Here is a 49779-nt window from a genome sequence, read left to right on the forward strand (position 1 = left end):
GAGGTGCCCATGATGTTCCTGATGTGGTCGAGCGAGTTGCCGAGGCCGTCGGGGCCCTTTCCGTATGTCACGTCGTGACGGCTACGCGGCCTTCGCCTTCGTGGCGTACATGTCCACGTACTCCTGGCCCGACAGGCGCATCACCTCGGCCATCACCGAGTCCGTCACCGCCCGCAGGACGTAGCGGTCGCGGTCCATCCCCTCGTACCGGGAGAACTCCATCGGCTCGCCGAAGCGGACCGTCACCCGGCCCGGCCGGGGCAGCCCCGCCCCGCCCGGCTGGATCTTGTCGGTGCCGATCATCGCGAACGGCACCACCGGCGCGCCGGTCATCAGCGTCAGCCGCGCGATGCCGGTACGGCCCCGGTACAGCCGGCCGTCGGGGGAGCGGGTGCCCTCCGGGTAGATGGAGAACATCTTGCCCTCCTCCAGCACCCGGCGCCCCGTCATCAGCGCCGCGACACCGCCCCGGCCGCCGTCGCGGTCCACCGGGATCATGCCGACACTGGTGAAGAACCAGGCCATCAGCCGGCCCTTGAGGCCCTTGCCCGTGACGTACTCGTCCTTGCCGATGAAGAAGACCGGCCGGTCGATGCAGATCGGCATGATCATCGAGTCGATGAACGTGAGGTGGTTGCCCGCCAGGATCACCGGACCCGTCCCGGGGATGTTCTCCGCACCCTCTACGCGGGGGCGGAACATCAGGCGCAGGAGCGGTCCGAGCACTGCCTTGATGAGTGCGAGACGGGACAACGGTTCCTCCGGTGTCGGGGGCGGGCGGCTTCGTACGGGGGCTGTGCAGGTGAGGACGATACTCGCGGGCCACCCTCGTGCGCACATCGGGTTCACCGAGTGGATACGCAGTGTTGACGTGTGTTTCCGCCATGTTCGGCCAGGGTCTGCCGTACGGAGGGGCCGACTGCCTACCGTCGGAGCGGCGTTCGACAGGTGCGGGACATCACAAAGAAGGAGCCTTCATGACACAGGGTGAGCACGCGAGCCCCGCTCGGCGCACGATCCTCGGAGCGGCGGGCGCGGCGGTGACCGGCGTGGCGGGAGCCGCCGTCCTCGGCGCCTCCTCGGTCCTCGCCGCCGGCCCGGCACAGGCGGCCGAGGCGCAGGGACAGGACGGCCGGGGCCACGGGCACGGGTACCGCTCCCTCCCCGTCCCCACCGTCATCGCCCACCGAGGTGCCAGCGGCTACCGCCCCGAGCACACTCTCGGCTCCTACCAGCTCGCCCTCGACCTCGGCGCCCACGTCATCGAGCAGGACCTCGTCCCCACCAAGGACGGCCACCTGGTCTGCCGCCACGAGAACGACATCACCGGCACCACCGACGTCGCCGACCACCCTGAGTTCGCCTCCCGCAGGACCACCAAGTCCGTCGACGGCGTCTCGTACACCGGCTGGTTCACCGAGGACTTCACGCTCGCCGAGCTGAAGACCCTCCGCGCCAAGGAGCGCATACCGGGCACCCGCCAGGAGAACACCCTCTACGACGGCCGCTGGCAGATCCCGACCTTCGAGGAGGTGCTGCGCTGGGCCGAGCGCGAGGGTCGCCGCCGGGGCCGCGAGGTCTGGCTGCACGTCGAGACCAAGCACCCCACCTACTTCCGCTCCCTCGGCCTCGGCCTGGAGGAGCCCCTCGCCAAGCTGCTGCGCCGGTACGGCCGCCACCGCGCCGACTCCCCGGTCTTCCTCCAGTCCTTCGAGCCGAGCAGCATCCAGCGACTGGCGAAGCTGGTGAACGCGCCGCGCGTCGTGCTGCTCTCCGCCGCGAGCAGCCGCCCCTGGGACTTCGTCCAGGCCGGCGACCCCCGGACCGTCGCCGACCTGGTCACCCCGCAGGGCCTGCGCTGGATCGCCTCCTACGCGCAGGGCATCGGGCCCACCCTGGACCTGGTCATCCCGCGCGACGCGAGCGGCCGCCTCGGCAGTCCGACGACCCTGGTGCGCGACGCGCACGCGCAGGGCCTGATCCTCCACCCGTACACCCAGCGCAACGAGAACAGCTTCCTGCCCGCCGAGTTCCGGCGCGGCACGGACCCGAACGCCTACGGCGACGTCTTCGGCGCCCTCAAGGCGTACCTCGCGACCGGCATCGACGGCATCTTCTCCGACAACCCGGACACGGCCCTGCTGGCGGTGACCGACTGAGCAGCCGTGCCCACCCGCCCGGAATCAGGGCGGGTGGGCACCCCCACGGGCAACACCCACCCGAGTGGTTTACGAGCCGTCCGGCAACCGCCCGTGACAGCGCGCCGTCGTGCCGGTCATGACCGACCCCCACCTCCTGCGCACCCTCGCCCCCCTCCTCGCAGCCGAGTCCAGGGCCGAAGCCCCCGCCGCCGGCGTGGAGGCGGACGACCTCGAACAGGCCGTCTGGCTCAAGCTCCTCGAACGGCTCCGGGACGACTCGGTCCCCACCCACCCCGCCGACTGGCTCCGCCGAGCCGTCCGAGCCGAAGCCCGCCGTGCCCGCCGCGCCGCCCTGCGGGAGCGCCCGTACCGCGGCGAGGAGGCCACCGAGCCGCACGACCCTTCTCCCGAGAGCACCGCCCTCACCACCGAACGCCGCCGCGCCGTCCGCGCCGCCGTCCGCCGCACCCCCGGCCACTGCCCGCGTCTGCTCACCGCGATGCTCGACCCGGCCGACCCCACCTACCGAGAAATCGCAGGGGAGTTGGGTATCTCACAGGGCAGTCTGGGGCCCATGCGTTCCCGTTGCCTGGGATGCCTGCGCAGAATGCTGGCTGCAGAGGTTCCCGCAGCGACCCGGAGGGGAAGGGTGCGGGAGACCGACCGGTGGACCAGGTGAGCGGGAGGCATGCGCACATGGGCATGAGCGTGACCATCTCAGCGGCTGACGCGCAGGACGCGGAGCACATACTGAAGCTGCAGTACCTCTGTTACCAGAGCGAGGCCGAGCTCTACGGCGACTACGCCATCGAGCCGCTCACCCAGACCCTGGACGCGCTGCGCGCCGAACTCTCCGAGGGACACGGGCTCGTGGCGCGCCTCGGCGACGAGATCGTCGCCTCCGTCAGGGGGCGGGTCGACGAGGCCGGCACCGTACGGATCGCCAAGCTCATCGTCCACCCGCGCATGCAGCGCCACGGCCTCGGCGGCCGGCTCCTCGACGCCATCGAGGGACACTTCGCGAGTGACCCGGCGCCCACCGCCAAGCGCTTCCAGCTCTTCACCGGCCACCGCAGCGAGGGCAACCTCCGGCTGTACCGCAGCAAGGGGTACGAGCAGGTGGCCGCCCGCGAGATCGGCCCCCGGCTCACGCTCGTCACCCTGGAGAAAGCGGCCTGATCAGGCAGCGGCCCGCGAGCGCCGCAGCCACCAGATCCCGGTCACCGGCAGCAGGACCGGGATGAAGATGTAGCCGTAGCCGTAGTCCGACCAGACCGTGGCGTCGGGGAACGCGGACGGGTCGGCCAGCGTCCAGGTCCCCACGGTCAGCACGCCCACCAGCTCGGCGGCGCAGCACACCAGCGCCGCCTTGCGGGCGGTCTCCCCGCCGCGTACCAGCGTGTACGTGATGAACGCGTACACCACGGCTGCCACCGCCGACAGCGCGTACGCGAGCGGCGCCCGGTCGAACTCGGTCGCGATCTGGTAGATCGAGCGCGAGACCGCGCCGACCGACATCACCCCGTACAACCAGACAAGGAGCATGCCGGGGCCCTTGACCAGGCGCGCGCCCGTGCTCTCCGTCGCGGTCATCAGCCCACCGTCCAGATGTCGAAGAGGCGTACTTCGAGGACCGCGAGCACGACCCCGCTCGCCGCCACCGTCGCCGAGCCCCACCGGCTCCGCTCCGACAGCGACATGAAGGCGGCCGCGGGCACCGCGCACAGCGAGCCCAGCAGATACGCGACGAAGATCGTCGTGCCCTCCTCGGCCTTCTCGCCGCGCGAGAGCTGGACGACGCCGACGACGAGCTGCACCAGGGCGAGGAGGGTTACCACGGCCATGCCGATGAAGTGCCAGTCCTTGGTCGGCTGGTCGCGGGTGAAGGCGAAGCCGCACCAGGCGGCGAGGGCGAGCGCGGCCACCGAGACCGCGACCGTCAGGGCGTCAAGCATGCGCCCGAGGGTATTACGGGCCGAAAGGCCCGATGCGCTCACCCCCCACCCGCCCCGTAGGGTCGGGAGGCATGAAGATACGCGCGGAAGCCCTCCTGTTCGACAACGACGGAACCCTCGTCTCCTCCATGGCGTCCGTGTACCGCTGCTGGACCCGATGGGCCGTCGAGTACGGCATCACGGCCGAGACCTTCGCCGCCGTCGAGCTGCACGGCCGGCCCGCCGCCGAGATCATTGCCGACCTGCTGCCCGCCGCCCGGGTGCCCGAGGCCCTGCGCCGCATCGAGCAGCTGGAGGTCGAGGACGTCCCAGGCGGGGTCGAGCTGCTGCCCGGCACCAAGGAGCTGCTCTCCTCCCTCCCGGCCGGCCGCTGGGCCGTCGTCACCTCCGCGACCCGACCGCTCGGCGAGGCACGGCTGCGCGAGGTGGGCATCGACTTCCCCGTCCTCGTGGCCGCCGACGACATCACGCGCGGCAAGCCCGACCCGGAGCCCTTCCTGCTCGCCGCCGCGAAGCTCGGCGTCGACCCCGCAGCCTGCGTCGTCTTCGAGGACGCCCCCGCGGGTCTCGCCGCCGGTCGCGCGGCCGGCATGCGAACCGTGGCCTTGACCACAACCCACGACCGCTCCGAGCTCGACGCCGACATCGTCGTCACCGACCTCTCCGAGGTATCCGCGCAGGCCACGGACGAGGGCGTGGAGATCGTCCTCGGCGTCTGACGCCCCACGGGGGTGTCCGCATGATGTCTCCATGATGTCCGCTATACGGACACCCTCGAAGCGGCCGAACCCCTGCGTGCTTTACTTGCAGACATGACCACGACGAGCAGCCGCACCCTTGCGACCGAGGCGAACACGACGCCCGGTGCTCGTTGTATGTGTCGAATGTGCGCCTTCTGAGGGCCCCCGCCGAGCCTCGCGCCCCGAAGCGAGACCCCGACGGCCGTGCCGATCCGCCCGCCGAAACCGGCGCCGGACCGTGCCCGCCCCGCGCACGCGCTGCCTCCGGTCCACCCACCGACGCGGCCGATCTGCGCCTGACTGTCCGAACGACGAATGCCCCGTGCCCGGCGGACCCCGCGCCGCGCACTCGACAGTGACGGAAACCCCTGTGATCACCACTTCGGGCCTGACCAAGGTCTACGAGTCGCGAGGCCGCCAGGTCACCGCTCTGGACGGCGTCGACCTCCACGTCCGCGAGGGCGAGGTGTTCGGCGTGATCGGCCAGAGCGGCGCCGGCAAGTCCTCGCTCATCCGCTGCGTCAACCTCCTGGAGCGCCCCACCTCCGGCACCGTGACCGTGGACGGCGTCGACCTCACCGCGCTCGCCGCCCACGGCCGCCGCGCCGGCAAGGAACTCCGCCGCGCCCGCAGCAGCATCGGCATGGTCTTCCAGCACTTCAACCTGCTGTCCTCCCGCACGGTCAAGGACAACATCGAGCTCCCCCTGGAGATCCTCGGCGTCACCGGCGCCGAGCGCACCCGCCGCGCCCTGGAACTCCTCGACCTCGTCGGCCTCGCCGACAAGGCCAAGTCCTACCCGGGCCAGCTCTCCGGCGGCCAGAAGCAGCGCGTCGGCATAGCCCGCGCCCTGGCCGGCAACCCCAAGGTCCTGCTCTCCGACGAGGCCACCAGCGCCCTCGACCCGGAGACCACCCGCTCCATCCTCCAGCTGCTGCGCGACCTCAACCAGCAACTCGGCCTCACCGTCCTGCTCATCACGCACGAGATGGACGTCGTCAAGACGATCTGCGACTCGGCCGCGCTGATGCAGAAGGGCAGGATCGTCGAGTCCGGCACCGTGAGCGAACTGCTCGCCACCCCCGGCTCCGAGCTGGCCGCCGAGCTGTTCCCGGTCAGCGGCGCCGCCACCGGCCCCGACCGCACGGTCGTCGACGTCACCTTCCACGGCGAGGCCGCCACCCAGCCGGTGATCTCCCAGCTCTCCCGTACGTACAACATCGACATCTCGATCCTCGGCGCCGCCATGGACACCGTCGGCGGCAGGCAGATCGGCCGGATGCGGATCGAACTGCCCGGCCGGTACGAGGAGAACGTCGTCCCCGTCGGCTTCCTGCGCGAGCAGGGCCTCCAGGTCGACGTCGTCGAAGAGGAGACCGCGCCCGAGGCGGCGCCCGTACTCGTCAAGGAAGGTGCCAAGTGACCTGGTCGGAGATGCAGCCCCTCCTCGAGCAGGGCACCGTCGACACCCTCTACATGGTCCTGTGGGCCACGGTCGTCACCGTCCTCGGCGGACTGCCGCTGGGCATCCTCCTCGTCCTCACGGACAAGGGCGGACTGCTGCAGAACACCGTGGTCAACAAGGTCGTCGGCGTGATCGTGAACATCGGCCGCTCGCTGCCGTTCATCATCCTGCTGATCGCCCTGATCCCCTTCACGACCTTCGTCGTCGGCACCTTCATCGGCCCCACCGCGATGATCGTCCCGCTCGCCATCGGCGCCATCCCGTTCTTCGCGCGCCTCGTCGAGACCTCGATCCGCGAGGTCGACCACGGCCTGGTCGAAGCCGTCCAGTCCATGGGCGGCTCGGTGCCGACGATCATCCGCAAGGTGCTGCTGCCGCAGGCGCTGCCCTCGCTGGTCTCCGGGACCACCACCACCGTCATCGTGCTCATCGGCTACTCCGCGATGGCCGGCGCGGTCGGCGGCGAAGGCCTCGGCTCCAAGGCGATCACCTACGGATACCAGCGCTTCGACACCCAGTTCATGCTGGTCACCGTCGTCGTCCTGATCGCGATCGTCACCGTCGTCCAGCTCATCGGCGACCTCGCCGTCCGGCTCCTCGCCCGCCGGGGCCGTACCGCGTAACCCCACAGACTTCGTTCGTCGAAGAAGAGCCCGGACTTGTTGTCCAGGCGTCCACCGCACCACCAGAAAGAGGCACTTTTCGTGCGTAAGAACATCAAGCTCACCGCCGGTATCGCCGCCACCGCCGCACTCGCCCTGGGCCTCACCGCCTGCGGCACGGCCTCCGACCCGTCCTCCGCCAAGGACGCGGCCGGCTCCGCCGACAAGGCGCTCGTCGTCGCCGCGTCCCCGACGCCGCACGCCGACATCCTCAACTACGTCAAGGACAACCTCGCCGCGAAGGAGGGCCTGAAGCTGGAGGTGAAGGAGTTCACGGACTACGTCCTGCCGAACACCGCCACCGAGTCCGGCCAGGTCGACGCCAACTTCTTCCAGCACAAGCCGTACCTCGACGACTTCAACAAGAAGAACAACACCCACGTCGTCCCGGTGGTCAACGTCCACCTGGAGCCCCTCGGCCTCTACTCCAAGAAGGTCAAGGCGCTCTCGGACATCAAGGCCGGCCAGACCATCGCCGTCCCCAACGACACCACCAACGGCGGCCGCGCCCTCCAGCTGCTCGCCGAGAACGGCCTCATCACGCTGAAGGACGGCGTCGGCACCAACGCCAAGCTCTCCGACATCACGGACAAGAAGGGCCTGGAGTTCAAGGAGCTGGAGGCCGCCACCGTGCCCCGCGCCCTGAACGACGTGGACGCCGCCGTCATCAACGGCAACTACGCCATCGAGGCCAAGCTCACCCCGGCCAAGGACGCCATCGCCCTGGAGAAGGCCGACGGCAACCCGTACGCCAACTTCCTCGCCGTCAAGGAGGGCAACGAGAAGGACGCCCGCGTGCAGAAGCTCGCCAAGCTCCTCAACTCGCCCGAGGTGAAGAAGTACATCGAGGACACCTACAACGGCTCGGTCATCCCGGCCTTCGGCGCCGTCGCCAAGTAAGGCCCGCCGTACGGTTCCTGTGACGAAGGCCCCTCGCATCCCGTCCGGTGCGCGGGGCCTTCGCCGTACCCGCACCGATCTGACGCCACATCGGACCCGGCCATGCACACCGACAGCAGCATGCTGCATGCTGTGCGTTCACGGTCGATCGGACGGTCCACGGCATGGAGCTGCGCATGACTACCACCTTTCCGGACATCTCCATCAACACGGACCGGTTGGTGCTGCGCGCGCTCGAAGAGGTGGACGCCCCCGCCCTCACCGAGATGATGAACGACGAGATGGTCGCGGCCTGGACCGCCGTCCCCCAGCCCTACACCGAGGACGCCGCCCGCCGCTGGATCACCGAGTACGCCCCCACCGAGCGCACCGCAGGCCGAGGCCTCGACCTCGCCGTCACCGAGTTCCTCACCCAGCGCCTCGTGGGCGTCATCCAGCTCACCAACACCAACTGGCACGTCCGCTCCACCGAGATCTCCTACATCGTCGCCCCCTGGGCCCGCGGCGAGGGGTACGCCACCGAGGCCGCCCTCGCCACCGCCCAATGGCTCTTCGGCGACCAGGGGTTCGAACGCATCGAGCTGCGCACCGCCGCCGACAACACCGCCTCCCAGCAGGTCGCCCAGAAGATCGGCTGCATCAGCGAAGGAGTCCTGAGGGGCGCCTGCATAGCCCGCACCCGCACCGAGGACGGCACCTGGGCCGACCTGCGCACCGACTTCATCGTCTGGGGCCTGCTCCCCGAGGACCTCGAGGGCGTCGCGGACCAGATGGCGGAGGCCGGATACTCCTCCTTCACCGACTGGAGCTGAGCCCGCAACCGAAGCCGGGTACCCTCGACACGCCCCCGACCTGCGACGAGACCTCAGGAGACAGACGACGATGGCCGACCGGGTCACGGTGATCGGCTGGGACGGCTCGCCCCTCACCGCAGCGGCCCGGTCCGCGCTCTCCGCCGCCACGCTCGTGGCCGGCGCCGCGCACCACCTCGCCCTGCCCGAGATCCCCGTCGCCGCCGAAAGGATCCGCCTCGGCAGCGTCGACCTGGCCGCCCGCCGCATCGCCGGACACCGCGGCACCGCCGTCGTCCTCGCCGACGGCGACCCGGGCTTCTTCGGCGTCGTCCGCACCCTGCGCGCCCCCGAGCACGGCCTGGAGGTCGAGGTCGTCCCCGCCGTCTCCTCCGTCGCCGCCGCCTTCGCCCGCGCCGGCATGCCCTGGGACGACGCCCGGATCGTCGTCGCCCACCAGCGCACCCTCCGCCGCGCCGTGAACGTCTGCCGCGCCCACCCCAAGGTCGCCGTCCTCACCTCGCCCGGCGCCGGACCCGCCGAACTCGCCCTCCTCCTCGACGGCGTCCACCGCACCTTCGTCATCTGCGAGGAGCTCGGCACCGACCGCGAGCAGGTCACCGTCCTCACCTCCGACAAGGCCGCCGACCACGTCTGGCGCGACCCCAACGTCGTCATCGTCATCGGCGGCACCGCCGCAGCCCCGCCCGGCGGCTGGCTCATGGGCCAGGAGACCCCGGCCGTACGCGGCTGGGCCCTGCCCCCGGACGAGCCCGCCGCCGCACGGGGCGGCAGCGGCGAGGACCGCACGCTGCGCGCCGCCCAACTCGCCCGCCTCGGCCCCCGCGTCGGCGACCTCGTCTGGGACATCGGCTGCGGCGGCGGAGCCCTCGCCGTCGAGGCCGCCCGCTTCGGAGCCGCCGTCATCGCCGTGGACGCCGACCCCGAGGCCTGCGCCCGCACGGAGGCGGCCGCCCGCCGCCACGGCGTCCAGCTCCAGGCCGTACGAGGCCGCGCCCCGCACGTACTGGAACGGCTGCCCGAACCCGACGTCGTACGGATCGGGGGCGGCGGCGTCCCCGTCGTCACCGCCTGCACCGACCGCAGGCCCGAACGGATCGTCGCCCACGCCTCCACCCGCGACGAGGCCGAGGCCGTCGGCGCGGCCCTCACCGTGGGCGGCTACGAGGTCGAATGCGCCCTGCTGCAGAGCGTCGACCTCGACCCTGAGGCCTGGACGGAGCGCGAGCGCACCGTCGTCTTCCTCCTCTCCGGACGCCGGATCGACCGCGCCCCCTGACCATGCCGCCCGACCGGGCCAGGTAGGCTGGCCGATCGTTGTACCGCGCCCGGGCCTTCGGTGTTTTGTTCGCCAATGTCCGGACAGCGGGGCCCTGTAGGGCCCCTGATGTGGTACGGGGTAACGGGGGGACGCGCGACGTGGCGCAGTCCACAGCAAACCGTGGCGGATCCGCCTGTCACGACGGCCGATGGCCGCGACAATGCTGGGGTGCCCGCGCGTCATTCGTGCCGCACGGCGCGCACGCTCGTTCTTGTTGACGGGCGAAGGTCTGAAGGAGCACAAGCGATGGGCGAGGGGTACGCATGACGGACACCGGCCAGGTCCCCGGCGAGGGGCTGCCGGAGAACGCAGGCATGGTCGAGCAGCCGGGCATCCCCGCTCCGGGCGCGTACACCTTCCTGGACCCCTCCGAGAACGCAGCCGAGGACGACGACCTGCTTCTGATGCCGGGCGCCCAGGGCGCCTGGAGCGAGCACCAGCCGGGCGCCGTGCCCGCGCCGCCCGTCGCCGTCCCGGCCCCCGGGATGATGCCGGGCCGGCCCGTCGGGGACCCGCTCACCGACCCCCTGGCCGGACCGATCGCCGACGCCCTCGCCGCCCAGCCCCCGATGACCGCGCCCGCCACCCACGAGGCCGTCGCCACCCCGCCCCAGGGCGTGCCGGTCGCGGCCGAGGCCGTGACCGACCACGGGTACGAGCCCGGGATCCTGGACACCGGCGCCCACGAAGCCGCGGGCCGCGACTCCGGTTCCGTGGACCTCGGAGCCGTACGCGTACCCCCGCCGGCCGCGACCCCGCCGCCCGCCCGGCGCCCGCTCCACATGGGCCCGCCGGTCCCGGAGAACGGCGGAGTCGTCCGCTCCCTCGCCGACCGAGGCCCCGCCGCCCCGGCACCGACGCCCGCGCCCGCCGCCGCGACGGCTCCCGCTCCGATGCCGGCCCGGGTGCAGGGCCCGCCGACCACCGGCCTCGAATACCTCGACGTCCCCCAGGAGCAGCCGGCCGCGCCGGTGGCGCCCCAGCTCGGCGAGGCCCCGCCCCAGGGCGCCGTGCCGTGGGACCCGCAGCCCCAGGGCCCCGTGCAGCAGCCGATGCCCGCAGAAACGGTCGGCCAGTTCGTCCCGGTCGAGGGCACGGTCCCGACGACCCCGCACCTGGCCCCCACGCCGGCCCCGGAGGAGCCCGAGGCCGAGGCCGAGGCCCCCGTGGAGGACGCCCCGGCCCCCGCCCCCGTACCGGCGCCGCGCGACGGCGGCCCGTCCGCCGCCGTACCCGCCCCGTCCGCCGAGGCAGTCGAACCCGCCGCGGAGCAGGTGACCGAGGCCCCGGCCGCCGAGCCGGTCCCCGTGCCCGAAGAGCCCGCCGCAGAGGAACTCGCCACTCCGGAGGCCCTCGAAGCCCCGCTCGCCCCCGAGCCCGTCGCCACGGAACCGACCGCCGCCGAGGCCGTCGCGCCCGAACCCCTCGTCACGGAGCCCCCGGCCCCGGAGCCGCAGCTGACGGAGCCTCACACGCCGGAGCCGGAGACACCGGAACAGGTGGCCACGGAACAGGTGGCCACGGAGCCGGTGGTCACGGAGCCCGTAGTCGACGAACCCGTCGTCACCGACGCCGTGGTGACCGACGCTGCCGTCACCGAACCGGTGGTCACCGACGCGGTGGTCACCGAACCCGTCGTGACTGACGCAGCCGTGACCACCCCGGAGGTCACCGACGCCGCCACCGCCCAGCCCGTCACCGAGCCCAACGCCCCCGCCCCCACGGACCCCGAACCCGCGGCGGACGAACCTGCGGTCGACGCGTCCGTAGTGGACGACTCCGCACCGGTGGCGGACGAAACCGCACTCGTGGCGGACGAATCCGTGGCGGACGTGATGGACGAATCCGTAACGGACGCATCTGTAACGGACGAATCCGTAACGGACGAATCCGTAACGGACGAAGCCGTGGTGGACGAAGCCGTAACGGACGAATCCGTCGGGGCGCCGGCGCCCGGGTACGACGACGCCGAGCGGGAGGCCGTGCTGCGGGTCATGCGCGAACGCCGGGACATCCGCAACGGCTTCCGCTCCGACCCGATCCCGCACGAGGTGCTGCTCCGCGTTCTGGAGGCCGCCCACACGGCCCCCAGCGTCGGCCACTCGCAGCCCTGGGACTTCGTCGTCATCCGCTCGGCGGAGACCCGCCGGACGATGCACGAACTGGCCCAGCGTCAGCGCGAGGCGTACGCCAAGTCGCTGCCCAAGGCGCGGGCGAAGCAGTTCAAGGAACTGAAGATCGAGGCCATCCTCGACACCCCGGTCAACATCGTCGTGACCGCCGACCCCACGCGGGGCGGCCGGCACACCCTGGGCCGCTACACGCAGCCGCAGATGGCCCCGTACTCCTCGGCCCTCGCCGTCGAGAACCTCTGGCTCGCCGCCCGTGCCGAGGGCCTGGGCGTCGGCTGGGTCAGCTTCTTCGACGAGCGCGAGATGGTGCGCGCCCTCGGCCTGCCCGAGCACCTCGAAGTGGTGGCGTACCTCTGCGTGGGCTACGTCGACGAGTTCCCGGAGGAGCCCGAGCTGATGCAGGCGGGCTGGTCCAAGCGCCGCCCGCTGTCGTGGGTCGTCCACGAGGAGACGTACGGCCGCCGCGCGCTGCCCGGCGAGGAGCCGCACGACCTGCTCCAGGAGACCGTCGCCAACATCCGCCCGCTGGACGCGAAGGCGCTCGGCGAGGCGTGGGAGCGGCAGAAGCGCATGACGAAGCCCGCCGGGGCCCTCGGCATGCTGGAGATCATCTCCGCGCAGCTCTCCGGCCTCTCCCGGATGTGCCCGCCGCCCATCCCGGAACCGGCCGCGGTCGCGATCTTCGCGGGAGACCACGGCGTGCACGCCCAGGGCGTCACCGCGTGGCCCCAGGAGGTGACCGGCCAGATGGTCGCGAACTTCCTCGGCGGGGGCGCGGTCTGCAACGCCTTCGCCAACCAGGTCGGCGCCGAGGTCTGCGTCATCGACGTGGGCGTCGCGTCGGACCTCCCCTCCATGCCGGGCCTCCTCCCTCGCAAGGTCCGCACCGGTACGGGCGACTTCACGACCGGCCTGGCCATGACCCGCGAGGAGGTCCTGGCAGCGATCGAGGTGGGCATCGAGACCGCGCGCGACCTCGTCGCGGCCGGTAACAAGGCGCTCCTCACCGGCGAGATGGGCATCGCGAACACCACCGCGTCCGCCGCGCTGATCTCCGTGTACACGGAGGTCGACCCGGTCGAGGTGACCGGACGCGGCACGGGCATCAACGACGAGATGCACGCGCGGAAGGTGGACGTGGTCCGCCGCGCCCTCGACTTCCACCAGCCGGACCCGGCGGACCCCATCGGCGTCCTCTCGGCCATCGGCGGCCTGGAGCACGCGGCGCTCGTCGGCCTCATCCTGGGCGCGGCATCGCTGCGCGTCCCGGTCGTGCTCGACGGCGTGTCCACGGGCGCGGCGGCGCTGGTGGCCCGGGCGATCGCGCCCGAGTCCCTCGCGGCCTGCATCGCGGGCCACCGCAGCGCGGAGCCGGGCCACGTGGCGGCGCTCAACAAGCTGGGCCTGCGCCCCCTGGTCGACCTCGATCTCCGCCTCGGCGAGGGCACCGGCGCCCTCCTCGCCCTCCCGATCGTCCAGAGCGCGGCCCGGGCGATGCACGAGGTGGCGACGTTCGACTCGGCGGGCGTGACGGAGAAGTAACCGCCCCTGCGCGTCCGACACTCAACGGGAGTGGGGGACGCGCAGGTTCCGCGTTCGGGACGTAAAGCGTGATTTGTGGCGCAGGCAGCGGCCGCTTCACGAGGTCCCGAACGCGCCGTAAATCATGCAGTCCCGAACGCGGACCCGGAGCGTCCCCCACGGCACTGCACCACGGCGCGGCGCCACGGCACCGCACCACGGCACGGCGCCACGGCACACCACGGCACCGCACCACGGCGCGAGGGACATGCGTCACAGGTCGCGCGCCACCGGTGACCGATATCGTGGACGAAGGGCCCGACACCTCGCCCCGCACCCCGCCCCACCAGCCGCTTCACCGCAGCAGCGGCCTCCGTACACTCCGCCCCCTGAGGAGCCGCACACAGATGGCTGAGCACGCCGCGCACCCCGCCTACCCCGTAGGTCTCCGTCTCTCCGGTCGGCGCGTCGTCGTCCTCGGCGGCGGCCAGGTCGCCCAGCGCCGCCTCCCGGCCCTGATCGCGGCAGGCGCAGCGATCACCCTCATCTCCCCGTCCGCGACCCCCTCAGTGGAGGCGATGGCGGAGACCGGCGAGATCACCTGGGTGAAGCGCCGTTACGAGGACGGGGACGTCGCCGACGCCTGGTACGCGCTCGTCGCCACCAGCGACCCGGTCGCCAACGCGGCCGCCTCCGCAGAGGCCGAGCGCACCAAGACCTGGTGCGTGCGCTCCGACGACGCGGAAGCCGCCACCGCCTGGACCCCGGCCACCGGCCGCAGCGAGGGCGTCACCGTCGCCGTGCTCACCGGCCACGACCCCCGCCGCTCCGCCGCCGTGCGCGACGCGATCGTCGAGGGCCTCCGGGACGGCTCGATCGCCGCCCCCGCTCGCCGCACCCGCACCAACTTCGTGGCGCTGGTGGGCGGTGGCCCCGGAGACCCCGACCTGATCACGGTCCGCGGCCGCCGGCTGCTCGCCGAGGCGGACGTGGTCATCGCCGACCGCCTGGGCCCCCGCGACCTGCTCGCCGAACTGCCCCCGCACGTCGAGGTGATCGACGCGGCGAAGATCCCGTACGGCCGCTTCATGGCCCAGGAGGCCATCAACAACGCGCTGATCGAGCACGCCAAGGCCGGCAAGTCGGTCGTACGGCTCAAGGGCGGTGACCCGTTCGTCTTCGGCCGGGGCATGGAGGAGGCCCAGGCGCTGGCGGCGGAAGGCATCGCCTGCACGGTCGTCCCCGGCATCTCCAGCTCGATCTCCGTGCCTGGCGCGGCCGGCATCCCGGTCACGCACCGCGGGGTGGCGCACGAGTTCACCGTCGTCAGCGGTCACGTGGCGCCCGACGACCCGCGTTCCCTGGTCGACTGGGCGTCGCTGGCCAAGCTCACCGGCACGCTGGTGATCCTGATGGGCGTCGACAAGATCGGGAAGATCGCCGAGGCGCTCATCGCGCACGGCAAGGCCCCGGAGACTCCGCTCGCGCTGGTCCAGGAGGGCACCACGGCCACGCAGCGCCGGGTCGACGCCACGCTGGCCACGGTGGCGGAGACGGTGGTGGCCGAGGAGGTCCGCCCGCCGGCGGTCATCGTGATCGGCGAGGTGGTCAAGGAGAACCCCGAGAAGCTCCTGCCCCGAGGCTGACACGAGCCGACCCCACCACCCCGCACCCCCACCCCACCCCCGCCCCCCAAGCCACCCCACACATTGGCACCGCACCCCGGACAAGGCAGTATCACCACGTGGCCGAACTCATCACGATCGACGACCCCGACGACCCGCGCCTGAGCGACTACACCGGCCTGACCGACGTGGAGCTGCGCCGCAGGCGCGAGCCCGCCGAGGGCTTGTTCATCGCGGAGGGCGAGAAGGTCATCCGCCGGGCCCGCCAGGCGGGGTACGAGATGCGGTCGATGCTGCTCTCCGCCAAGTGGGTCGATGCCATGCGCGACGTCATCGACGAGGTCCCGGCGCCCGTGTACGCGGTGCAGCCGGAGCTCGCCGAGCGCGTCACCGGCTATCACGTGCACCGCGGCGCCCTCGCCTCCATGCAGCGCAAGCCGCTGCCGAGCGCGGAGGACCTGCTCGGCAAGGCCCGCCGGGTGGCCGTGATGGAGTCGGTCAACGACCACACCAACATCGGCGCCATCTTCCGCAGTGCGGCCGCGCTCGGCATGGACGCGGTGATCCTCTCCCCGGACTGCGCGGACCCGCTGTACCGCCGGTCCGTGAAGGTCTCCATGGGCGCGGTCTTCTCGGTCCCGTACGCCCGTCTTGACACCTGGCCCCGTGGCCTGGAGGCGGTACGCGAGGCGGGCTTCAAGCTGCTCGCGCTCACTCCGGACGAGAAGGCTTCTCCGATCGACGTGGCGGCCCCGCACAAACTGGAGCGGGCGGCGCTGATGCTGGGCGCGGAGGGCGACGGCCTGTCCACCCAGGCGCTCCGGGCCGCGGACGAGTGGGTCCGTATCCCGATGGCGCACGGGGTGGACTCGCTCAACGTGGGCGCGGCGGCGGCCGTGGCGTTCTACGCGGTGGCGAGCGGCCGCCCGCAGGACTGAGGGCTCACTCGGCAACGCAGGGGCCACTCACCAACGCAGGGGTCACCAGCAACAGAGAGGCCACCCAGCAACAGAGAGGCCACCCAGCAACAGAAGGGCGACCCTGCAACAGAGAGGTCACCCAGCAACAGAGGGGCCACCCAGCAACGGAGGGTCTACCCCTGCAACGCCTGAGCGGCCGCGATCCCCAAGGCGACCACCAACGTCACCACGACAAAGACGAAGAGCCGCTGACGCAGCAGCCGGGGATTGGCGGGACGACGCCCGGTCGAGGTGGTGCGCGTGCCGCCGGGCCGTGAGGGCGTGGGACGCCCGTTGGGCCGGGACTGCGGAGCGGACCGGCCGCCGGTACGAGACGGGGCGGAGGGCCGCGAGTCGGTGACGCGCTCGGTGTACCGCTCCGTCGGCCGGCTGCCGGTCGTCTGCTCCGTACGCTCCCGCTGCGCCGGGGGACGCGGGGCGGGCAGCCCCTGGGCCTCGCGAGCGGCGATCTCCTTGAGCCGCATGGACAGCTGCAGGGTGCTGGGACGGTCCTCGGGATCCTTGGCCAGACAGGCCCGCACGAGCGGGGCCAGCGCGTCGGGAACGCCGGCGAGCTGCGGCTCCTCGTGCACGACCCGGTAGAGCATGACCTCCGAACTGCCGTGCCCGAACGGCGAGTCCGCCATCGCCGCGTACGCCAGGGTGGCGCCGAGCGAGAAGACGTCCGTCGCCGGGGTGACGGCCGCGCCCCGCACCTGCTCGGGCGCGAGGAAGCCGGGGGAGCCGACGGCGGTGCCCACATGGGTGAGGGTGCTGGCGCCGGTGGCCCAGGCGATGCCGAAGTCGATGATCCGGGGTCCCTTGGGGGACAGCAGGATGTTCGACGGCTTGAGGTCCCGGTGGACGACGCCCGCCTCGTGGACGGCGACGAGGCCCTCCGAGAGCGCGGCCCCGATCGCGGCGACGTCGGCGGCGCGCAGCGGACCTTCCTCGGCGACCCGGTCGTGCAGGGAAGGGCCGGGGACGTACTGGGTGGCGAACCAGGGGCGGTCGGCCTCCAGGTCGGCGGCGACGAGCCGTGCCGTGCAGCCGCCCCGGATCCGCCGGGCGGCGGACACCTCACGGGCGAACCGCGACCGGAACTCCTGGTCCTCGGCCAGGTCCGGCCGGATCACCTTCAGCGCCACCCGCTGACCGCGGCGGTCGGATCCCAGGTACACGACCCCCATCCCGCCGGCCCCGAGCCGGCGGTGGAGCCGGAACGACCCGACGATCCGCGGATCCTCGCGCCGGAGCCGCATCATCGCCATGTCCGTCCCCTCGTCCGTTCGACGTGGCACAGCTTACGTATTGACGCCCCGGTGTGCTCATAGGCCGCGCCCTCGCGCAGGGATCGATTGTCAGTGCTGAGGAGGACACTTGAGGGGTGGTCAGGACGGCGGCGAATCGGCCCGTCCGGAGCACGGGATTCTCCAACATCCAATCGCAGAAGGGGGATTCGACCGATGAAGGGTGACCGCGTGGAGATAGTCGTGGACGCGGGGGACACGACACGGACGTACGAAGTGGTGGCGAGCAGGGCGGGCCGCAGGGTGGAGACGGCGGTACGGCGAGGGGTGGTCGAAGTGAGCGAAGTCACGCGCACGGGGGTGGTCGTCCGGACGGCCCGCTTCATGGCGAGCCGGGTCCTCGCCCTGGCCGAACAGCCGGTCCCCCTCCGGGAAGACCCTCAGTCCTAGGCCTGCCTCTCCACCCTGGGGAGTACGCCGCGGGGGTACGCGTCATCCTCCCGTAGGCCAGGCAATCGGTACGCGGGCATGACGTCCGGGCGGCGCCGGGTCCCTAGTGTTGAAGACAAGCGGCGGGTGCAGCACTCGTCCCCCGAGGTCACCCACCCGCCGCTGCAGACACGACAGGAGAGGAACCATGGCGTACCCGGTATCGCAGATCACCACCCGTCCTTCGGGCCGCCGCCACCCCCTGGTGGCGACCGCCATGGTCCTCCCTCTCGCGACCCTGCTGGTCGTCGTCTTCGGCGGCTGGGACGCAGTGGTCACACAGGCGTCGTCCGTGGGCGTGATGCTGGGGCGCTGAGCGGCGCCCCGGACCTGGGAGAGCGGCCCAGGTCGGGGACATCCGGCCAACAGCCCCGTGGGGACGGGGGTGCGGCGGACGGCAGCGTGCGGCCGGTCAGCTGGGGAGCTGACCGGCCCTCGCGCTTTCCTCCCCAGGGTGGGGGAGGCCCCTCCGTGGCCACGGCCGCACCGCGCGTACGCTCCCCAGGTGGAGCACGCCGAACTCGAACAGCTCAGCGCCCTCGCGCGCCAGGCCGCGCACCGGGCCGACCCCGTGTGCGCGTGCGCCCCGCACGTCACGAGCGTGCTCGCCGATCGTGACGACGGCACCGTCGTCCGGCACGGCGCCGTCGTGGTCAAGGCTCACGCCCCCGGCATCGATCTCGCCGCGCACCGGACCCGGATCGCCGTCGCAGGACTCCCCGAACTGGACGGCATTCTCCTCCCGCCCCACCCCACACCCACGCTCGCACCCAGCCCCGTCCCGGCCCCCGCCCCCGCTGCCACCCCCGCCCCCACCGCCACCCCTGCTCCCGCCCCCACCGCCGCCCGCCCCCTCTCCTCCTGGCCCTACGGCACCCCGGTCGACCCCGCCGATCCCGAGGCCGCCCCCTGGGAGGACGCCGCGCGGCTGCTCGCCCGGCTCCACCGCACCCCGCCGCCCGGACACCTCCCCGTCCCGCCCATGCGCGCGCCCCTGAAAGCGGCCCTCGCCGTGGAGCGGATGCGTCGCTCCGGCGCACCCCGGCCCGCCGTCGAGACCGTGCTCCGTGCCTGGCGCACCCTCCCGGAGGAGCCGGCCTCCCGCTCCCTCCTCTGCCACGGCGACTTCCACCTGGGCCAGCTCGTGCGCGACCCCCGGGCTCCCGGCGCTCCCTGGGTCCTCATCGACGTGGACGACCTCGGCCTCGGCGACCCCGCCTGGGACCTGGCCCGCCCCGCCGCCTGGTTCGCCGCAGGCATCCTGCCCCCGGACGTCTGGTCCCGTTTCCTCGACGCGTACCTCGAGGCCGACGGCCCAGCCCTCCACACGCCCACCCATACTCCCGCGCCCGCCCACACGCCCGCGCCCGCCCACACACCCGAGCCCGGCCCCGTCCGGCCCCACCCCGTCCAACCCGCCCCCGGCCGCCCGGACCCCTGGGCCCAACTCGACGTCCCGGCCCGCGCCCTGACCGTCCAGACCGCGGCGCTCGCTCTCGCCAAGTCCACCGCCGAGAAGCGCCCCCTGGACGAGGTCGAGGAAGTGATGATCGACACCTGTGCCCGAATCGGGTCGCTCCGAACCGAGTTGGCCCCGCCCGCGTCCCCATAAGCTGAAAGCACCATTCCGACGGCAGGGAGTTGAGCCGACCATGCAGTGTCCCAAGTGCCACGCAGCGATGCACACGTACAACCGCAACGGCGTCCAGATCGAGCAGTGCAGCGGCTGCCGCGGGATATTCCTGGACTACGGCGAGCTGGAGGCCCTGACGCGGCTCGAGTCCCAGTGGGTGCAGCAGGCTCCGCCCGCCCCGCCGGCCTACCCGGCGCAGGGCGCCCCCGCCGCGCCCGCCTGGGGCGCACCGCAGCACCACGGCGGGCACCACGGACATCACGGCGGTCACCACCAGCGCGGCTTCGGCCGGATGCTCTTCTCCTCCTGACGCGAGCCGAGGAGCGGGTACGACGAAGCCCCCGGTCGCGAGAGGCGACCGGGGGCTCCGTCATGTGGTGCGCGATACTGGGATTGAACCAGTGACCTCTTCCGTGTCAGGGAAGCGCTCTCCCGCTGAGCTAATCGCGCGGGACGGCCCGTGCGGACCGGATCTTCGGTTGTTCTGCGTGCGCGATACTGGGATTGAACCAGTGACCTCTTCCGTGTCAGGGAAGCGCTCTCCCGCTGAGCTAATCGCGCTTGGAGGTGGAGACGGGATTTGAACCCGTGTAGACGGCTTTGCAGGCCGTTGCCTCGCCTCTCGGCCACTCCACCAGGAGTGAAACGGGGGTTCGGGAAGATCCCCCACATCGAGCGGACGACGAGATTCGAACTCGCGACCCTCACCTTGGCAAGGTGATGCTCTACCAACTGAGCCACGTCCGCTTGTCGTTTCCGTTCCGCTTGCGCGTCCCGGCGACGTGTTGAACTCTAGCGGATTCCTGGGCCAGCACAAAAACGCGTTTCCGCAGCGTGCTGAGCTGCACACGGAGCCGGGCCGGTGGAGAGGGTTCCTGTGGCGTTCACTCCCCGTGCCCCCGAGGTGGCAGGCAGCCGTCCCTCGGTCGGTGTTCCGCGCCGGCCTCCGCGCCCGCCCTAGACTCGAGCCGTGCACGACCTTGCTCCCCTGGCCCGCTTCGGCGGCCTCGTCGCGACCGACCTGCGGGATGTCACCAGCGACCCCGCGGCCCTGGACTCCGCCGGCTTCTGGGCCGTCTCCGCGGACTTCGAGGGCCGTCTGACCTGCGCCCGCTTCGGTGACGTACGGAGGGAACCCGTACCGGCCCCCGTCCCCGCACCCCTCCCGGGTGCCTGGCGCGGACCTGCCGCCGGTGACTGGACGTCCTCCCTCGACCGCGCCGCGTACACGGCGGGCGTCCGACGCATCAGGGAGCACATCGCGCGCGGGGAGGTCTACCAGGCGAACCTCTGCCGCGTGATGTCCGCACCGCTGCCCGACCCGGGCGCCGCCGACGTCGACGCCCTCACCGCGCTGCTGGCCCGCGGCAACCCCGCTCCGTACGCCGGAACGATTCGGCTGCCGGGCCACGGGGTCGAGATAGCCACCGCGTCCCCGGAGCTCTATCTGCGCCGCGCGGGCCGCACCGTCGAGTCCGGGCCGATCAAGGGCACCGGCCGCACCGCCGAGGACCTGCTGGAGAAGGACCACGCCGAGAACGTGATGATCGTGGACCTGGTGCGGAACGACCTCGGCCGGGTCTGCGCCACCGGCTCGGTCTCCGTGCCCGAGCTCTGCGCCGTCGAGCCGCACCCGGGCCTGGTCCACCTCGTCTCGACCGTGCGTGGCGAGCTCCGGGAGCAGGCGGGCTGGCCGGAGCTGCTCGCCGCCACCTTCCCGCCCGGCTCCGTCACGGGCGCCCCGAAATCGAGCGCCCTGCGGATCATCGAGGCCCTGGAGACCGCCCCGCGCGGCCCCTACTGCGGCGGCATCGGCTGGGTCGACGCCGACCGGCGGACCGCCGAGCTGGCCGTCGGCATAAGGACCTTCTGGATCGACCGCCCCGAGGGCGTGCTGCGCTTCGGCACCGGCGCCGGCATCACCTGGGGTTCGGACCCCGAGCGTGAGTGGGCGGAGACCGAGTTGAAGGCGTCGCGACTGCTGGCGGTAGCGTCGGGCGCGTACGAGGCGAGCGGAAAGGCCATAGCGCGATGAAACTCTGGGTCAACGGCGGACTGCGCGACGCGGAGGAAGCCCGGGTGTCCGTCCTGGACCACGGGCTGACCGTCGGCGACGGCGTCTTCGAGACGGTCAAGGCCGTGCGCGGAGAGACCTTCGCCCTCACGCTCCACCTGGAGCGCCTCACCCGCTCCGCGCGGGGCCTGGGTCTGCCCGACCCCGACCTCGACGAGGTCCGCCGTGCCTGCGCGGCGGTCCTGGAGGCCAACCCGATGGAGCTCGGCCGGCTCCGCATCACGTACACCGGCGGGCTCTCCCCGCTCGGTTCCGAGCGCGGCGACGCGGGTGCCAGCCTCGTCGTGGGGCTCGGCGAGAGCGGCCGCCGCCCAGACTCCACCGCGGTGATCACGGTCCCCTGGACCCGCAACGAGCGCGGGGCGCTCACGGGCCTGAAGACCACCTCGTACGCCGAGAACGTCGTCGCCCTCGCCAGGGCGCGCGAACAGGGCGCCTCGGAGGCGCTGTTCGCCAACACCGTCGGACAGCTCTGCGAGGGCACCGGCTCCAACGTCTTCGTCGTGCTCGACGGCCGGATCCACACCCCGCCCGTCTCCTCCGGCTGCCTGGCCGGCATCACGCGTGCCCTCGCGGTCGAGTGGACCGGCGCGGTGGAGACCGATCTGCCGCTGGAGGTCCTGGAGAGCGCCCAGGAGATCTTCCTGACCTCGACCCTCCGTGACATCCAGGCCGTGCACCGGGTCGACGGCCGCGAGGCCATCCCCGCCCCGGGACCGGTGACGGCCAAGGCGATGCGGGTCTTCGACGAGCGCGCCGCGGCGGACCGGGATCCGCGCCTCGCGTGAACGTGCCTCGTGGGGCACGGGCACGCGGCTCGCGTAAATCCGGATGACCCAGGGCCGCGGTGTGGGTAGAACACCCTTGATGACCACCACCCTGCGGCCGGCCGGGCCGCTTCAGCAGACCCCCGACGGCGACCGGTCCCGTACCTACGACGTCTGTGTGAACAGCCGTCGCGTGGGCTCCGTGCGCCTCGCCACCCCGCCGCGCCTCGGCGCCGGGTCCGGGACGATCGAGGCCCTGAGCATCGACGAGAAGGACCGACGCCGGGGCCGGGGCACGGTCGCCGCGCTCGCCGCCGAGGAGGTGCTGCGCGGCTGGGGCTGCGGCGAGGTCCAGATCTCCGTCCCGGCCGGGGCGGAGGCGGCGCTGAGGATGGCGCGGGTCCTCGGCTACATCGAACGCGGCAGGAACATGGTCAAGGAGCTCCCGGCCGAGCCGCCCGCGCTGCCGTCCGGTTTCGAGGTCCGTCCGATGACCCACGCCGAGTTCGGGCCGTGGGAGGCGAACGCCCGGGAGAGTTACGCGCGCAGCTGGGTCGAGCGGGGCGTCCCCGAGGACCGGGCCCGCGCGAGGTCCGAGGCCGCCCACCGGCTGCTGCTGCCCGACGGCCTGGACTCCCCGGGCACGGCGATCAACGTGGCGGTACGGGACGGGGAGACCATCGGGCATGTGTGGACGGCCGGCCGCGAGCTGGAGCCGGGGGTCCTCGGGAGCTACGTCTACGGCGTCGCGGTCGCCGAGGGCCACCGGGGCCACGGCTACGGCCGGGCCCTGATGCTGGTCGCCGAGCGGGTCGCGCTCGGCGCCGGGCACCGCCTGCTCGGACTCCACGTCTTCGCGGGCAACACCCCGGCGATCCGGCTGTACGAGTCGCTCGGCTACCGGACGACGCACGTCAACAGCTACAAGACGTTGCTCTAGACAAGACGTTGCTCCAGGCCGGCCCGGCGCCGTCAGCCGGCGAGCAGGCGGTCGGTGATCTCCTCGACGCGGGCCCGCAGGCCGTCCTGGCTCTGGCCGCCGTCCAGGCGCTCGCCGCCGACGACGTAGGTCGGGGTGCCGGTGACCTTGATCGCCTTGCCCTCCGCCTGGTCGGCGTCGATGGTCAGCAGATGCCGGCCGTCGATCAGCGCGGTGTCGAACTCCTCGGCGTCCAGGCCCAGTTCGTGGGCGACGTCCAGGAGCACCGGCTCGCCCCGTTGGCCCAGCTCCTCGGTCCTGGCCAGCAGCGCCTCCACGTACGGCCAGCCCTTGCCCTGGTCGGTCGCCTCCTCGGCGGCCTGTGCGGCGGCGTACGCCTGCTTGTGCTTCTCCAGCGGGAAGTGCCGCAGCTGTACGTCGATCCGCTCGCCGTACTTCTCGCGCAGCGCGCGTACGTCGTCGAGGGCGCGGAAGCAGTCGGGGCACTGGAGGTCGAACCAGGCCTCCACGGTGACGGGGGAGGGGGACGGGATGGTGGAGTCGCTCATGGGAGCAGTCTTCCAGCCCCTACCGGAGCGGCCCAACCGGGACCTGGGGACGAGATCCCGCAGGGGAGACCCGGAGATCTCCCTGAGGTCGGCCTCGGAACGTGGCCCCGCGCCCCCTCGCCGGTGCAGGATGGAAGGGACGTACCGCCCTGGCCCAGGAGGACCGCATGCTCGCCGAGACCATCTTTTCCGCGGTGTCCGTGGCGGGACTGGGCATCGCCGCGATCACGGCGTACCGCAAGCGTTTCCTCGCCGCGACACGGATCGCCGCCTACGCGCTGGTGCCCATCGGTCTGGTCATGACCGGGGCGGTGCAGTGGGCCTTCGACACGGCCTTCAGCCCGGTTGCCTGGGCCGGCTTCGGCGTGCTGGGCGCCGCCTGGGCCCTCTTCATGACGAGCCGGGCCGTCGAGCGGCGCAGAGCGGGCCGTAAGGAGGCCCGGCGGGGCGAGGTGCCCGGGGCCGTCGCACCGGGCGCGTCCGCGCCCTCACTCGGCGGCGGTCAGCGGGGAGCGACCCCGAAGCCGCAGGCCACGCCGGCCGCGGACGACTTCAGCGACATCGAGGCGATTCTGAAGAAGCACGGCATCTGACGGCCGCGGTGGGCGCGGCGGCCGACAGGGGCCGCCGAGGCTTTCCTGGCCCGCGTCCACGGGATGATGAACTGCCGCGGCCGAGGGGCGTGTTGCGGGCCGGCTGGCGGGGCTCTGCGCCATGATCGCCCCCGAGATGCTGGATACCTCGCGGGATCATGTCCCCGCCCCCACCGAAGAGCCGCGCGGCTGTCTGTTCGCGCTCTCCCAGCCGCCGCTGATGATCTTCCTCGCGGTGATCGGCTGTCTGCTCCTGATCGCCGCCGTGCACGACCTCTTCCTGCTGTGAGGGGGCTCGTGCCGGATCAGCCGGCTGCTTCCTTGCGGCGCGCCCGGTACGCGGCGACGTGGAGCCGGTTACCGCAGGTGCGGCTGTCGCAGTAGCGGCGTGAGCGGTTGCGGGAGAGGTCGACGAAGGCCCGGCCGCAGTCGGGGGCCTCGCAGCGCCGCAGCCGCTCCTGCTCGCCCGCCACCACGATGAACGCCAGGGCCATGCCGCAGTCGGCGGCGAGGTGGTCGGCGACCGAGGCGCCCGGCGCGAAGTAGTGCACGTGCCAGTCGTAGCCGTCGTGGTCGGTGAGCTGCGGCGTCGTGCCCGCGGCGGCGACCAGCTGGTTGATCAGCGTGGCCGCGATCCGGGCGTCGGGAGCCGCGAAGATCGCCGTGAACCTGGCCCGGACCTCCTGGACGGCCCGCAGGTCGTGGTCGGTGAGCTCGCCGACGTCGCTGATGTCGTGGGCCCGTACGAAGGTGCGCAGCGAAGGGACGTCCCCGACCTCGTCGTCACGGTCGCCCTGGGGCGCGGTGTTCACCAGATCGACGACGGTGTCGAGGGCGATCCGGGTGTCGTGGGGGATCAGCACGATTCGCTCCCTGGCCGGCTGCGGGCGGGCGCCCGCGTTGCGCTGACTCTAGCGGCTTCGCCGTGTGGCGCCGGTGGGGGTCCGAAAACGGCATCGGCGCCCTCCTCCGCGCCGGCTGCGCGGTGAGGACGCCGATGTCTGCCGTATGCGGTTGTCCGCGCGGCGCCGTCGCCCCGAGTCGGACGGCGCCGTGCGGCTCTCGACCTGGCTCAGCTGTCGGCCAGGATGTGGGAGAGCTCGGTGTCGAGATCGAAGTGACGATGCTCGGTGCCGGGTGGCACGGCGGCGTCGGTCCGCTTGAGGAACGACTCCAGGGCCCTCGCAGGGGCTTCGAGCAGTGCTTCGCCCTCGGGAGAGCTCAGCGCGATGCAGACGACGCCCTGACCGTGACTGCGGGACGGCCAGACTCTGACGTCGCCGGTGCCGGTGGGCCGGTGCAGCCCCTCGGCGAGAAGGTCGCGGGCGAAGACCCACTCGACCGTCTCCTCGGCTCCGGTGTGGAAGGTGGCGTGCACGGCATACGGATCGGCCGTGTCATACCGCAGGCCCGCGGGTACAGGCAGTGAGGACTCGCTCGACACAACGAGGCGCAGGTGCAGCTCGCAGCTGACCGTGGTGTTCATAAGCGCCAGGGCCTTTCGCTCAGTGTGCGCTCGGGGATTCGCACGTCGGCGAAGTCGACATGCCACCTACGGTGCCGTTGTAAACCCCTCTGTCTGTTTTGTGATCGTTCAGGTAGCTCGTATGGCGGTGTGTAACTTTGGGTAATACGGCTATACGGGTGAGGGGGCCCCGTCCGGTAAGTTGGGGACCATGAATGCGGAGAGTGACGAGCGCACCGGGGAGTCCGCGGCCAACGGGGACCCCGAGCTGGGATCCCGGGCGCCCCAGTTCATCAAGGCCCGGCGGACCCTGCACCTGAGCTGGCAGGTCGGCGTCTTCATCGTGGGACTGGCGGTGGTCGGCGCGGGCATCGTGATGCTGCCGCTGCCCGGCCCCGGCTGGCTGGTGATCTTCGCCGGCATGGCGATCTGGGCCACCGAATTCGTCTGGGCGCAGCTCGTGCTCCGCTGGACGAAGCGGAAGGTCACCGAAGCGGCGCAGCGCGCGCTGGACCCGAAGGTGCGGCGGCGCAACATCATCCTGACCACGATCGGTCTGGTGATCATCGGCGTGCTGCTCGGTTTCTACCTGTGGAAGTACGGCTTCGTCATGCCGTGGAAGATCAACACCTGACCCGGGGGACGGTCGGGGCACCCGCTGACATGCGGTAATGTTTGCGGTGCGCCCGGGCGATTAGCTCAGTGGGAGAGCGCTTCGTTCACACCGAAGAGGTCACTGGTTCGAACCCAGTATCGCCCACCACCCGGACCGAAGGCCCGGAGACTGGAACCAGTCTCCGGGCCTTCGGCGTTCCCCGGCCGGGTCACCGCATCCGGCCGAGCCTCTCCCGCAGGCGCCGGGCGTCCCGCAGCCGCTGCTCGTACGTCGCCCCGACGGCGAGCAGCAGCAGACCGGCCAGCGCAGGCGGCAGCCAGCGGGGCAGGGCGCCGACGGCCTGGACGACGTACGGAGCCAGCTCGTGCAGGGCGTCGAGGGCCAGGACCGCACCGCCGAGCACCAGCAGCGCCTGCAGCCGGAACCGGGCCCCCAGCAGAGTCACCACGAGCGCGGCGACGCCGAGGAGCAGCGGGCGCGGCCAGTCCGGGTCCACCCAGGCGGCGAACAGGCTCGGCACCAGCGTGGCCGCCAGACCGGGGCCGAACGCCACCCACGACGAGGACTCCGGGTCGCGGCGCCGCCGCAGCACCCCCACGACCAGGGCGGGCACGGTGACGGGCAGCGTGTACGCCTCCGGGGTCGTCACGTCCCAGACGGCGAGCCGCACCCAGGTCGCCAGGAGGAACAGCGCGCCCGCCGTCCACGAGGCGAACGCGCGGCGCTCCGGCCGCAGGGCCGTGGCGGCGGCGATCACACCGGCCAGGGCGAGGACGAGCGCGAGGGTGGCGGGCCTGGGCACGGCCATGCTGATCGCGAGCAGCGCCACGGCCGCGCCGGTGAGCTCCACGGGCAGCGCGACCGGGTGGCGCCGCAGCCGCCCCCCGAGCAGGGCGGTGGCCGCCGGGACCAGGAGCAGCGCCGACGCGGTCCGGTGGTCCTGGAACGCGGCCGCTGCCGCCCCGGCGGCCACCAGCCCGGCCGCCACGAGGACCGCCGCACAGGCGGCGACGGTCCGCCGCGCGCCGTCGGCGAGGAACGCCACCACGACGAAGAGCCCGAGCAGCACCCCGAGCGTGGTGAAGGTGGCCGCGCGGGTGTCCAGGGCCAGAGCGACCACGCTGACCGCGGACATCGCCCCGCAGCCGAACGCGCTCCAGCCGAACGCCTCACGAGGCGGCACGGGCCGCGAGACGGCCGCCGGTACGGCAGCGGTTCCCCAGCCGGGCCACTGAGCCCCGGAACCGGAGCCCGAACTCGAACCCGCGTCGGAGGCGTCCGGGCTCGGGGCCTCGACCGGCGCGGGGAGGCCTCGCGTCAGCGCCCCCGGGCGCGCCGCCAGGAGGAGGGCCGCCGTGGTCGTCAGGAGCTGAAGGGTGAGCGTCGGGGCGTACGGGAGGTCAAGGGCGAGCGGGAGGGCCGTCAGGGTCGCCCAGGTCAGGAGCAGGGCGGCGCAGCGGGACCACAGGCGCGGGAGGGCCGCGCAGGCCGTCGCGGCCACCAGCAGGACCACCGGGGCGGTCGAGGGGTACGAGGCGAGGACCGGCTCCGGGTGGGTGCCGGACCAGACCGGCGCTGTCCGGGCCAGCGGTCCGAGCAGCGCCGCCGCCACCGGCGGGAGCGCCCACGCCACGCCCAGCGCCAGCACCCCCGCGCCCGCGCCGGCCAGACCGGTGCGCACCGCGCGCGGTCCCGGCGACCGCAGGACGGCCGCCAGGGCCACGGCGCACAGCACGTACCCCGGCACCTCCCAGTCGCCCGGCAGCACCGGGCGCAGCACGCCACCCGCCGCGGCGACCACCGCGAGACCGGCCACCACCGACGCGGCCACCGATGCCTGGGCCACCCTCCAGGCCACGTACAGCGCGACCGCCGCGCCGGCGAGCAGCAGCGCGCCCGCCGGTACCGGCGGGGTGAGCGAGAGCTGCCCGCCCGTGAGCAGCGCCCAGCCGCCGAGGACACCGGCCGCCACGGCCGCCGTGCCCCGTACCGCCGCGGGCTTCGTCCACAGCGCCACGGCCAGATCCACGACCGCCGTCGCGAGCGTCGCCCAGGCCAGCGCGAGCGCCCCGCCGTCGGCGGCCAGCACACCCAGAGGCAGGGGGAGTTGAGCCGTCACCACCGCCACCGGCAGCGGGATCCGCAGCCGGCCGAGCGCCGCCCCGTACGCCGTCCACGCGGCCGCGAGCACCGCAGAGGCCACCGCCGTGAACGCGAGCGGGTCCGTCCCCGGCAGCGCCACCCGGTGCAGCGCGTACGCGTCGAGGACCATCAGCACCAGGCCCAGGGCCGCGACCGCCTCCGCCGTCGAGCCGAGCCCCCGGCGCAGCAGCACCACGGGCACCGCCAGCGCCGCGGACGTCACCACGCCGAGGACGGCCGCGCGGCCGCCGATCCCCATCGAACCCCAGCTGACCAGCGTGAACGCGAGCGCGGCGATCGTCAGGAGCACCCCGCCCAGGGTGAGCAGCACGTTCTGCGCACTGCGCGGGGTCGAGTCGGCCACCGGCCCGCCCCCGGCCCGCCGCGGAGCCGAGGACGGCGCCTGCGCCTGGAGGACCTTCAGCAGCCAGGCCCGGCGGGCCAGCAACTGGGACCTGTGGGCGTCGAGTCGAGCCAGCTCACGATCGACGAGCACCAGCTCGTCGGCGGGCGGCAGAGGAGTGTTCATGTCCCGGAGTGTGCGCCGGACCACACCCGGGCACCATGCGCCCGGATACTCATATCCGCGGCTGAGTACGTACACACTGGGGTCATGGACTGGTGCCGCTACCGTTTCCGCACCGTCTGGCAGTTGGCCGCCCCGCCCGACGTGGTCTTCGCCGTGCTGGAACGCACCGACGAGTACCCGCGCTGGTGGCCCCAGGTCCGTGAGGTCGTCGCCGTCGACGACGTCACCGGCACCGCCCGGTTCCGCTCCTTCCTCCCGTACGACCTCGTCGTCACCGCCGAGGCCCGGCGCCGCGACCCCGGCGCCCGCGTCCTGGAGGTCGCGCTCGGCGGCGACCTGGAGGGCTGGGCCCGTTGGTCCCTGACGCCCCACGGCTCCGGAACGCGCGCGCTGTACGAGCAGGAGGTCGAGGTCACCGGCCCCGTGATGAGGAGGCTCGCGGTGGTGGGGCGGCCCGTCTTCCGCGCCAACCACTTCCTGATGATGCGCGCGGGGCGGCGCGGCCTCGCGGCCCACCTGCGCCTGGTTTGAAGGAAGCCCGCGGAAACCTGTATGGTTCAACCCGTTCCCGGGCGATTAGCTCAGCGGGAGAGCACTTCGTTCACACCGAAGGGGTCACTGGTTCGATCCCAGTATCGCCCACCGGGAGAGGCCGGTCCGTCGAAAGACGGGCCGGCCTTCCGCATGTCCGGGCCACCGATGCCTCATGCGGCCTGCCGCAGCTCCGGACGGAGCGGCCACGCCGGATCCACCGTCTCCGGTGTCCCGTTGCGCGTGAACCACGCCTGCAGCCCCCGCGCCTGTGCCGCGTGCCACACCGCCTGCAGGGTGTGCAGCTCCGCCGGCGACAACCGTTCGAGCCGTGTCGCGAACCGCCGCGCCACCGCCCGTACGACATCCAGCGCGGCCGTCGCGTCCGCCGCCGCGTCGTGCGCGCCGTCCAGCTCCACGCCGTACTGCGCGCACAGGTCCGTCAGCGTCCTGCGGCCCTTGCGGTAGCGGTCCAGATGCTTGTCGAGGACCCGCGGATCCAGCACGCACAGCGATGCGTTCTCCAGATAGCGACCCAGCGAGGAGGCGCGGTGGCGGCGCAGCTCGCGGTCCAGGATCGTCAGATCGAAGGGCGCGTTCATCACCACCAGCGGCCGGCCCGCCGCACACTGCTCGGCCAGCGCCCGCCCCAACTCCTCCATCACGGGCGCCGGCCAGCGCCCGTTCCGCCGTAGATGATCGTCCGTCAGTCCGTGGACCTCCGTGGCCGCGGGCGGCACCGGAATCCCGGGATTGACCAGCCAGCGTGTGACCCGCGGGCGCCCGCCGGCCGTGTCCTGGACGACGAGCGCGGCCGAGACGATCCGGTCCTGCTCGACGTCAACTCCCGTGGTTTCCGTGTCGAATGCGGCCAGGGGCCCCTCATACCAGTGCGTCATCCCCGAACTCCTCGCACCTCTGCGGCAGATGGCGATCCCCCTGCCCGAACCGGTGATACCCGGGCTGTTTGCCCCGTACGCGGACCGGTGACAACACAGATGACGGGGAAGGGAATTGACATGGCGCTCGCCCAGCCCGAATCGGGGGGGCTGCCGCCTCAGCGGGCAGCACCGTTGCGCGGCTCACTCGCCACCACCGCCTGCATGGAGACGCTCCAGGTGGGATATCTGCATGCGGTCGCGGCGGCGGCGGGCTGCTCGCTGTCGCAGCCGTTTCCGGACAACGGCATCGACTGGCACGTCAGCCACAGCGCCGCGGGACACACCGTCGACGACGAGGTGACCATCAAGGTGCAGCTGAAGGCCACCTATCAGATACCGCCGCGGCCGCCCGGCCCCGCGTTCTCCTTCACCCTGGACAACGACCATCTGGTGAAGCTGGCGCGGACCCCGGTCTCGGTGCACAAGATCCTGGTCGTGATGATCGTGCCGCGCGACCGGGACGACTGGCTGCGGGCGGGGCACGACCGGCTGGACCTGCGGCACTGCTGCTACTGGATCAACCTCGCCGGCCACCCGGTGACAGGGCGGCGGCGGACGACGGTGCGCATACCGACGGCACGGATCTTCGACGACCGGGCACTGTGCGAGATCATGACCCGGGTCGGCGTGGGAGGGAGACCTTGATGCACCGGCCGATCGGCGAACCATCGGAGGGCGGGGCCGGGTACGGCCCCGTTCTGCCACCGTTCCGCCCCCACCCCACCCCTGGTGAGTTCCCCGGCGGCCCCTGGGCCGACGCCGCGGGCTCGCCCGACCCCGGACGGGTCGACCCGCTGGTCCTCGGCGCGCTGCTCGCCCGGCACGGCTGGCGGCGGCGCGGCGGGGCCGCGGGCCGCTACAGCCGCTGGACACCCCCGGGAACGGGCGGCCCCTCCGGCGGCACCAGCCTCCTGGTGCCCGAGAGCCGCGCGTTCCCGGACTGCGAGGACCTGCTCGGTGAGGCGCTCACCGCCCTCGCCCACAGCGCGGCGCCCTCGGCCCGGGAGGTCCTCGTCGGGCTGACCGTGCCCAGCGACGAGATCCGCTGGTGGCGCGACGTCCCGCCGGGCCCCGCCGGCACGGTCCCGTGGACCGTGCAGGAACAGCTCAGGTCGGCCGCCCGGCAGCTGCTGCTCGCCGGGGCGCTGGCCGTGCGCGGACGCGCCGGGTACTACGGCGCCCGGCACCGCCGCCAGGCGCAGGCATCGCTGGAGGCGGTGGTCGTCGGGGCGGCGCCGGGCGGGCAGGGCCTCACCGCGTTCGTGCCCGTCGACCCGGGCCGGGCCATCGCCGTACGGCTGTATCACGCGCTGTACGCGGCGCGGGAGGCCGCCGACTACCAGCGGGCGACGGGCGGGATGGAGGCCTTCGACGCCGCCGTCGAGGCGGGCGTGAGCCGGGAGCTGACCGAGGCGCTGGTCGCCCTGGTGCGGGGCACCGAGGGCGCCAGGATCGCGCTGGAGTGGGCCCCGGCCGCGGGGACACCCGCCGGGTGCGCGGCCCGGCCCGAGCCGGTCGAGTTCTCGGCGGGCGACCTGCCGGCCCTGCGCGAGGCCGGGGCCCGCTATCTGACCGACGAGCCGTCCGTACCGGTACGGATCACGGGCGCCGTGGTCCGGATGCGCCGCTCGGGGCCGCGCGGCGAGGGAACCGTACGGCTGCGGGTGCTGGGCGGGGCGGAGGTGCCGCATGTCCGCGTCACCTTGGACGAGGAGTCGTACCGCACGGCCGGGCACGCGCATCTGGTCGGGCTGCCGATCCGGGTGGTGGGCCGTCTGGAGAGCCGGGGCGGCTTCCGTCGGCTGACCGATGCCACCGGGGTCGTACCGGTCCAGGTCGACGAGGCGGAGCGCGACCGGCTGATGAAGTCGCTCCACGAGAACCTGGACTTCTTCGAGGAGGCCTGCGGCCCGGGGGAGTGACGCGGTCCGAGCCTTTAGGATTTAGAACACGCGGCACCTCGTCTCTGTCGCGTGTCGTCGGTGCCGGCACCTCGTGTCTGCCTGCGCCCCAAAGGAAAGAGCATCCGTGTCTGATGTCCGTGTGACCGTCCAGTCCGCCTCAGGAACCGAGGATCGGGCGGTGAGCGCGGGCACCACCGCCGGCGCCCTGTTCGCCGACGACCGGTCCGTGATCGCCGCCCGCGTCGGCGGTGAGCTGAAGGACCTCACCTACGTCGTCGCCGAGGGCGATGTCGTCGAGCCCGTCGAGATCTCCTCCCCGGACGGTCTCGACATCCTGCGCCACTCCACCGCGCACGTCATGGCCCAGGCCGTGCAGGAGCTCTTCCCCGAGGCCAAGCTCGGCATCGGCCCGCCGGTCCGGGACGGCTTCTACTACGACTTCGACGTCGAGAAGCCGTTCACCCCCGAGGACCTCAAGGCCGTCGAGAAGAAGATGCAGGAGATCCAGAAGCGGGGTCAGCGCTTCTCCCGCCGCGTGGTCACCGACGAGGCCGCCCGCGAGGAGCTCGCCGACGAGCCGTACAAGCTGGAGCTCATCGGCATCAAGGGCTCCGCGTCGACCGACGACGGCGCCAACGTCGAGGTCGGCGGCGGCGAGCTGACCATCTACGACAACCTGGACGCCAAGACCGGCGAGCTGTGCTGGAAGGACCTCTGCCGAGGCCCGCACCTGCCCACCACCCGGAACATCCCGGCGTTCAAGCTGATGCGCAACGCCGCCGCCTACTGGCGCGGCAGCGAGAAGAACCCGATGCTCCAGCGCATCTACGGCACCGCCTGGCCCTCGAAGGACGAGCTGAAGGCCCACCTCGACTTCCTCGCCGAGGCCGAGAAGCGCGACCACCGCAAGCTCGGCAACGAGCTGGACCTCTTCTCCATCCCGGACGAGATCGGCTCCGGCCTCGCCGTCTTCCACCCCAAGGGCGGCATCATCCGCCGGGTCATGGAGGACTACTCGCGCAAGCGGCACGAGGAGGAGGGCTACGAGTTCGTCTACTCGCCGCACGCCACCAAGGGCAAGCTGTTCGAGAAGTCGGGCCACCTCGACTGGTACGCCGAGGGCATGTACCCCCCCATGCAGCTCGACGAGGGCGTGGACTACTACCTCAAGCCCATGAACTGCCCGATGCACAACCTGATCTTCGACGCGCGCGGGCGTTCGTACCGTGAACTGCCGCTGCGCCTCTTCGAGTTCGGCACCGTGTACCGGTACGAGAAGTCCGGCGTCGTGCACGGCCTGACCCGGGCCCGCGGCTTCACCCAGGACGACGCGCACATCTACTGCACCCGCGAGCAGATGGCGGAGGAGCTGGACAAGACCCTCACCTTCGTCCTCAACCTGCTGCGTGACTACGGTCTGACCGACTTCTACCTGGAGCTGTCCACCAAGGACCCGGAGAAGTTCGTCGGCTCGGACGAGGTGTGGGAGGAGGCCACCGCGGTCCTCCAGCAGGTCGCCGAGAAGCAGGGCCTCCCGCTCACCCCCGACCCGGGCGGCGCCGCGTTCTACGGCCCGAAGATCTCCGTGCAGGCGCGCGACGCCATCGGCCGCACCTGGCAGATGTCGACCGTGCAGCTGGACTTCAACCTGCCGGAGCGCTTCGACCTGGAGTACACCGGCCCCGACGGCACCAAGCAGCGTCCGGTCATGATCCACCGCGCGCTGTTCGGCTCCATCGAGCGCTTCTTCGCCGTGCTCCTGGAGCACTACGCGGGCGCCATGCCGCCGTGGCTGGCCCCGGTGCAGGCGGTCGGCATCCCGATCGGCGACGCGCACGTCGACTACCTGCGGGAGTTCGCCGCGGAGGCGAAGAAGAAGGGCCTGCGGGTCGACGTGGACGCGTCCTCGGACCGGATGCAGAAGAAGATCAGGAACCAGCAGAAGCAGAAGGTTCCGTTCATGATCATCGTCGGCGACGAGGACATGGCGGCGGGCACCGTCTCCTTCCGCTACCGCGACGGTTCCCAGGAGAACGGCATCCCGCGCGACCAGGCGCTGGCGAAGCTCGCCGACGTGGTGGAGCGCCGCGTCCAGGTGTGACGCCTGCCCGCACCCTAGGCCCCCGGGGAATCCCCCGGGGGCCTCTCCTCGTCCTGCCGTCGGAACGCCTGGACGAGCCAGGACGAGAACGAACCCGTCACCGCCCCGAGCAGGGCGACGCCGCAGGCCATGACGCCCACCGCGACGAGCCGGCCGAGCGGGGTCACCGGGCTCATGTCCCCGTACCCCACCGTCGCCAGCGTCGCGCACGCCCACCAGACCGCGTCGCCGAAGGTACGGATCGAGGCGCCCGGCGCCCCGCGCTCCTGCTGGTAGACGGCGAGCGCCCCCGCGAAGCCCAGCAGGGTCACCGTGAGGCTGGAGTAGGCCATGACGCGGCCGTAGAGGGTCAGGCGCGGCTTGGCGCGACGGCGCTGGATCCGCTCGTAGATCTTCACCATCTGCAGGGGCCGCAGCAGCGGCAGCAGCAGGACCACGGTGCCCAGGAGGTGCGCGCGGACGAAGCGCAGCGGGCCGAGGCCGCTCAGCCGCAGCCGTACCGCGTAGTCGACGACGAAGACACCCCAGGCACCGAGCGTGACCGCCAGGCAGAGCTCCAGCCAGACCTGGTCGAGGTCGTACGCCAGGACCCGTACCGCGTACCCCGTCAGGTAGAGCAGGGACGCCACCGCGAGGGGTGCCTCCATGCGGCGGTCCCAACGCTCCTGTTTCTCCGGGCTCGCGTCCATCCGACCAGCATCTCCGGGGACCGGGCGGTCGATGCCCCGGCGACACGTTCCGAACGGGCGAAGCAATATGCTGCACAGCATGACGACTGAGCCGGAGCAGCAGATCGGAGTGGGGACGCAGGACGCGTTCCAGCGCCTGTGGACGCCTCACCGGATGGCGTACATCCAGGGCGAGAACAAGCCGACCGGGCCGGGGGCCGAGGACGGTTGTCCGTTCTGCGTGATTCCGTCGAAGTCGGACGAGGACGGGCTCGTGATAGCGCGGGGCGAGACGGTGTACGCCGTGCTCAACCTCTACCCGTACAACGGCGGCCACCTCATGGTCGTCCCGTACCGGCACGTCGCCGACTACACGGAGCTGGACGCGCCGGAGACCGCCGAGCTCGGCGAGTTCACCAAGCGGGCGATGATCGCGCTGCGGGCCGCGTCCGGCGCGCACGGCTTCAACATCGGCATGAACCAGGGCACGGTGGCGGGCGCCGGCATCGCCGCCCACCTGCACCAGCACATCGTGCCCCGATGGGGCGGCGACACCAACTTCATGCCTGTCGTCGGGCACACCAAGGTGCTGCCGCAGCTTCTCGCCGACACCCGCGCGATGCTCGCCGCCGCCTGGCCGGCCACCTCGGAACTGGCCTAGGCAGGTGCCCCCCAGGCCCTCGCGGCGCGCTCACGCGTCGTAGAGGTCGGCCTTCTTCGGGATCGGTTCCTGGATGCCTCCGCTCAGGACCAGCGAGCGGTTGGTGAAGCGCTCCGTGTCCACGCCGTGGTCGTCGAGGACCGCGATGGTCGCCGCGTGGACCGCGCGCATCACCGGCGTCGCCGCGCGGATCGCGTCGTCGGCCATGAAGCGGTGCCGCCAGGGCTGCGCGGCCCAGGCGTGCCGCAGGCCGAACGGCTCGGGCAGGACGAGCTTGCCGCCGAGGAAGTCCAGGAGCGGCGGAAACCAGGTCAGCGGGGCGCGGACCGCCTTGCGGACGATCTCGTCCGTCTCCAGGAGCGGCAGCTGGATCTCCCGGGTCTCCCAGAAGCGGACCGTCTTGGAGACCTCCTTCGTCTTCGCCTTCGGCTTGGTGGTGAAGAGCGAGTGGACCGGGCCGAGCGCGTGTCCGGTGACCTCCACGCGCAGGGTGTGATGGAGCGAGGTCACCGTGATCATCATGGTGAGCACGAGCTGCCCGTCCCAGAGCGTGAACTGCACCCCGAGGTAGTGCCGGTTGCCGCTGCCGAACTGCTGGTCGTTGCAGATGCGCTGTATCTCGTGCGGCTTGACCTGGTAGTGGACGATGTTGTCGCCCTCGGGCCGGGCGACCTCGTCGGCGCCCTCGCCGACCGGGGAGACGATCCAGTGCTTGACGGTCGGCTTGGGGAAGCCGGTCTTCAGGGAGCCCCGCTCCAACAGGGTGAGCTGGTCGTGGATCTTCCGTACGACGTCCCAGGCGCGGAAGTCGTGGATCTCGCGGCCGTCCTTGGGGACCAGCTCCTCGGCGAGCGTCCAGCTGCCCCAGCGGGTGCCCATGCCCAGTATTCCCTTGGGGCCCGCGTAGAAGACGATGTTGGACTGCTGCTCGGCGGAGAGCTTCTCCAGGTTCTGGCGCAGCTCCTCGGCGGCCTTCTCGGCAGGATCTCCGGGGACCGCCTCGGGGATCTTGGCGCCGATGCCGCCGCCGCTCAGCAGGGCGGTCCAGCGGTCCCGCAGGTCCCTGGCCGTGGACTCGCAGATCCGCTTGGCGAGGAACCAGCCGACGATCGGGGCCACGATCATGGCGCGGAGATAGACCGACAGCACGCCGGTGAACGGCAGCTTGATCAGGAAACCCACCGCGATCAGGGCCGCCACCACCAGGATGACCGTGCCCACCGCACTCGTGCGCTTGTTCTCCGAGCCGGCGACCATGCGGCGCAGCTGGATGACGCCGAGCCAGAGCAGCAGCCCCGGCAGGAACAGGATGCCGAACACGAAGGTGACCAGGGTCAGTTTGACGTCGCGCTGCTTGCGGATGCCGGTGGCGGCCAGGCAGTGCTCGACCACGGGCTGCGGGTCGGTGCCGAAGGACTGGATGAGCGCCTTGCGGGCACCGCCGAGCATCCGCACCTGGACCGCGCGCGAGAAGGCCTCACCGAGGTCGGGCCGGAAGAGCTTCGCCCACCTCCCGTCGGTGACCTTGGACTTGTGCCAGTCGTTGTTGGCGTCGAGGATCGCTTCCACCGGGCTGTCGCGGTACGCGGCGGAGGCCAGGGCATGGGTCGCCGCCGTCTGTCCGTCCGAGCCCTGCAGGGGAATCTGCGCCCCGGGTCCGAAACTGCCGATCGTCACTGATGCCCCCATCGCCGCGTGCCCGCGTGGTTCACCGCGTATCCCTCTGCGGCCTGTTCCCGACTACCGTGCCCCGCACACCTGCTGAGCTGGGCACCACAGCGTAGCCGGGTACTGACGGATGCGTCACGGGGCGGCCGAATGCCGCCCGCCGGAGGGGAGTTGGACGGGCGGCATTCGGTCGTCGTGAGGCGCGCGGGGGGCGGTCGGAGGCGGACAGGGGCGGACGGGGGCGGTCGGGGCGCGTCAGCCCGGGACAGGTGTACCGCGGCCCCGTCCCCGGTCCGCGCCGCACCCTCCCTAAGTGCCCTTCTCCGCCTGCGCGCGGATCTTGTCGGCGAGTTGGGGCGGCATCGGCTCGTGACGGGCGTACGAGCGGTCGAAGCGGCCGGTGCCGTGCGAGATCTGGCGGAGGTCGACCGCGTACCGGCCGATCTCGATCTCGGGAACTTCCGCGCGGACCAACGTCCGTCCCGGCCCGGCCTGTTCGGTGCCGACGACCCGGCCGCGCCGCCCGGACAGATCGCTCATCACCGGGCCGACGTACTCGTCCGGTACGAGGACCTGGACCTCGGCGACGGGCTCCAGGAGCCGGATGCTCGCCTCGGCCGCCGCCTCGCGCAGCGCCAGGGCGCCCGCGGTCTGGAAGGCCGCGTCGGAGGAGTCGACCGAGTGGGCCTTGCCGTCCCGCAGCGTGATCCGTACGTCCACCAGCGGGTGACCGGCCGCGACCCCGCGTGCGGCCTGCGCCCGTACGCCCTTCTCGACGGACGGGATGAACTGGCGTGGAACCGCCCCTCCCACCACCTTGTCGACGAACTCGACCCCGCTGCCCACGGGCAGCGGCTCGACGTCGATCTCGCAGATCGCGTACTGGCCGTGGCCACCGGACTGTTTGACGTGCCGGCCGCGCCCCGCCGACGGCCCGCCGAAGGTCTCCCGCAGCGCCACCTTGTGCGGAACGGTGTCGACCTGCACCCCGTACCGGTTGCGCAGGCGCTCCAGCGCCACGTCCATGTGGGCCTCGCCCAGACACCACAGGACCACCTGGTGGGTGTCCTGGTTCTGTTCGAGCCGCATGGTGGGGTCCTCGGCGACGAGCCGGGCGAGCCCCTGCGAGAGCCGGTCCTCGTCGGCCTTGCTGTGCGCCTCGATCGCGAGCGGCAGCAGCGGGTCGGGCATCGTCCAGGGCTCCATCAGGAGCGGATCGTCCTTGCTGGAGAGCGTGTCGCCGGTCTCCGCCCGGCCCAGCTTGGCCACGCACGCGAGGTCGCCCGCGATGCACTGCCCCAGCGGGCGCTGCTGCTTGCCGAAGGGCGAGGTCAGCGCGCCGACCCGTTCGTCGACGTCATGGTCCTCGTGGCCCCGGTCGGCAAGGCCGTGGCCCGAGACATGGACCGTCTCGTCCGGGCGCAGCGTCCCGGAGAAGACCCGGACCAGCGAGATCCGGCCGACGTACGGGTCGGAGGCGGTCTTGACGACCTCCGCGACGAGCGGCCCGTCGGGGTCGCAGGTGATCGCGGGCCTCGGGGCGCCGTCCGGCGTGGTGACCGCCGGGGCCTCGCGCTCCAGCGGGGTCGGGAAGCCGCCGGTGATCAGTTCGAGCAGCTCGACGGTGCCGAGCCCCTGCTTCCCGCCGTCCGACGGGGGCGCCGCGGCGAGGACCGGGTGGAAGGTGCCTCGGGCGACGGCCTTCTCCAGGTCGTCGATCAGCGACTTGATGTCGATGTCCTCGCCGGCGAGATAGCGGTCCATGAGGGTCTCGTCCTCGCTCTCGGCGATGATCCCCTCGATCAGCCGGTTGCGGGCCTCGTCGATCAGCGGCCGCTGGCTGTCGTCCGGTGGGCTCTCCTGCCGGACCCCCGTGGAGTAGTCGAAGATCCGCTCCGAGAGCAGCCCGACCAGACCGGTCGTCGGCGCGTGCCCGTCCGGCGCCTCGGCGCCGTAGAGGGGCAGGTAGAGGGGGAGTACGGCGTCGGGGTCGTCCCCGCCGAGGACCGCGGAGCAGACGGAGGTCAGCTCGTCGAAGCCGGTACGGGCGGTCTCCAGATGCGTGACGACGATGGCGCGGGGCATGCCGACGGCCGCGCACTCCTCCCACACCATCCGCGTCGACCCGGCGATCGCCTCGGCCTCCTGGGCGGCCGAGACGACGAAGAGGGCCGCGTCCGCCGCACGCAGACCGGCCCTCAGCTCCCCGACGAAGTCGGCGTACCCGGGGGTGTCGAGGAGATTGATCTTGCACCCGCCCCACTCGAGGGGGACGAGGGAGAGCTGTACGGAACGTTGCTGGCGGTGTTCGATCTCGTCGTGGTCGGAGAGCGTCCCGCCGTCCTCGACGCGCCCCGCCCGGTTGACCGCCCCGGCGGCCAGCGCGAGGGCCTCGACGAGGGTCGTCTTTCCCGATCCGCTGTGGCCGACCAGCACCACGTTCCGTACGTCCGAGGGCCGGTCGGCCGTCGGAGCCCTGCCGGCGGCCCCGGAGTGTGTGTTCGCCTTGTCGCCCATGATGGGTCCTCCCGATCGCTTGCACCGCTCGCTCGCACGGTGAGGCGGGGCGCGGGCGCGGAGGGAGAGGCTGGGCAGCTCCGGAGGTGCCCGCGGTTGTCCTTCGAGCTTTGCACCGACGTCATGGTGCGTCCATACGTCGTACGCGACGCGACGGGCGGGTGCCCGGCGGTTCGGCGGGAGCCTCGCTGGCTACGATGGGCGAGCCGGTGGTCGTAGGGGCCGCGGCCCACCGAACCTCGGGAAGGCCATGCTGAACAAGTACGCGCGTGCATTTTTTACGCGTGTCCTCACACCGTTCGCCGCGTTTCTGCTCCGCCGGGGTGTCAGCCCCGACGCGGTCACGCTCATCGGCACGGCCGGAGTGATGGCGGGAGCCCTGGTCTTCTTCCCCAGGGGGGAGTTCTTCTGGGGCACGATCGTCATCACCCTCTTCGTCTTCTCGGACCTGGTCGACGGCAACATGGCCCGGCAGGCGGGGGTCTCCAGCCGCTGGGGCGCGTTCCTGGACTCGACCCTCGACCGGGTCGCCGACGGCGCCATCTTCGGCGGCTTCGCGCTCTGGTACGCGGGTACGGGCAACGACAACGTGCTGTGCGCGGTCTCGATCTTCTGCCTGGCCAGCGGCCAGGTCGTCTCGTACACGAAGGCGCGCGGTGAATCGATCGGCCTGCCGGTCGCGGTCAACGGCCTGGTGGAACGGGCCGAGCGGCTCGTGATCTCGCTGGTCGCCGCGGGCCTCGCCGGACTCCACGCCTTCGGCGTGCCCGGCGTCGACGTCCTGCTGCCGATCGCGCTGTGGATCGTGGCGGTGGGCAGCGCGGTGACCCTCGGCCAGCGGGTGGTCACCGTACGGCGCGAGTCGGCGGAGGCCGACGCGGCCGCCGCCCAGGACGCGGCCGGGCCGCGGGGGAACGAGGCGACGTCATGAGCGGGATGAAGGACCGGCTGACCGATTCCCTGTACGGGCTCGGCTGGGCGACCGTGAAGAAGCTGCCGGAGCCGGTGGCGGCCGCGCTGGGGCGCAGGATCGCCGACACCGCCTGGAAGCGGCGCGGCAAGAGCGTGCTGCGCCTGGAGTCCAACCTCGCGCGCGTGGTGCCCGACGCCACCCCCGCTCGGCTCGCCGAGCTGTCCAAGGCCGGCATGCGCTCGTACATGCGGTACTGGATGGAGTCCTTCCGGCTGCCGACGTGGAGCAAGGAGCGGGTCGACGGCGGCTTCGACGTCAAGGACGTCCACCATCTGAAGGACGGTCTCGCCTCGGGCCGTGGCGTCATACTCGCCCTGCCCCACCTGGCCAACTGGGACCTCGCCGGCGTGTGGGTGACCCGCTCGCTCGGCGTGCCCTTCACGACGGTCGCGGAGCGGCTCAAGCCGGAGACGCTGTACGACCGGTTCGTCGCCTACCGGGAGTCCCTCGGCATGGAGGTCCTGCCGCACTCCGGCGGCTCCGCCTTCGGGACGCTCGCCCGTCGGCTGCGCGACGGTGGCCTGATCTGTCTGGTCGCCGACCGTGATCTGTCCGCCTCCGGCACCGAGGTCACCTTCTTCGGCGAGACGGCGCGGATGCCGGCCGGGCCCGCTCTGCTCGCCCAGCAGACGGGCGCGCTGCTGCTGCCCGTCACCCTCTGGTACGACGACACCCCGGTCATGAAGGGGCGCGTGCACGCGCCCATCGAGGTACCCGAGACAGGTACGCGGTCCGAGAAGACGTCTGTGATGACACAGGCGCTGGCCGACGCCTTCGCCACCGGCATCGCGGACCACCCGGAGGACTGGCACATGCTGCAGCGACTGTGGCTGAAGGACCTGGAGGAGCGCGAGCCGCTCGGCGAGGAGCGGGCCTCGTGAAGATCGGCATCGTCTGCCCGTACTCCTGGGACGTGCCGGGTGGCGTCCAGTTCCACATCCGGGACCTCGCCGAGCACCTGATCAGGCTCGGTCACGAGGTCTCGGTGCTCGCCCCCGCCGACGACGAGACGCCGCTCCCGCCGTACGTCGTCTCGGCGGGGCGCGCCGTGCCCGTGCCGTACAACGGCTCGGTGGCGCGGCTGAACTTCGGCTTTCTGTCGGCGGCGCGGGTACGGCGCTGGCTGCACGACGGCACCTTCGACGTCATCCACATCCACGAGCCGGCCTCGCCCTCGCTCGGCCTGCTGAGCTGCTGGGCGGCGCAGGGGCCGATCGTCGCCACCTTCCACACCTCCAACCCGCGCTCGCGGGCGATGATCGCCGCGTACCCGATCCTGCAGCCCGCGCTGGAGAAGATCAGCGCGCGGATCGCGGTGAGCGAGTACGCGCGGCGGACCCTGGTCGAGCACCTGGGCGGCGACGCGGTCGTCATCCCCAACGGCGTCGACGTCGACTTCTTCGCGGGGGCCGAGCCGAAGGCGGAGTGGCAGGGGGAGACCCTCGGCTTCATCGGCCGCATCGACGAGCCTCGGAAGGGCCTTCCGGTCCTGATGAGGGCGCTGCCGAAGATCCTCGCCGAACGGCCCGAGGCGCGGCTCCTGGTCGCCGGGCGCGGCGACGAGGAGGAGGCGGTGGCCTCGCTGCCGCGCGAGATGCGCGAGCGGGTCGAGTTCCTCGGGATGGTCAGCGACGAGGACAAGGCGCGGCTGCTGCGCAGCGTCGACGTCTACGTGGCGCCCAACACCGGCGGCGAGAGCTTCGGGATCATCCTGGTCGAGGCGCTGTCGGCGGGCGCGCCGGTCCTCGCCTCCGACCTGGACGCCTTCGCCCAGGTCCTGGACCAGGGCGCGGCGGGCGAACTCTTCGCCAACGAGGACGCGGACGCGCTGGCGGACGCGGCGATCCGGCTGCTCGGCGACGAGGCCCGGCGCAAGGAGCTGAGCAAGCGCGGCAGCGCGCACGTGCGGCGCTTCGACTGGTCGACCGTGGGCGCGGACATCCTCGCGGTCTACGAGACGGTGACGGACGGCGCGGCCTCGGTGGCGACGGACGAACGCGTGGGCCTGCGGGCGCGGTTGGGCCTGGCGCGGGACTGAACCCCGGGTGGGGGCAACTGATCCGCCGCGGCGGAACAGTTGCCCCCAACGGGTACATCTCCGGTCGTCCCCACCGTCCCGGTAGCCTGTGCGCCCGTGACTCAAACCCTGATCTGGACCGTCGTCGCGCTGATCGCGATCGGCCTGTACCTCAGCTGGACCGCCGGCCGGCTCGACCGGCTGCACGCGCGGATCGACGCGGCCCGTGCCGCCCTCGACGCCCAGTTGCTGCGCCGCGCCTCGGTCGCCCAGGAGTTGGCCACGTCCGGAGTGCTCGACCCGGCCGCCTCGATCGTGCTCTACGAGGCCGCGCACGCCGCCCGGCAGGCCGAGGAGGATCACCGTGAGGTCGCCGAGAGCGAGCTGAGCCAGGCGCTGCGCGCGGTGTTCGGCGAGCCGGAGCAGGTCGAGGCGGTACGGGAGGCCCCGGGCGGCGAGGAGGCCGCCGGCGAGCTCGCGGCGGCCGTACGCCGTGTACCGATGGCCCGCAGGTTCCACAACGACGCCGTGCGCGCCGCCCGGGCGCTGCGCCGCCACCGTACGGTGCGCTGGTTCCGGCTCGCGGGCCACGCCCCGTTCCCGCTGGCCTTCGAAATGGACGACGAACCGCCCGTCGCCCTTGCCGATCGCCCGGCCTGACCCCCGTCACCTGGGAAATCATCGAAAACGATCCACCGGCTGCACATTGGCCCTTGCTGTGGACTGGTGGAGGAATGTTTCCTCATTCTTGTCTCAGCACCGCTTTCACGAGTGAGGTCCCCGTGTCCACCACGCTTCCCAACAGCACCCAGTCTGCAGAGTCCTCGGCGATCGGCACCTCGCGCGTCAAGCGCGGCATGGCCGAGCAGCTCAAGGGCGGCGTGATCATGGACGTGGTCAACGCCGAGCAGGCGAAGATCGCCGAGGACGCCGGCGCCGTCGCCGTCATGGCCCTGGAGCGGGTCCCCGCCGACATCCGCAAGGACGGCGGCGTGGCCCGGATGTCCGACCCGAACATGATCGAGGAGATCATCGGCGCGGTCTCCATCCCGGTCATGGCCAAGTCCCGCATCGGCCACTTCGTCGAGGCCCAGGTCCTGCAGTCCCTCGGCGTCGACTACATCGACGAGTCCGAGGTCCTCACCCCGGCCGACGAGGTCAACCACTCCGACAAGTGGGCCTTCACCACCCCCTTCGTCTGTGGCGCCACCAACCTGGGCGAGGCCCTCCGCCGCATCGCCGAGGGCGCGGCCATGATCCGCTCCAAGGGCGAGGCCGGCACCGGCAACGTCGTCGAGGCCGTCCGCCACCTGCGCCAGATCAAGAACGAGATCGCCAGGCTGCGCGGCTTCGACAACAACGAGCTGTTCGCCGCCGCCAAGGACCTGCGCGCCCCGTACGAGCTGGTCAAGGAGGTCGCCGAGCTCGGCAAGCTGCCGGTCGTGCTGTTCTCCGCCGGTGGCGTCGCCACCCCCGCCGACGCCGCGCTCATGCGCCAGCTCGGCGCCGAGGGCGTCTTCGTCGGCTCCGGCATCTTCAAGTCCGGCGACCCGGCCAAGCGCGCCGCCGCCATCGTGAAGGCCACCACCTTCTACGACGACCCGAAGATCATCGCGGACGCCTCCCGCAACCTGGGCGAGGCCATGGTCGGCATCAACTGCGACACCCTCCCCGAGTCCGAGCGCTACGCGAACCGCGGCTGGTAGTCACTCATGAACACGCCCGTCATCGGTGTCCTGGCCCTCCAGGGCGACGTACGGGAGCACCTGATCGCCCTGGCCGCGGCTGACGCCGTGGCCAGGCCGGTCCGGCGCCCCGAGGAGCTCGCCGAGGTCGACGGCCTCGTCATACCCGGCGGCGAGTCCACCACCATCTCCAAGCTGGCCGACCTCTTCGGCCTGATGGCGCCGCTGCGCGAGCGCATCGCCGCCGGTCTGCCCGTCTACGGCACCTGCGCCGGCCTGATCATGCTCGCCGACAAGATCCTCGACCCGCGCTCGGGCCAGGAGACCTTCGGCGGCATCGACATGATCGTCCGCCGCAACGCCTTCGGGCGGCAGAACGAGTCCTTCGAGGCCGGTGTCACGGTCCGCGGCATCGAGGACGGCCCCGTCGAGGGCGTCTTCATCCGCGCTCCGTGGGTCGAGTCCGTCGGCGCCGAGGTCGAGGTCCTCGCCGAGCACGAGGGCCACATCGTGGCCGTACGGCAGGGACAGGCCCTGGCGACCTCGTTCCACCCCGAACTCACCGGCGACCACCGCCTTCACGCCCTGTTCGTCGACATGGTGCGCGACGCGCGGTGACGAGGTCCCGGTAGGATCTCTGGGGTTCGTTCAGAAATTGGTTACGCGAAGGAGACAGGCAGATGTCCGGCCACTCTAAATGGGCTACGACGAAGCACAAGAAGGCCGTGATCGACGCCAAGCGCGGCAAGCTCTTCGCGAAGCTGATCAAGAACATCGAGGTCGCCGCCCGGACCGGCGGCGCCGACCTGGACGGTAACCCGACGCTTTTCGACGCCGTGCAGAAGGCGAAGAAGAGCTCGGTCCCGAACAAGAACATCGACTCGGCGATCAAGCGCGGCGGCGGCCTCGAGGCCGGCGGCGTCGACTACGAGACGATCATGTACGAGGGCTACGGTCCGAACGGTGTCGCGGTGCTCATCGAGTGCCTCACCGACAACCGCAACCGCGCCGCCTCCGACGTCCGCGTCGCCATGACCCGCAACGGCGGCTCCATGGCCGACCCGGGCTCGGTCTCGTACCTGTTCAACCGCAAGGGCGTCATCGTGCTGCCCAAGGGCGAGCTCACCGAGGACGACGTCCTCGGCGCCGTCCTCGACGCGGGTGCCGAAGAGGTCAACGACCTCGGTGAGAGCTTCGAGGTCATCAGCGAGGCCACCGACATGGTCGCCGTCCGTACCGCCCTCCAGGAGGCCGGTATCGACTACGACTCGGCGGACTCCAACTTCGTCCCGACCATGCAGGTCGAGCTGGACGAGGAGGGCGCGCGCAAGATCTTCAAGCTGATCGACGCGCTGGAGGACAGCGACGACGTGCAGAACGTCTTCGCCAACTTCGACGTCAGCGACGAGGTCATGGAGAAGGTCGACGCCTGATCGCGTCGCTTGCGGAGCCGGCACGGCGGGCCGACGGGGACACACCCCTGTCGGCCCGCCGCCGTTCGTACGGCGTTGTCAGTGCCGGCGGATAGCCTGCACAAACAGATGGACGAAGACGGTCCGAGGTCCAGGGAGGGGCTCAGGTGCGCGTGCTCGGGGTGGACCCGGGGCTGACCCGGTGCGGGATCGGCGTCGTCGAAGGCGTCGCCGGGCGGCCCCTGACCATGCTCGGCGTGGGCGTCGTGCGGACGGCGGCGGACGCCGACATCGGTGTCCGCCTGGTCGGCATCGAGCGCGGCGTGGAGGAGTGGCTCGACCGCTTCTCGCCCGAACTGGTCGCCGTGGAGCGGGTGTTCAGCCAGCACAACGTACGTACGGTCATGGGCACGGCGCAGGCCAGCGCCGTCGCCATGCTCTGCGCCTCACGCCGCGGCATCCCCGTCGCCCTGCACACCCCCAGCGAGGTCAAGGCCGCCGTCACCGGCAGCGGCCGGGCCGACAAGGCCCAGGTCGGAGCCATGGTGACCCGGCTGCTCCGGCTCGCCGCACCGCCCAAGCCGGCCGACGCCGCCGACGCCCTGGCCCTGGCCATCTGCCACATCTGGCGGGCCCCCGCCCAGAACCGCCTCCAGCAGGCGGTCGCCCAGCACGCCCTGAAAGGCCGAACCCGATGATCGCCTTCGTCAGCGGCCCGGTCGCCGCACTCGCCCCCACCACCGCGGTCGTCGAGGTCGGCGGTGTCGGCATGGCCGTCCAGTGCACGCCGAACACCATCGCAGGGCTGAGGATCGGTCAGGAGGCCCGGCTCGCCACCTCCTTGGTGGTCCGCGAGGACTCCCTGACGCTCTACGGCTTCGCCGACGACGACGAGCGCCAGGTCTTCGAGCTGCTCCAGACCGCGAGCGGAGTCGGCCCGCGCCTCGCCCAGGCCATGCTCGGCGTCCACAGCCCGGACGCCTTGCGCCTCGCCGTCTCCACAGGAGACGAGAAGGCACTCACCGCCGTCCCCGGCATCGGAAAGAAGGGCGCGCAGAAGCTCCTCCTGGAGCTGAAGGACAAGCTGGGCGCCCCGCTGGGCACCAGCGGCCTCGTCGGCGCGCAGCGCGCGGTGGCCTCGGGCCCGGCGCCGTGGACGGAGCAGCTGTCCGCCGCGCTGATCGGCCTCGGGTACGCGAGCCGGGAGGCGGAGGAGGCGGTCTCGGCGGTGGCGCCGCAGGCCGAGGCCGCGATCGCCGCGGGCGGCTCGGCCCCGGTCCCGCAGCTCCTGCGAGCCGCACTCCAGACCCTGAACCGCACCCGCTGAGGTGGCCGCCGCGCGGTGCTTCTCCCCACCCCGCCCCTTCCCGAACTGGGGGCAAGCCCCCAGACCCCCGTACAGCCTGCGGCCGTGTCCTCAAACGCCGGACGGGCTGAAATTCAGCCCCGTCGGCGTTTGAGGCGCCGGGTCTGGGGCGGAGCCCCAGTTCGGGAAGGGGCGGGGTGGGGAAGAAGCACGCCGCAGGCGACCCGCACGCCGCACACCACCGCACACACCACGAAGGCAGACACGTGAACTGGGACGACGACGACACCGCACCGGCCGTCGAGGACCGAATCGTCGGCGCGTCCGCCGACGGCGACGAGCAGGCCGTCGAGGCGGCCCTGCGCCCCAAGGACCTCAACGAGTTCGTCGGCCAGGAGAAGGTCCGCCAGCAGCTCGACCTCGTCCTCAAGGCCGCCCGCCAGCGCGGCGCCACCGCCGACCACGTCCTGCTCTCCGGCGCCCCCGGTCTCGGCAAGACCACCCTCTCGATGATCATCGCGGCCGAGATGAACGCCCCGATCCGCATCACCTCCGGCCCCGCCATCCAGCACGCCGGTGACCTGGCCGCGATCCTCTCCTCCCTCCAGGAGGGCGAGATCCTCTTCCTCGACGAGATCCACCGGATGTCCCGGCCCGCCGAGGAGATGCTCTACATGGCGATGGAGGACTTCCGCGTCGACGTCATCGTCGGCAAGGGCCCCGGTGCCACCGCCATCCCCCTGGAGCTGCCGCCCTTCACCCTGGTCGGCGCCACCACCCGGGCCGGACTCCTGCCGCCCCCGCTGCGGGACCGCTTCGGCTTCACCGGCCACATGGAGTTCTACGACCCCTCGGAGCTGGAGCGGGTCATCCACCGCTCCGCCGGCCTCCTCGACGTGGAGATCGACACCGCCGGAGCCGCCGAGATCGCCGGCCGCTCCCGCGGCACGCCCCGGATCGCCAACCGCCTCCTGCGCCGCGTCCGGGACTACGCCCAGGTCAGGGCCGACGGAGTGATCAACCGCGAGATCGCCGCCGCCGCCCTCGGGGTGTACGAGGTGGACAGCCGCGGCCTCGACCGGCTCGACCGTGCCGTCCTGGAGGCCCTGCTCAAGCTCTTCGGCGGCGGCCCGGTCGGACTGTCGACCCTCGCGGTCGCGGTGGGGGAGGAGCGGGAGACCGTCGAGGAGGTCGCCGAGCCCTTCCTCGTACGCGAAGGGCTCCTCGCCCGTACGCCCCGTGGTCGGGTCGCCACTCCCGCCGCATGGACACATCTTGGACTCGTTCCACCGCAGGCAGCGGCCCCCGGCGCGCCAGGAAGCGGACAACAGGGGCTCTTCGGGGCGTGACGGGGCGGTGACGGCGCGGAGACTCGTCGGACGAGGAACCAGGGTGCGATGCTGGACGTTGTTCCATCGATGCGGACTCGCCTAGACTCCGCCGATGCCGACCTTTCTGGTCGGCACGCCCACCCCCGAAGATCAGGCCGCGGGTTCTCCGCGTCCGTGCGAAGGAAACCCGTCCCGTGAGTATCGTGACCCTCCTCCCCTTCATCGTCCTCATCGGGGCCATGTTCCTGATGACCCGCTCCGCGAAGAAGAAGCAGCAGGCGGCCGCGCAGATGCGCGACGAGATGCAGCCCGGCACCGGCGTGCGGACGATCGGGGGGATGTACGCCACCGTCAAGGAGATCGCCGACGAGACCGTCCTCCTCGAGGTCGCGCCCGGCGTCCACGCCGTCTACGCGAAGAACGCGATCGGCGCGGTCCTCGCGGACGACGAGTACAACCGCATCGTCCACGGCGACGAGCCGGACACCGAGGCGGTCGTCCCGGACGACGCCTCCTCGCTCATCGAGTCGTCCGAGGCGGGGGAGCCGGCCGAGGCCGGTGCGTCGGACGCGGTCGTCGAGGACACCAAGCCGGACCTGACCAAGAAGGCCGAGGCCGTCGAGGCCGACGCCGAGGTCAAGAAGGACGGCAAGGCCGACGGCGAGACCGAGGCGAAGTAGTCGCGACCGGGGACCGCGGACGCCCACCGGCGTCCCCCGGGCCCCGCCCCGGTGCCCCGGAGCGGGGGCGGGTGCCCCCCCACACAAAGGTGGCCGCCCCCCCCC

The 49779-nt window shown here is 72.1% G+C and carries 50 protein-coding genes and 6 tRNA genes; 40 read left to right on the forward strand and 16 right to left on the reverse strand.

From position 1 onward, the window contains the following. Positions 1–81: 81 nt before the first annotated feature. Positions 82–753: a lysophospholipid acyltransferase family protein gene (locus ACWF79_RS28455; RefSeq protein ID WP_453731025.1), complete on the reverse strand. Its 672-nt coding sequence runs from the start codon at positions 751–753 to the stop codon at positions 82–84. A 224-nt stretch (positions 754–977) separates the two neighbouring features. On the opposite strand from ACWF79_RS28455, the gene ACWF79_RS28460 reads away from it, so the two are divergent. The 3 genes from ACWF79_RS28460 (at position 978) to ACWF79_RS28470 (ending at position 3320) form a co-directional block, all read left to right on the forward strand. After that, positions 978–2159 carry a glycerophosphodiester phosphodiesterase gene (locus tag ACWF79_RS28460; protein ID WP_453731026.1) on the forward strand — a complete coding sequence of 394 codons (1182 nt, stop codon included), beginning with the start codon at positions 978–980 and terminating at the stop codon, positions 2157–2159. Positions 2160–2277: 118 nt separating this feature from the next. Further along, the gene (locus ACWF79_RS28465) at positions 2278–2820 is read left to right on the forward strand and encodes a sigma-70 family RNA polymerase sigma factor (protein WP_453731027.1); all 543 of its coding nucleotides are present in this window, start codon (positions 2278–2280) and stop codon (positions 2818–2820) included. Positions 2821–2837: 17 nt separating this feature from the next. After that, positions 2838–3320 carry a GNAT family N-acetyltransferase gene (locus ACWF79_RS28470; RefSeq protein WP_453731028.1) on the forward strand — a complete coding sequence of 161 codons (483 nt, stop codon included), beginning with the start codon at positions 2838–2840 and terminating at the stop codon, positions 3318–3320. Here the strand turns inward: ACWF79_RS28470 and ACWF79_RS28475 are convergent, their stop codons facing one another. Both ACWF79_RS28475 and ACWF79_RS28480 read right to left on the reverse strand, forming a co-directional pair. Beyond that, positions 3321–3734, reverse strand: a complete 414-nt coding sequence (locus ACWF79_RS28475; RefSeq protein WP_453731029.1) for a hypothetical protein — start codon at positions 3732–3734, stop codon at positions 3321–3323. Then, positions 3734–4096 carry a hypothetical protein gene (locus tag ACWF79_RS28480; RefSeq protein WP_453731030.1) on the reverse strand — a complete coding sequence of 121 codons (363 nt, stop codon included), beginning with the start codon at positions 4094–4096 and terminating at the stop codon, positions 3734–3736. The genes ACWF79_RS28475 and ACWF79_RS28480 overlap by 1 nt, the downstream gene beginning before the upstream one ends. A gap of 71 nt (positions 4097–4167) precedes the next feature. Here ACWF79_RS28480 and ACWF79_RS28485 point away from each other — a divergent pair, with 71 nt between their 5' ends. The 9 genes from ACWF79_RS28485 (at position 4168) to ACWF79_RS28525 (ending at position 16212) form a co-directional block, all read left to right on the forward strand. Next, positions 4168–4815: an HAD-IA family hydrolase gene (locus ACWF79_RS28485; RefSeq protein WP_453731031.1), complete on the forward strand. Its 648-nt coding sequence runs from the start codon at positions 4168–4170 to the stop codon at positions 4813–4815. A gap of 391 nt (positions 4816–5206) precedes the next feature. Beyond that, positions 5207–6259 (forward strand): methionine ABC transporter ATP-binding protein, encoded by a 1053-nt coding sequence (locus ACWF79_RS28490; protein ID WP_453731032.1) that lies wholly within the window; start codon positions 5207–5209, stop codon positions 6257–6259. Next, positions 6256–6924, forward strand: a complete 669-nt coding sequence (locus ACWF79_RS28495) for a methionine ABC transporter permease (RefSeq protein ID WP_361966577.1) — start codon at positions 6256–6258, stop codon at positions 6922–6924. The genes ACWF79_RS28490 and ACWF79_RS28495 overlap by 4 nt, the downstream gene beginning before the upstream one ends. A gap of 81 nt (positions 6925–7005) precedes the next feature. Continuing rightward, the gene (locus tag ACWF79_RS28500; RefSeq protein WP_453731033.1) at positions 7006–7863 is read left to right on the forward strand and encodes a MetQ/NlpA family ABC transporter substrate-binding protein; all 858 of its coding nucleotides are present in this window, start codon (positions 7006–7008) and stop codon (positions 7861–7863) included. A gap of 176 nt (positions 7864–8039) precedes the next feature. Continuing rightward, positions 8040–8675 carry a GNAT family N-acetyltransferase gene (locus ACWF79_RS28505; protein WP_453731034.1) on the forward strand — a complete coding sequence of 212 codons (636 nt, stop codon included), beginning with the start codon at positions 8040–8042 and terminating at the stop codon, positions 8673–8675. A 70-nt stretch (positions 8676–8745) separates the two neighbouring features. Further along, the gene (cbiE, locus tag ACWF79_RS28510) at positions 8746–9954 is read left to right on the forward strand and encodes a precorrin-6y C5,15-methyltransferase (decarboxylating) subunit CbiE (protein ID WP_453731035.1); all 1209 of its coding nucleotides are present in this window, start codon (positions 8746–8748) and stop codon (positions 9952–9954) included. Between the two features lie 305 nt (positions 9955–10259). Continuing rightward, on the forward strand, positions 10260–13670 hold the full coding sequence (gene cobT, locus ACWF79_RS28515; RefSeq protein WP_453731036.1) for a nicotinate-nucleotide--dimethylbenzimidazole phosphoribosyltransferase: 3411 nt from the start codon (positions 10260–10262) through the stop codon (positions 13668–13670). Between the two features lie 386 nt (positions 13671–14056). Next, positions 14057–15295 carry a uroporphyrinogen-III C-methyltransferase gene (cobA, locus tag ACWF79_RS28520; protein WP_453731037.1) on the forward strand — a complete coding sequence of 413 codons (1239 nt, stop codon included), beginning with the start codon at positions 14057–14059 and terminating at the stop codon, positions 15293–15295. A 98-nt stretch (positions 15296–15393) separates the two neighbouring features. Beyond that, positions 15394–16212 (forward strand): TrmH family RNA methyltransferase, encoded by an 819-nt coding sequence (locus ACWF79_RS28525; protein ID WP_453731038.1) that lies wholly within the window; start codon positions 15394–15396, stop codon positions 16210–16212. A gap of 155 nt (positions 16213–16367) precedes the next feature. On the opposite strand, the gene ACWF79_RS28530 is transcribed toward ACWF79_RS28525, so the two are convergent. Then, a complete protein-coding gene (locus tag ACWF79_RS28530) occupies positions 16368–17504 on the reverse strand; it encodes a protein kinase domain-containing protein (protein WP_453731039.1) in 1137 nt (378 codons plus the stop codon). A 195-nt stretch (positions 17505–17699) separates the two neighbouring features. Between ACWF79_RS28530 and ACWF79_RS28535 the strand changes: the two genes are divergently transcribed. The 4 genes from ACWF79_RS28535 to ACWF79_RS28550 all read left to right on the forward strand — a co-directional run bounded on the left by ACWF79_RS28535 (position 17700) and on the right by ACWF79_RS28550 (position 19915). Continuing rightward, the gene (locus ACWF79_RS28535) at positions 17700–17933 is read left to right on the forward strand and encodes a hypothetical protein (protein WP_453731040.1); all 234 of its coding nucleotides are present in this window, start codon (positions 17700–17702) and stop codon (positions 17931–17933) included. Between the two features lie 187 nt (positions 17934–18120). Further along, positions 18121–18288 (forward strand): hypothetical protein, encoded by a 168-nt coding sequence (locus ACWF79_RS28540; RefSeq protein ID WP_453731041.1) that lies wholly within the window; start codon positions 18121–18123, stop codon positions 18286–18288. Positions 18289–18477: 189 nt separating this feature from the next. After that, positions 18478–19584 carry a phosphotransferase family protein gene (locus ACWF79_RS28545; protein ID WP_453731042.1) on the forward strand — a complete coding sequence of 369 codons (1107 nt, stop codon included), beginning with the start codon at positions 18478–18480 and terminating at the stop codon, positions 19582–19584. Positions 19585–19624: 40 nt separating this feature from the next. Beyond that, positions 19625–19915, forward strand: a complete 291-nt coding sequence (locus tag ACWF79_RS28550; protein WP_453731043.1) for a TFIIB-type zinc ribbon-containing protein — start codon at positions 19625–19627, stop codon at positions 19913–19915. Between the two features lie 65 nt (positions 19916–19980). On the opposite strand, the gene ACWF79_RS28555 is transcribed toward ACWF79_RS28550, so the two are convergent. The 4 genes from ACWF79_RS28555 to ACWF79_RS28570 form a co-directional block, all read right to left on the reverse strand. Next, positions 19981–20055: transfer RNA gene (locus ACWF79_RS28555), tRNA-Val, on the reverse strand. Positions 20056–20094: 39 nt separating this feature from the next. Further along, positions 20095–20166: transfer RNA gene (locus ACWF79_RS28560), tRNA-Val, on the reverse strand. Between the two features lies 1 nt (position 20167). Beyond that, positions 20168–20241, reverse strand: a tRNA-Cys gene (locus tag ACWF79_RS28565). Positions 20242–20279: 38 nt separating this feature from the next. Further along, positions 20280–20352 (reverse strand) — tRNA-Gly (locus tag ACWF79_RS28570). A gap of 223 nt (positions 20353–20575) precedes the next feature. On the opposite strand from ACWF79_RS28570, the gene ACWF79_RS28575 reads away from it, so the two are divergent. From ACWF79_RS28575 to ACWF79_RS28585, 3 genes are all read left to right on the forward strand, one after another. Continuing rightward, positions 20576–21640, forward strand: a complete 1065-nt coding sequence (locus ACWF79_RS28575; RefSeq protein ID WP_453731044.1) for a chorismate-binding protein — start codon at positions 20576–20578, stop codon at positions 21638–21640. Further along, positions 21637–22467: an aminotransferase class IV gene (locus ACWF79_RS28580; protein WP_453731045.1), complete on the forward strand. Its 831-nt coding sequence runs from the start codon at positions 21637–21639 to the stop codon at positions 22465–22467. Before ACWF79_RS28575 ends, ACWF79_RS28580 begins: the two co-directional genes overlap by 4 nt. Before the next feature lie 79 nt (positions 22468–22546). Further along, on the forward strand, positions 22547–23386 hold the full coding sequence (locus ACWF79_RS28585) for a GNAT family N-acetyltransferase (RefSeq protein WP_453731046.1): 840 nt from the start codon (positions 22547–22549) through the stop codon (positions 23384–23386). Between the two features lie 32 nt (positions 23387–23418). Here the strand turns inward: ACWF79_RS28585 and ACWF79_RS28590 are convergent, their stop codons facing one another. Further along, the gene (locus tag ACWF79_RS28590; RefSeq protein WP_453731047.1) at positions 23419–23934 is read right to left on the reverse strand and encodes a DsbA family protein; all 516 of its coding nucleotides are present in this window, start codon (positions 23932–23934) and stop codon (positions 23419–23421) included. A gap of 167 nt (positions 23935–24101) precedes the next feature. On the opposite strand from ACWF79_RS28590, the gene ACWF79_RS28595 reads away from it, so the two are divergent. Together ACWF79_RS28595 and ACWF79_RS28600 are read left to right on the forward strand one after the other, a co-directional pair. Next, positions 24102–24527 (forward strand): hypothetical protein, encoded by a 426-nt coding sequence (locus tag ACWF79_RS28595; RefSeq protein WP_453731048.1) that lies wholly within the window; start codon positions 24102–24104, stop codon positions 24525–24527. Between the two features lie 121 nt (positions 24528–24648). After that, positions 24649–24816 carry a hypothetical protein gene (locus tag ACWF79_RS28600; protein WP_453731071.1) on the forward strand — a complete coding sequence of 56 codons (168 nt, stop codon included), beginning with the start codon at positions 24649–24651 and terminating at the stop codon, positions 24814–24816. Positions 24817–24832: 16 nt separating this feature from the next. Here ACWF79_RS28600 and ACWF79_RS28605 read toward each other — a convergent pair whose 3' ends face one another. Next, positions 24833–25390 carry a CGNR zinc finger domain-containing protein gene (locus ACWF79_RS28605; protein WP_453731049.1) on the reverse strand — a complete coding sequence of 186 codons (558 nt, stop codon included), beginning with the start codon at positions 25388–25390 and terminating at the stop codon, positions 24833–24835. Between the two features lie 209 nt (positions 25391–25599). After that, a complete protein-coding gene (locus ACWF79_RS28610) occupies positions 25600–26013 on the reverse strand; it encodes an SsgA family sporulation/cell division regulator (RefSeq protein WP_015032345.1) in 414 nt (137 codons plus the stop codon). A 190-nt stretch (positions 26014–26203) separates the two neighbouring features. On the opposite strand from ACWF79_RS28610, the gene ACWF79_RS28615 reads away from it, so the two are divergent. Together ACWF79_RS28615 and ACWF79_RS28620 are read left to right on the forward strand one after the other, a co-directional pair. Continuing rightward, a complete protein-coding gene (locus ACWF79_RS28615; protein ID WP_453731050.1) occupies positions 26204–26626 on the forward strand; it encodes a TIGR02611 family protein in 423 nt (140 codons plus the stop codon). A 54-nt stretch (positions 26627–26680) separates the two neighbouring features. Continuing rightward, positions 26681–26755 (forward strand) — tRNA-Val (locus tag ACWF79_RS28620). A 61-nt stretch (positions 26756–26816) separates the two neighbouring features. On the opposite strand, the gene ACWF79_RS28625 is transcribed toward ACWF79_RS28620, so the two are convergent. Continuing rightward, entirely contained in the window at positions 26817–29279 is a 2463-nt protein-coding gene (locus ACWF79_RS28625; protein ID WP_453731051.1) for an SCO7613 C-terminal domain-containing membrane protein, read from the reverse strand. 84 nt (positions 29280–29363) lie between these two features. On the opposite strand from ACWF79_RS28625, the gene ACWF79_RS28630 reads away from it, so the two are divergent. Beyond that, complete coding sequence (locus tag ACWF79_RS28630) at positions 29364–29810, forward strand: SRPBCC family protein (protein WP_453731052.1); 447 nt, start codon at positions 29364–29366, stop codon at positions 29808–29810. A 39-nt stretch (positions 29811–29849) separates the two neighbouring features. Continuing rightward, positions 29850–29921, forward strand: a tRNA-Val gene (locus ACWF79_RS28635). Positions 29922–29983: 62 nt separating this feature from the next. On the opposite strand, the gene ACWF79_RS28640 is transcribed toward ACWF79_RS28635, so the two are convergent. Further along, complete coding sequence (locus ACWF79_RS28640; protein ID WP_453731053.1) at positions 29984–30709, reverse strand: exonuclease domain-containing protein; 726 nt, start codon at positions 30707–30709, stop codon at positions 29984–29986. 120 nt (positions 30710–30829) lie between these two features. Between ACWF79_RS28640 and ACWF79_RS28645 the strand changes: the two genes are divergently transcribed. The 3 genes from ACWF79_RS28645 (at position 30830) to thrS (ending at position 34756) form a co-directional block, all read left to right on the forward strand. After that, positions 30830–31396 (forward strand): DUF4365 domain-containing protein, encoded by a 567-nt coding sequence (locus ACWF79_RS28645; RefSeq protein ID WP_453731054.1) that lies wholly within the window; start codon positions 30830–30832, stop codon positions 31394–31396. Then, positions 31396–32673 (forward strand): hypothetical protein, encoded by a 1278-nt coding sequence (locus tag ACWF79_RS28650; protein WP_453731055.1) that lies wholly within the window; start codon positions 31396–31398, stop codon positions 32671–32673. Before ACWF79_RS28645 ends, ACWF79_RS28650 begins: the two co-directional genes overlap by 1 nt. A 106-nt stretch (positions 32674–32779) precedes the next feature. Beyond that, positions 32780–34756 carry a threonine--tRNA ligase gene (gene thrS / locus ACWF79_RS28655; protein ID WP_453731056.1) on the forward strand — a complete coding sequence of 659 codons (1977 nt, stop codon included), beginning with the start codon at positions 32780–32782 and terminating at the stop codon, positions 34754–34756. Positions 34757–34770: 14 nt separating this feature from the next. Here thrS and ACWF79_RS28660 read toward each other — a convergent pair whose 3' ends face one another. Then, positions 34771–35445, reverse strand: coding sequence for a potassium channel family protein (locus ACWF79_RS28660; protein WP_453731057.1), 675 nt, complete (start codon positions 35443–35445; stop codon positions 34771–34773). A gap of 67 nt (positions 35446–35512) precedes the next feature. On the opposite strand from ACWF79_RS28660, the gene ACWF79_RS28665 reads away from it, so the two are divergent. After that, positions 35513–36085 (forward strand): HIT family protein, encoded by a 573-nt coding sequence (locus ACWF79_RS28665; RefSeq protein ID WP_453731058.1) that lies wholly within the window; start codon positions 35513–35515, stop codon positions 36083–36085. Between the two features lie 30 nt (positions 36086–36115). On the opposite strand, the gene ACWF79_RS28670 is transcribed toward ACWF79_RS28665, so the two are convergent. Both ACWF79_RS28670 and ACWF79_RS28675 read right to left on the reverse strand, forming a co-directional pair. Further along, positions 36116–37774, reverse strand: coding sequence for a hypothetical protein (locus ACWF79_RS28670; protein WP_453731059.1), 1659 nt, complete (start codon positions 37772–37774; stop codon positions 36116–36118). Positions 37775–38062: 288 nt separating this feature from the next. After that, on the reverse strand, positions 38063–40270 hold the full coding sequence (locus ACWF79_RS28675; protein WP_453731060.1) for an elongation factor G-like protein EF-G2: 2208 nt from the start codon (positions 40268–40270) through the stop codon (positions 38063–38065). Between the two features lie 250 nt (positions 40271–40520). Between ACWF79_RS28675 and pgsA the strand changes: the two genes are divergently transcribed. The 11 genes from pgsA to yajC all read left to right on the forward strand — a co-directional run bounded on the left by pgsA (position 40521) and on the right by yajC (position 49674). After that, the gene (gene pgsA / locus ACWF79_RS28680; protein ID WP_453731061.1) at positions 40521–41201 is read left to right on the forward strand and encodes a phosphatidylinositol phosphate synthase; all 681 of its coding nucleotides are present in this window, start codon (positions 40521–40523) and stop codon (positions 41199–41201) included. Beyond that, entirely contained in the window at positions 41198–42124 is a 927-nt protein-coding gene (locus tag ACWF79_RS28685; protein WP_453731062.1) for a phosphatidylinositol mannoside acyltransferase, read from the forward strand. The genes pgsA and ACWF79_RS28685 overlap by 4 nt, the downstream gene beginning before the upstream one ends. Further along, positions 42121–43281, forward strand: coding sequence for a glycosyltransferase family 4 protein (locus ACWF79_RS28690; RefSeq protein WP_453731063.1), 1161 nt, complete (start codon positions 42121–42123; stop codon positions 43279–43281). Before ACWF79_RS28685 ends, ACWF79_RS28690 begins: the two co-directional genes overlap by 4 nt. Before the next feature lie 96 nt (positions 43282–43377). Then, positions 43378–43920 (forward strand): hypothetical protein, encoded by a 543-nt coding sequence (locus ACWF79_RS28695; RefSeq protein ID WP_453731064.1) that lies wholly within the window; start codon positions 43378–43380, stop codon positions 43918–43920. Between the two features lie 74 nt (positions 43921–43994). Beyond that, a complete protein-coding gene (gene pdxS / locus ACWF79_RS28700) occupies positions 43995–44966 on the forward strand; it encodes a pyridoxal 5'-phosphate synthase lyase subunit PdxS (protein WP_453731065.1) in 972 nt (323 codons plus the stop codon). Between the two features lie 6 nt (positions 44967–44972). Then, positions 44973–45563: a pyridoxal 5'-phosphate synthase glutaminase subunit PdxT gene (pdxT, locus tag ACWF79_RS28705; protein ID WP_453731066.1), complete on the forward strand. Its 591-nt coding sequence runs from the start codon at positions 44973–44975 to the stop codon at positions 45561–45563. Positions 45564–45625: 62 nt separating this feature from the next. Next, positions 45626–46378, forward strand: a complete 753-nt coding sequence (locus tag ACWF79_RS28710; protein WP_158985482.1) for a YebC/PmpR family DNA-binding transcriptional regulator — start codon at positions 45626–45628, stop codon at positions 46376–46378. Positions 46379–46524: 146 nt separating this feature from the next. Beyond that, positions 46525–47055 carry a crossover junction endodeoxyribonuclease RuvC gene (gene ruvC / locus ACWF79_RS28715; protein WP_453731067.1) on the forward strand — a complete coding sequence of 177 codons (531 nt, stop codon included), beginning with the start codon at positions 46525–46527 and terminating at the stop codon, positions 47053–47055. Beyond that, on the forward strand, positions 47052–47684 hold the full coding sequence (gene ruvA, locus ACWF79_RS28720; RefSeq protein ID WP_453731068.1) for a Holliday junction branch migration protein RuvA: 633 nt from the start codon (positions 47052–47054) through the stop codon (positions 47682–47684). The genes ruvC and ruvA overlap by 4 nt, the downstream gene beginning before the upstream one ends. A gap of 245 nt (positions 47685–47929) precedes the next feature. Next, positions 47930–49012 (forward strand): Holliday junction branch migration DNA helicase RuvB, encoded by a 1083-nt coding sequence (ruvB, locus tag ACWF79_RS28725; RefSeq protein ID WP_453731069.1) that lies wholly within the window; start codon positions 47930–47932, stop codon positions 49010–49012. Positions 49013–49188: 176 nt separating this feature from the next. Continuing rightward, positions 49189–49674, forward strand: coding sequence for a preprotein translocase subunit YajC (gene yajC / locus ACWF79_RS28730; protein ID WP_453731070.1), 486 nt, complete (start codon positions 49189–49191; stop codon positions 49672–49674). The last annotated feature ends 105 nt before the right edge of the window (positions 49675–49779 follow it).

It is taken from the genome of Streptomyces sp. NPDC054975 (assembly GCF_053609105.1).

Coding starts and splice junctions, on each gene's coding strand:
- cobT (WP_453731036.1), top strand. CDS start 10,260: ATGACGGACACCGGCCAGGTCCCCGGCGAGGGGCTGCCGGAGAACGCA.
- ACWF79_RS28595 (WP_453731048.1), top strand. CDS start 24,102: ATGCTCGCCGAGACCATCTTTTCCGCGGTGTCCGTGGCGGGACTGGGC.
- ACWF79_RS28460 (WP_453731026.1), top strand. CDS start 978: ATGACACAGGGTGAGCACGCGAGCCCCGCTCGGCGCACGATCCTCGGA.
- ACWF79_RS28645 (WP_453731054.1), top strand. CDS start 30,830: ATGGCGCTCGCCCAGCCCGAATCGGGGGGGCTGCCGCCTCAGCGGGCA.
- ACWF79_RS28475 (WP_453731029.1), bottom strand. CDS start 3,734: ATGACCGCGACGGAGAGCACGGGCGCGCGCCTGGTCAAGGGCCCCGGC.
- ACWF79_RS28465 (WP_453731027.1), top strand. CDS start 2,278: ATGACCGACCCCCACCTCCTGCGCACCCTCGCCCCCCTCCTCGCAGCC.
- cobA (WP_453731037.1), top strand. CDS start 14,057: ATGGCTGAGCACGCCGCGCACCCCGCCTACCCCGTAGGTCTCCGTCTC.
- ACWF79_RS28590 (WP_453731047.1), bottom strand. CDS start 23,934: ATGAGCGACTCCACCATCCCGTCCCCCTCCCCCGTCACCGTGGAGGCC.
- ACWF79_RS28660 (WP_453731057.1), bottom strand. CDS start 35,445: ATGGACGCGAGCCCGGAGAAACAGGAGCGTTGGGACCGCCGCATGGAG.
- ACWF79_RS28675 (WP_453731060.1), bottom strand. CDS start 40,270: ATGGGCGACAAGGCGAACACACACTCCGGGGCCGCCGGCAGGGCTCCG.
- ACWF79_RS28480 (WP_453731030.1), bottom strand. CDS start 4,096: ATGCTTGACGCCCTGACGGTCGCGGTCTCGGTGGCCGCGCTCGCCCTC.
- ACWF79_RS28630 (WP_453731052.1), top strand. CDS start 29,364: ATGGACTGGTGCCGCTACCGTTTCCGCACCGTCTGGCAGTTGGCCGCC.
- ACWF79_RS28550 (WP_453731043.1), top strand. CDS start 19,625: ATGCAGTGTCCCAAGTGCCACGCAGCGATGCACACGTACAACCGCAAC.
- ACWF79_RS28665 (WP_453731058.1), top strand. CDS start 35,513: ATGCTGCACAGCATGACGACTGAGCCGGAGCAGCAGATCGGAGTGGGG.
- ACWF79_RS28530 (WP_453731039.1), bottom strand. CDS start 17,504: ATGGCGATGATGCGGCTCCGGCGCGAGGATCCGCGGATCGTCGGGTCG.
- ACWF79_RS28615 (WP_453731050.1), top strand. CDS start 26,204: ATGAATGCGGAGAGTGACGAGCGCACCGGGGAGTCCGCGGCCAACGGG.
- ACWF79_RS28470 (WP_453731028.1), top strand. CDS start 2,838: ATGGGCATGAGCGTGACCATCTCAGCGGCTGACGCGCAGGACGCGGAG.
- pgsA (WP_453731061.1), top strand. CDS start 40,521: ATGCTGAACAAGTACGCGCGTGCATTTTTTACGCGTGTCCTCACACCG.
- ACWF79_RS28640 (WP_453731053.1), bottom strand. CDS start 30,709: ATGACGCACTGGTATGAGGGGCCCCTGGCCGCATTCGACACGGAAACC.
- ACWF79_RS28585 (WP_453731046.1), top strand. CDS start 22,547: ATGACCACCACCCTGCGGCCGGCCGGGCCGCTTCAGCAGACCCCCGAC.
- ruvA (WP_453731068.1), top strand. CDS start 47,052: ATGATCGCCTTCGTCAGCGGCCCGGTCGCCGCACTCGCCCCCACCACC.
- cbiE (WP_453731035.1), top strand. CDS start 8,746: ATGGCCGACCGGGTCACGGTGATCGGCTGGGACGGCTCGCCCCTCACC.
- ACWF79_RS28670 (WP_453731059.1), bottom strand. CDS start 37,774: ATGGGGGCATCAGTGACGATCGGCAGTTTCGGACCCGGGGCGCAGATT.
- ACWF79_RS28540 (WP_453731041.1), top strand. CDS start 18,121: ATGGCGTACCCGGTATCGCAGATCACCACCCGTCCTTCGGGCCGCCGC.
- ACWF79_RS28485 (WP_453731031.1), top strand. CDS start 4,168: ATGAAGATACGCGCGGAAGCCCTCCTGTTCGACAACGACGGAACCCTC.
- ACWF79_RS28710 (WP_158985482.1), top strand. CDS start 45,626: ATGTCCGGCCACTCTAAATGGGCTACGACGAAGCACAAGAAGGCCGTG.
- ACWF79_RS28625 (WP_453731051.1), bottom strand. CDS start 29,279: ATGAACACTCCTCTGCCGCCCGCCGACGAGCTGGTGCTCGTCGATCGT.
- ACWF79_RS28505 (WP_453731034.1), top strand. CDS start 8,040: ATGACTACCACCTTTCCGGACATCTCCATCAACACGGACCGGTTGGTG.
- ACWF79_RS28580 (WP_453731045.1), top strand. CDS start 21,637: ATGAAACTCTGGGTCAACGGCGGACTGCGCGACGCGGAGGAAGCCCGG.
- ACWF79_RS28685 (WP_453731062.1), top strand. CDS start 41,198: ATGAGCGGGATGAAGGACCGGCTGACCGATTCCCTGTACGGGCTCGGC.
- ACWF79_RS28535 (WP_453731040.1), top strand. CDS start 17,700: ATGAAGGGTGACCGCGTGGAGATAGTCGTGGACGCGGGGGACACGACA.
- ACWF79_RS28650 (WP_453731055.1), top strand. CDS start 31,396: ATGCACCGGCCGATCGGCGAACCATCGGAGGGCGGGGCCGGGTACGGC.
- pdxS (WP_453731065.1), top strand. CDS start 43,995: ATGTTTCCTCATTCTTGTCTCAGCACCGCTTTCACGAGTGAGGTCCCC.
- pdxT (WP_453731066.1), top strand. CDS start 44,973: ATGAACACGCCCGTCATCGGTGTCCTGGCCCTCCAGGGCGACGTACGG.
- ACWF79_RS28610 (WP_015032345.1), bottom strand. CDS start 26,013: ATGAACACCACGGTCAGCTGCGAGCTGCACCTGCGCCTCGTTGTGTCG.
- ACWF79_RS28600 (WP_453731071.1), top strand. CDS start 24,649: ATGATCGCCCCCGAGATGCTGGATACCTCGCGGGATCATGTCCCCGCC.